Origin of the sequence: Rhodoferax fermentans (assembly GCF_002017865.1) — a bacterium.
Lineage (GTDB): Bacteria > Pseudomonadota > Gammaproteobacteria > Burkholderiales > Burkholderiaceae_C > Rhodoferax > Rhodoferax fermentans.
The window spans coordinates 173015-230685 of record NZ_MTJN01000002.1; the positions used below are offsets into that span (position 1 = coordinate 173015).

Consider the following 57671-nt stretch of genomic DNA (forward strand, 5'->3'; position numbering starts at 1 on the left):
TGCAACACATCGGTGACCTTGGTGTTGTACTGGATGCTCACGCCCAGATCCACCACCCGCTGGACTTCGTCGTCGAGCACCTGGCGCGGCAGACGGTACTGCGGAATACCAAAACGCATCATGCCGCCCGGCAAAGGACCGGCCTCAAACACCGTGACCGCATGGCCCAGGCGTGCCAGATGGTAGGCCGCCGATAAGCCCGATGGCCCGGCGCCCACCACCAGCACTTTTTTGCCACTGGCCGGTGCCGGTGCGGGAAACTTCCAGCCCTGGGCAATCGCCTGGTCACCCAGGAAATGTTCGACCGAATTGATGCCCACGGCCGCGTCAAGCTGGCCACGGTTGCAGGCGCCCTCGCAGGTGTGGTAACAGACCCGGCCCATGATGGCCGGAAACGGGTTGTCTTCCACCAGGGTGCGCCAGGCCGCCTCGTAGTTGCCCGACTCGGCATGGAACAGCCAGGCCTGGATGTTTTCACCCGCCGGGCACTCGTGGCTGCACGGGGGGATGCGGTTCAGATAAACCGGGCGCGAGGTGCGCCAGGAACCGGTGTGGTTGGCCAGCGAACTGCCGACGTCCAGCGTGATGGCAAAGGGTTTTTGCATGATTTACCTCAGCTCATTGGTTTCCAACAGGCCAAAACGGCGGATATTGCGGTCAGCCCGCGCCTGCAAGCGGGCCAGCGTGGCCACATCGGGTTGTTTGCCAAACAGATGGGCAAAACGTTTTTGCGGTCGCAGATAGTCTTCCACCGGCACCTGGCGGCGGATCTTGGCCACACCGGTGACCTCACCACGCTCGGCCTCAAACACTGGGAACACGCCACTCTCAACCGCCAGCCGGGCGAGTTTGATGGTGTCGTGTGAGGCTGCACCCCAGCCCAGCGGACAGGGCACAAAAATGTGGATGTAACGCGCGCCATGGATCGACATCGCCTTGGTGACCTTGTATTCCAGGTCACGCAAGTCCGCCACGGTGGCAGTCGCCACATAGGGGATCTCGTGCGCCATGGCAATTTGTGGCACGTTTTTGCCTTGGCCAAAGTCGTTGCCCGGGTGCTCACCTATCGCCATGGTGGTGGCGGTACGCGCCGCCGGTGGTGTGGCGCTGCTGCGTTGCACCCCGGTGTTCATGTAGGCCTCGTTGTCATAACAGATGTAGAGCACATCGTCGTTGCGCTCAAACATGCCTGACAGGCAGCCAAAACCGATGTCGGTGGTGCCACCATCCCCGCCCTGCGCCACCACCCGCACATCGCTGCGGCCTTTGGCTTTCATTGCAGCGGCAATGCCGGTGGCCACTGCTGCGGCATTGCCAAACAGCGAATGGATCCAGGGCATCTGCCAGGAGGTTTCCGGGTAGGGGGTGGAAAACACCTCGAGGCAGCCAGTGGCATTGGCCGCAATCAGCTGGCCCTTGGTGGCCGCCATGGCGGCGTCGATGGCGTAGCGGGCGCCCAGCGCCTCACCACAACCCTGGCAGGCGCGGTGGCCCGAGTTGAGCGAATTGCTGCGCTGCACATTGGCCTGCACACTGCGCTGCTCCGCCGACAGCAGCCGGTTGCCCACGGTAAAAGTGCCGGTCTGGTAAAACTTGACCTGTGTTTGTTCCATGATCTTGCCTTCTTGGAGGTTTCAGGACAGACGGGTGTGGACCGTACCCAGGTCACGCAGCACCCCCTCGGCCACCGGACCAGAGCGCCGGTGGGCTTTTTCACGGTCCAGCACGCGGTTAACCACCGCCCAGTCCAGATCCAGAAAAGTGAGCAGGTCAAGCTTGTCCGACATAGCCTGCAGCAACAATTTGTTCACCGAATCTTTGGTGATGGCGCGCCCACCCAGCCCCGCCACCACGGTGTAGACCGGCTGCGGGCGGTTGCGCACTGCGCTGCGTACATCGCGCGACACAATGCCACCCACGCCCACGGCAAAACACTTCTCAATGACCACCACACGCTCGGCCCGCACCGTGGCATCGCGGATGGCCGAGATCGGGAACGGCCGGTACGAGGTGATGCCCAGCACACCGATCTTGTGCCCCTGGGCGCGTAAATCGTCCACGGTGTCCTTGATGGTGCCCAGCACCGAGCCGAGCGCAATCACGATGGTATCGGCGTCCTCGGTTTGGTAGGTCTTGATCAAGCCACCCGAATCACGCCCGAAGATTGCTTTGAATTCTGTAGCAACCTGTGGAATCAGATCAAGGGCTTGCATCTGTTTGGCATGGGCCAGATAACGCACCTCGGTGAAGGCCTCGGGCCCGACCATGGCACCAATCGTGACCGGGTCGCTGGGGTCCAGCACCTGGCGTGGCTCATAAGGCGGCAAAAATTTGTCCACCTGCGCCTGGTCCGGCATGTCGACCCGCTCATAAGCGTGGGTCAGGATAAAACCATCCATACACACCATCACCGGCAAAGAGAGTTCCTCGGCAATGCGAAACGCCTGGATGTGCAGGTCCAGCGCTTCCTGGTTGGTTTCGGCAAACAGCTGCAACCAGCCCGCATCACGCATGCTCATGCTGTCGGTGTGGTCGTTCCAGATGTTGATCGGCGCGCCGATGGCGCGGTTGGCCACCGTCATCACAATCGGCAAGCCCAGGCCCGAGGCGTTGTAGACCGCCTCGGCCATGAACAACAAACCCTGGCTGGCGGTCGCGGTGTAAGAGCGCGCCCCGGCAGCCGAGGAGCCAATCGCCACACTGAGTGCGGCAAATTCGGACTCGACGTTGATGAATTCGCAGCCCTTGAGCTCACCAGATTTCACCAACTCACCCAGACCTTCAACGATGTGGGTTTGCGGGGAAATCGGGTAGGCGCAGATCACTTCCGGACGGCTCAGTGCCACCGCCTGCGCCACGGCATGGGAGCCTTCACATTGTTCAAGCATCTTGTGTCTCCTTGACCTGTTGTTGCTGCAGCATCACGCTCTCAAACGCCTCTTTGGCAGCGGCCTGGTTGCCCTTGGCCACCGCGCCAGAAAACTTCTGGTCGATGGCCTTAAGCACCGCATCGAGCGAGATCAGGCCACACAGGGCGGCAAACGCCCCGAGCAAAGGCACGTTGGGCAGCGGACGGCCCACATGTTTCACCGCCAGCTCACTCGCAGGCACCAGCAACAGGCGCTCAGGGCGAAACCCTTTGACGAACTCCTCCAGCCCCATCTCGTTGAAACTGCGGGTGGTGTTGATCAAGATATAGCCGTCCGTCTTGAGGCCACCAAACACATCCACCTGGTGTAACAAAGTGGGGTCCTGGATGATGATGGCATCGGGCTGCATGATCGGTTCACGCAAGCGGATCTCCTTGTCATCCATCCGGCAGAACGCCACCACCGGGGCGCCGGTACGCTCCGAACCAAAACTGGGGAAAGCCTGTGCATGGCGTCCGCCCAGAAAGGCTGCGATCGACAACATCTCGGCACCGGTGACCACCCCCTGGCCGCCACGGCCATGGATACGAACCTGAAACATGAGTTGCTCCTCAAATATGCTTTTTGGCCAACCAATCTCGGTTGGTTTTTTGCACAACGCAATTTAGATTCGTATAGCAAAATTTGTATTGATGCACATCAAAGACAACTGACAAGCGACTTGTCAGGCCAGAACCTCCCATTCGTGTGATGTGGGTCAAATCACCTCAAGCACATGTGTTTATGCTCGCGGCTTCGTTGAAAAAAGGAATCGGTATGGCAGAGTTGCGGTGGTCGGAGAGTTTTGAGATGGGTGTGCCAGTAATGGATCAGACCCATGAGGAATTTATCGATTTGCTGGCGCAAGTTGTGCAGGCAAACGATGCGCAATTGATGGCGCTTTGGACCGCCCTGGTTGAACACACCGAGAGCCACTTTGCACGCGAAGATCGCTGGATGAAAGACACAGGTTTTTCTGGCAACAACTGTCACACAGTCCACCACCAGATGGTTCTCAGGGTGCTGCGTGATGGGAAAAAGCGCGGTGATGCCGGTGAGCTGGCCGTGGTGCGGCAGATGGCTGACGAGTTGAGCATCTGGTTCTCGCAACACGCCAACACCATGGATGCGGCGCTGGCGCAGCACTTGCGACATGTTGGCTACGACGAAACCACCGGCCAGGTGCGTCTGACAGACGCCTTGCCCACCAGCGCCATTGAAGGCTGCCATGGCTCCAACTGCTCGCCGGACGATGGAGCGCAGGCTAAACTGGAAACCGCATGAGCGCAGCCAAACGCGTTCATTGGCCCCTTTAGCGCTTCTTTTTTTGCAGCACCCAGCCCTTAATCCAAAAGGGCTAGCGGCATATTTTTCATACACAGGACCATCATGAGCATTTACGACAAACTCGCTGAACTCAACATCACCCTGCCTGCGGTTGCTGTACCCGCTGCGGCCTATGTGCCCTTTGTGCAGACCGGCAATCTGGTGTTTCTGAGTGGTCACATTGCCAAAAAAGACGGCAAAGTCTGGGTGGGCCAGTTTGGCAAAAACATCAGCACCGAAGAAGGCAAACTGGCAGCACGCGCGATTGCCATCGATTTGCTGGGCACTTTGCACGCGGCGGTGGGTGACCTCAACCGTGTCAAACGCATTGTCAAACTCATGTCGCTGGTCAACTCCACTGGAGACTTCACCGAGCAACACCTGGTGACCAATGGCGCCAGCGAGTTGATCGGCCAGGTGTTTGGTGCTGAAAAAGGGGCCCACGCCCGCAGCGCCTTTGGTGTGGCACAAATCCCGATGGGCGCTTGTGTCGAGATCGAATTGATCGCCGAACTGGCTTAAAAACTCTCCCAATCCGACTCCGCCCCAGCTGCCGCCTTGGCAGGCGCCGGGTTGTTGCCCAGCGCGGGTTTGGGCGCCGTAGGCTTGCCAGCTGCCGGTTTGACCGAGGCCGCCAGCTTCTTGGGGGCGGGTGCCGCTGCTGCCTTGTGCCCCAGCGAGGGCGCACGTGGTGTGATGTCGCGTGGCGGGCGTTGGGCCATGGACAGTGCCTGGCCATCGGTCTTGAACACCGCCACCGCTTGTGCCAGCTGTTCGGCCTGATCACGCAGGCTCTCGGCAGCGGCCGCACTTTGTTCGACCAGCGCGGCGTTTTGTTGGGTCATCTGGTCCAGGTTGCCGATGGACTGGTTGATGCCCGAGATCTCGCTGCTTTGTTCACCCGAGGCGGCGGTGATCTCGCCAATCACATCGGCCACCTTGCGCACCGATTGCACGATGTCGTTCATGGTGCTGCCTGCGTCCGAGACCAGCTGGGTGCCAGAGGCCACTTTGGTGACCGAGGTGTTGATCAGCATCTTGATCTCTTTGGCGGCTTCGGCACTGCGCTGGGCCAAAGAGCGCACCTCGCTGGCTACCACAGCAAAACCACGCCCTTGTTCACCAGCACGTGCGGCTTCCACGGCTGCGTTTAATGCCAGGATGTTGGTCTGGAAGGCGATGCCGTCGATGACGCCGATGATGTCGCTGATCTTTCGGCTGCTGTCGTTGATTTCTTCCATGGTGCTGACCACCTGGCGCACCACCGCACCACCGCGCTCGGCCACGCTGGAGGCGTTGGCGGCCAGGGAGCTGGCCTGGCGGGCGTTGTCGGCGCTGAGTTGCACGGTCTGGGTGAGGTGGTCCATGCTGGAGGCGGTGGCCTGCAGGTTGCTGGAGGTTTGTTCGGTGCGTTGGGCCAGGTCGTTGTTGCCTTGGGCGATCTCAGAACTGGCGGTGGCGATGCTGTCGGTGCTGTGGCGCACCTGGTTGACCATGGTGCCTAGCGAGGCGTTCATGCTCGAGAGGGACTTCATGAGGTCACCAAATTCATCACTCCGGCTGGTGTCGATGGCCATGCTGAGGTCTCCCTGGGCAATCTTGGCGGCCAGGTTGTTGGCGGTGTCCAGCGGTTGGCGGATGGAGCGGATGAGCCAGGCGGCACCCACCAGAATGCCGACCACCAGCAGCAGCATCATGGCACCGGTGAGGTAGATCAGGTTCTGGGCGCGGTGGGCAAACTCTTCTTCGGTGGCCAGGAAGGACTTTTCTTGCAGGGTGACAAAGTCGCGCTGGGATTGCTGGTAGGCCTGCATGGCGGGCTGGAAGCTGTCTTTCACAATGGCTGTGGCCTGTTCGGGGCGGCCTTCGGAGCGTTCCTTGACGGCAGCCGTGCGTGCCTCAATCATCTTTTTGCGGTTGGCCGCGATGACTTTCATCTGTTGGCGGTCGTCATCGGTGAGTTCGTCGTCTTCGATGGTTTTCTGGATCTTGCTGATCTGGGCGGTGGTGTCGGCCATCGCTTCTTTGAGGCCCGCTTCGAGCACGGGGTCGCTGCTGAGCATGATCGCCTGGGTACGTGCGGCATTGGTTTGCGTCAGACCGGCCCAGCCCAAGGAGGCGTTGACGCGGGCATTGAGCTTGTGCAAAGCTTGGGCGCTTTCGGCACGGTTCTCGGCGGTGCGGTAGGCCGTGTAGCCCACCACTGTCACCAAGGCCAGCACAATGAGTAACACCGACAGCCACAGCTTGGTGGTCAGACGCAGGTTTTGAAGGTTCATGGTGGTCTCCGGACGGGGGCTCGTTTGGCCCAGTTTCTTGATGTAACAACATCTTACGCGCGGATACACACTCTGGTGAAGTTTTTATGTCGTGTTTATGTGCAATTCGACACGTTCCACTTGCTGCTCTCGCACAGCAGCCAACTGCTCAACAGACACCAGGTGTGGCGCAATTTCAGCCAGAGGCACCAGCACAAACGCCCGCTGACACATGCGTGGGTGGGGCAACTGCAGCGTGGGACTGTTGATGGGGGTGTCGCCATACAACAAGATGTCCAGATCCAGGGTACGTGGTGCGTTGACATAGGGCCGCTCCCGGCCCTGCGCGTTTTCCATCTGCTGCAACGCTGCCAACAACTCAAAAGCATTGAGCCGGGTCGCCACTGCAGCCACCGCATTGATGAAATCCGGCCCACTGGCCTGCATCGGTGCGGTGCGGTACAGGCTGGAGGCGCGCAACAAACGGGTGGCGGGCAGACTGGCCAACCCGGCCAAAGCCTGCTGCACCGTGGCCCGGGCATCCCCCAGATTGCCCCCGAGTGCCACATAGGCCAGCACCTCGGGCTCAAGGACCTCGGTCATGGGACGAGGTTTAGGCCTGGGAATCGGGCGCAGCGGGAGTGTCCCCGTTGACGCCAGTGTTGCGGCTGGGGCTGCGCCGACGGCGGCGACGTTTTTTGGGCGCCGCATCACCCTCAGCTGCTGGCTCAGTGTCCGGGCGCTGCGCTACCGGATCGGTCGCACTCGTTGGCTCAGAACCGGTGGCGGCCGGGTCTGTGGCAGCGCGGGGCAGCCGGTGCACACGCGGTGGACGGGCGGTTTTAGCGCGTTGTTGTTGCTCGCGCTTGACTTCCTCGACCATGTCGTTGCGCAGGTTGTCGTCAGCCACGCTGAATTCCTGCCACCAGTCGGACAAGACCTCGTCGAGCTCACCGTTTTCAGCACGCAGGCGCATGAAGTCAAATGCGGCTCGGAAACGCGGCTGCTCCACCAGGCCAAACGCCGCGCTGCCGGTGCGTTTCTCGAAGCGTGGCTGCATGGTCCAGATGTCGCGCATGTCGCCACCGAGCTTGCCACGGCCCGACACATCACCAATGCGGGTGTTGAAGACGTCGTCAATCGCGTCCATCAACGCCGGATGGGAATGCTGGCGGGCGTTCAGGCGCTTGGCCCAGCCGTCGCGCACATCGGCCCACAACACACAGGCCAGCAAAAAGCTTGGTGCCACCGGCTTGCCTTCACCCACGCGACGGTCGGTATCGAGCAACGCGGCTTTCACAAACGGTTGCTCGGCACGCTCCACCACCACGTCGAGCAGCGGATAAATGCCGCGCGCCAGGCCAAGTTCCTTGAGTTTCTCAATCGACGCCAGCGCATGGCCGGTTTGTAACAGCTTCAGCATCTCGTCAAACATGCGGCTTTGCGGCACCTCGAGCAGCAGCGACTGGCTCTTGACCAGGGGCGCAGCGGTCTTGGGGTCGAGCTTGAAGCCCAGGCCATGCAGCTTGGCCGCAAAACGCACCGCACGGATGATGCGCACCGGGTCTTCGCGGTAACGCGTGGCCGCGTCACCAATCATGCGGATCACGCGCGCCTTGGCGTCTTTCATGCCATGGTGGTAGTCGACCACGATTTGTGTCTCGGGGTCGTAATACATGGCGTTGATGGTGAAGTCGCGCCGCGCAGCGTCTTCGTCCTGCGGGCCCCAGACGTTGTCACGCAACACACGGCCGGTGCTGTCGACGGCGTGTTTCATGCCAGCCAGGTCACTCTTGCTGGTTTTTTCATTACCCGCCACCTGCTCGGCCGCCGCGTTGTCGAGGTAGGCGCGGAAGGTCGAGACCTCGATCACCTCATGCTCACGCCCACGGCCATACACCACGTGCACGATGCGAAAACGCCGCCCGATGATGAAGGCTCGGCGAAACAGGTTCTTGACCTGCTCAGGGGTGGCGTTCGTGGCCACGTCAAAGTCTTTGGGCGCCAGGCCCAGCATCAGGTCGCGCACAGCACCACCGACGATGTAGGCCTCAAACCCGGCGTTTTTCAAGGTGCGCACCACGTTGATGGCGCGTTCGTCCACCAAAGCCGGGTTGATGCCATGCACCTCCGGGCCGATCTCGACGCGCTTGCCAAAACGGCTTTTGGCGGCGGCGGGGGCAGATTTGCCCAGAAGTTTGTCGATGAAACGTTTGATCATTGTTGTGGTCCTGACAGGCGCGCTGGTGTTGGCCAGCACTGCGCCGATGTCTCAGTGGAAAAGTTCAAGTATGCGCCAGCCACGCGCCTGTGCAATCGCCCGCAGGCGGTCGTCCGGGTTGGTGGCGACAGGGTGGTTGACCTGCTCCAGCAGGGGCAGGTCGTTAATCGAGTCAGAGTAGAAGGTGCTGTCCACGTCGGCCCAGTCCAACTGGCGCTCAGCCAGCCAAGCCTGCACCCGGGCGATTTTGCCTTCGCGAAATGACGGTGTGCCGTCGATCTCGCCAGTGAACCAGCCGCTGGCCGGGTCGCGCACCAGGTTGACGGCAATCAGATCCGGCACGCCAAAAGCGTCGGCAATCGGGCGGGTGACAAATTCATTGGTGGCGGTGACGATCACCACCACGTCACCCGCTGCCTGGTGTTGGCGCACCAAATCCAAGGCTTGTGGCTTGATGGCTTTTTGCACCACAGACCTCATGAAATCTGCGTGAGCAGCTTCTGATTTGCTAGCACCTTGTTGTCGGATAGCGCGTGTGGCAAAACGCATGTAATCGTGGATGTCGAGCGTGCCGGCCTTGTAATGCTGGTAGTAGGCGTCGTTCTGGCGGGCAAAGTCGGCCGCGTCGTTCCAGCCCAGGGCGGTGGTGAACACACCCCACTCGTAGTCCGAGTCGGTGTTGATCAGGGTGTGGTCCAGGTCAAACAGGGTCAGTTTCATAAGCTGCAATTGTCGATCAAAGCCGACACGCGGCGGCGCATGGCCTCACGCGTTGTCCATCATGGTCTTGATCAGCGGGATGGTGATGGCGCGCTGGGTCTGCAGGGCGTAACCATCCATCAGGTCCAGCAGCTCCATCAGGCTGCCCAGATCGCGGCTGAAGCGCGTGAGCATGAAGTCCATCACCTCGTCACTCAGGGCAATACCACGTGCTTGGGCGTTGTCACGCAGCACCTGGCGGCGTTGGGTGTCGTCCAGCGCCTGCAATGCAAACACATGGCCCCAGCCCAGGCGGGTGCGCAGGTCGTCGCGCAGTTTCAGGTCGGCCGGTGGCAAGCTGCCCGCAGCCAGCACCGCCACCTGCTGGGTTTGGGCGTTGACAAACCAGTTGAACGCGGCCTGTTGTTGTGTGGCGTCATACGCGTGTACATCGTCCATCAGCACTGCAGCCCAGGTTTCATCGTACTCAGAAGCTACAGGAATGCTAGCGTCTAGCCAACCCACACGCTGGCCCTGGGCCAACAAGCTGCTGCGCACAGCCTGCAACAAATGCGACTTGCCACAGCCACTGCCGCCCCACAAATAAGTGGGCACAGGCGAGCGCCGCACACCCGAGCCGGGCTGGCCCAACCAGAGGGTCAGGTGATCCACCGCCGCAGCGTTGGGTCCCACACAAAAATTGCTCAGGCTCGGCCCCTTGGCCAGCCCCATGTCAAGCACCAGTTGTTTCATCATGGTTCACGGTACAGCGCACTGTCCAAATAGGTGCTGCGCAGGCGCCGACCAGCCACCAGCAGCACAGCGCTCAAGGGCAATGCCATCAGCACACCCACAAAACCCAGCAGGTGGCCAAAGGCCAGCAGGGCAAAAATCACCGCCAGCGGGTGCAGGCCAATGCGTTCACCCACCAAGCGCGGCGTCAGCACAAAACTCTCGACCAGCTGGCCCAGCCCGTAGACCACCGCCACCATCACCAGTGCGCTGATGTGCCCGGCCTGCGCTGAGAACTCCAGAAAACCCGCCAGCAGCGCCATCACCAGCCCCAGGCCAAAACCCACATAAGGAATCGCCACCGCCAGGCCGGTAAACACCCCAATCGGCAGCGCCAAGTCCAGCCCGAACAAGGCCAACCCCACGCTGTAATACACCGCCAGTACCAGCATCACCAGCAGCTGGCCACGCAGGTACTGGCCCAGCACACTGTCGGCCTCGTCGGTGAAACTCTCCACCACGGCGCGCAGGCGAGGCGGCACCAGGTTCAGCAGCATCACCATAAAACGGCGCCACTCCATCAGCAGGTAAAACAGCACCACCGGGATCAGCACCGCATTGCCCAGCACCGAGAGCGCCACACTGCCACCCAACTTGGCCGACTCCAGCAGGCGGCCCAGGCTGTCTTCAAAATTGGCGTTGAGGTGCTCGGTGGCAAAAGCCTTGAGTCCGGCCACATCCAGCGACACATGCAGGCCAAACTGCGACAAAAACGGCTGCAAGAAATCGTTGAAACGGTCCAGCAGCGGCGGCACCTGCTCGCGCAGCAGCGGCAGCTGTTTCACAAGAATCGGCACCACCAGCAGCAGCAAGGCCAAGAGCAGCAGCAAAAACACCAGCTCCACCAGCACCACCGCCAGCAGGCGCGGGATACGACCCCGGCCCAGGTCATCCAGCCAGTCCACCACCGGTGTGAGCGCATAGGCCAGGATGGCCGCCACCACAAACGGCGTCAACACCGGGGCGAGCAGCCAGGACAGCAGCACAATGCCCGCCAGAAGTGACAGCCAGGCCGCAGCCCGTTTTTGAGTGGAGGTGAATTGCATCAAAAACCCGAAGAACCGGCTGGGGGCCGTACCCTTAAAATCTGCGCAAATTCTATCGGCCCGGCTCATCTGATCCGGCCGACCCACAAGTAATCCGATCCACCCCGGCATTTGGCCTGATTGAACCCACCCATGAGCACACCCAACACCCCCACCACCGCCCTCTCCTACAAAGACGCAGGTGTCGACATTGACGCTGGCGACGCGCTGGTGGAGCGCATCAAGCCCTTGGCCAAAAAAACCATGCGCGAAGGTGTGCTGGCCGGTATTGGCGGCTTTGGCGCCCTGTTTGAGGTGCCCAAACGTTACAAAGAGCCGGTGCTGGTGAGTGGCACCGACGGCGTCGGCACCAAGCTCAAACTGGCCTTCGAATGGAACATGCACGACACCGTGGGCATCGACCTGGTGGCCATGAGTGTCAACGACGTGCTGGTACAAGGCGCCGAGCCCCTGTTTTTCCTGGACTACTTTGCCTGCGGCAAGCTCGATGTGGACACAGCCGCCGCCGTGGTGGGTGGTATTGCCAAAGGCTGCGAGTTGTCTGGCTGCGCGCTGATTGGCGGCGAAACCGCTGAAATGCCCGGCATGTACCCCGCTGGCGAATACGATTTGGCCGGTTTTGCCGTCGGTGCCGTCGAAAAATCCAAAATCCTGACCGGCGCCGATGTGAAACCGGGCGACGTGGTGCTGGGCCTGGCGTCCAGCGGTGTGCACTCCAACGGCTTTAGCCTGGTGCGCAAATGTATTGAGCGCGCTGGCGATTCTGCCCCGGCCACGCTGGACGGCAAACCCTTCAAACAAGCGCTGATGGAACCCACCCGCCTGTACGTCAAAAACGTGCTGGCTGCACTGGCCGCCCACCCGATCAAGGCGCTGGCCCACATCACCGGTGGTGGCCTGCTCGAAAACATCCCGCGCGTGTTGCCCGAAGGCACCGCTGCCCACCTGACAAAAGGCAGCTGGCCCCAAACCGAACTGTTCGCCTGGCTGCAAGCCACCGCCGGCATCGACGACATCGAGATGAACCGCACCTTCAACAACGGCATCGGCATGGTGGTGGTGATCAACGCCGCCGACGCCGACGCCTGCGCCGCAACCCTGCGTGCGGCTGGTGAAACGGTGTACGAAATTGGCGTGATTGCAGCCAAGGGTGATGGCGCTGCGGTGGTTGTGGGCTGAGGTTTTTTGCCCGCGTCAATAGCGCTTTGTTTGCCTCAGCGCTATCAACTTAGTAGCTGCTCACCCTTTATTCATAAGGGCGTTCTCAAATCAAAGCGCAGATTCAATAACAAAGTGCAACACTGGGTAGTCAATTGGATCAAGGCGTTAGGCAGCTCACGCTTGACCAGCCACTGTCCATAGACCCCCAGCGGCAAGGACCAATGTAACCATCCCACAGCAAAGCTGGTGGCATTCGTGATGTGAGCTGCTCGAAGCGAGCTGAAAGGGGTCGCTGACGCGGCCCCTTATTTCATGGACCACCTACTGGTGGCTACTCACCTCCACAAACGAGTGTGTGCAGAATTTTGTGTAAACGGACAATCTAACGCAGGCACGAGCCAGCATGTCCGTAAACACAATGACAACCAAGAAACACGACGTATCCGAGGAACTGCTGGCCGATTACAAGAAGCCTGAAGATCTGATAGGCGAGAACGGCCTGCATAAACAGCTCACCAAACAGCCGGGTGGAGACGACCCTCCAAGCCGAACTGAGTGAGCACCTGGGCCAGGATCGCCACGAAGTTGTGACCACTGCGTGGTGGGTCAGACCACTTTGACTGTCCACGCCGATGTGCAACTTCATGCCAAAGTACCACTGTTGGCCTTTGCGGGTTTGGTGCATGTCCGGGTCGCGGGACTTGTCTGCGTTCTTGGTGGATCTCGGTGCACCAATGATGGTGGCATCCACAATGGTAGCGGCGTTGAGCTTGAAGCCTTAGCTTTGCAAGACGGCGCCCACTTGGGCAAACAGGGCCTAGCCCAGTTTGTTGTCATTGAGGAGTTTGCGAAACTTCAGGATTGTGGTGGCATCAGGCACAGATTCACGCCCCAGGTCAATGCCAACGAGGCTACACAGACTCATACTGTCGTACAAAGCTTGTTCACACGCCAGATCTGCCAGATTGACCAGTGCTGAACGAAATGAATGCTCAGCATGCGCTCCAGCCCGATGGGTAGACGCCCATTGCCAGCCTTGGGGTAAAACGGCTAGATGACTTCGCACAGGGCTGCCCAGGGAATGATGACTTCCATGGTCTTCAAGAACTCTTCGCGCCTCGTGGGTTTGCGATAGCTGTCAAAGCTATGCCGTTCGGCCAGGGCCAGGGTTTGTTGTTTCATCTGCATCCTCCTTCCAGTGTCGCCATGAACCATGCAAGTCACGGGCCAACTAGGGACTTGTTCAGCATTGCCTTAATCTGATTTTTTAGAGGTTTTGTCTTCTGTCAGATTCACCCAAACATCCCAATCGTGTTCAATGACCTCGGGGATGGGCATGGGACGCGGAAAACGCCGCCGTTCTGGCAAAGCAGTGTCAGCCGGATTGCTAGCCAGGTTCTTGGAAACAGCTGAACCTGTGTCCACTTTGACCGGAACCTGCCCTTGACGTTTTAACAATTTCTTGAACATGTTGCTTGCACTTTAAGGGCAACTGAGCCGCACTAGCAAAACCACTTTTCAACAAGGGCTATTCAGGCTTCCACACCCGCCCTCGGATTCAGAGCTTGGGCTTGTCGCTGTGCGACACCTCGTAGCCATCAGCCACATACGCTGGCCCTTTCATCAGCCAAACAATGATGCAACCAATGCCAATTGTCAAGACGGCTGTCCAGACAAAAGCCACGATGCCCACCATCAAGAAATCAAACGCCTGAACACGGCGTTCAATTTCGGAGGCTTTGCCCTCGGTCAGCACGAAACGCGCCAACCACGCCGCCAGCGCAGGCAACACGGTGCCGGCCAACAGCACCTGTGGCAAGCGTTTGAACAAACGCCACTCAAAACCGTAAGGCGTTCTCTGATAACCCGGAAGTTTGTTGAGCCAAGACATGGTGGGGGATGCGTGTGGCCTCAGAGCCACTTCTGCATGAACTGAGCATGGCCCATGCTGGGTTCAAGTTGGTAGTTGTCAAACCCGATACGCCGATACAGTTTGGCGGCCGGTGCGTTACCCGAGAGCACTTCCAGCGTCAGTTTGCAGGCACCGCGCTCACGCGCGAGCTGCTCCACCAAGGCCAGCATCTGCTCCGCAATACGCTGCCCGCGGTGGCTGGCGGCCACCACCACGTCGTGGATATTCACCAGCGGCTGGCAGGCAAAGGTCGAGAAACCCTCAATACAGTTGACCAGGCCCACGGGCAAACCCGCGTGCGCATCATCAAAGGCCAGCACACTGAAAATAGTGGGGCGCGCCTGCAAAGCGACAGGCAAATTGGCCTTGGTGAAGTCTGACAAGGGCTCCGCACCACCGGTTGGGTCCTGGGCGTAGGCATCCAGCAAACCCACCAGGGCAGACGCGTGGATCGGGTTGGTGTAGTCGGCGCGACACAGGCGCAGGTTCGGGGAGTGAGACATGGGCCGATCTCAGGCTGTGAGGGTTTTGGCAATACGCTGGGCACAGAGCTTGGCCTGCACGGCGTCACGCGCCTCGACCATGACGCGCACCAGGGGCTCGGTACCGCTGGCGCGGATCAGCACCCGCCCGCTTTGGCCCAATTCGGCCTCGACCGCGCGGGTCTCTGGTGCCAGTTGCGGGCTGGCTTTCCAGTCCTGGCCCGGTTGCAAACGCACATTGATCATGGTCTGGGGAAACAGCACCACCTCCTTGACCAAGGTAGACAGGCTCTGGCCGCTGCGCACCACGGTTTGCAGCACCTGCAGGGCAGAAATCAGGCCGTCACCTGTGGAGTGTTTGTCCAATGCCAGCAAATGCCCGGAACCCTCACCACCCAACAACCACTGGTTTTTCTCGAGCTCTTCGAGGACATAACGGTCACCGACTTTGGCTCGGACAAAGGTGACACCTCGCGCAATTAGGGCCAACTCCACTGCCATGTTGGTCATCAAAGTACCCACAACACCGGGCACCGCTTCACCACGGCGCAGCCGGTCATCCACCATCAGGTAGAGCAACTCGTCACCGTTGTACAGCCGCCCTTGGGCATCCACAATCTGCAGCCGGTCAGCGTCGCCATCAAGTGCCACGCCCATGTCGGCCCGGTGTGCCTTGACGGCCTCCACCAGCGCCTCGGGATGGGTCGCACCCACGCCACGGTTGATGTTGAGACCGTCGGGCGCACAGCCAATGGCAATCACCTCGGCACCCAGTTCATGGAACACCTTGGGCGCGATGTTGTAGGCCGCGCCATGGGCGGCATCGACCACAATGCGCATGCCTTTGAGCGTCAGGTTGTTAGCAAAAGTGCTTTTACAAAACTCGATATAACGACCAGCGGCATCATCCAGGCGACGTGAACGGCCCAGATGGGCCGAATCCACCCAAACCGGCTCCATCGCCAGAACCGCTTCCACATCACGCTCCCAGTCGTCGGAGAGCTTGGTACCCTGGGCGCTGAAGAACTTGATGCCGTTGTCATCAAACGGGTTGTGGCTGGCGCTGATCACCACGCCCAGCGAGGCGCGCTGCGCCCGCGTCAGGTAAGCCACGCCGGGTGTTGGCAAAGGGCCAAGCAAGACCACATCGACCCCGGCCGAGTTGAAACCACTCTCCAGCGCACTCTCGAGCATGTACCCCGAAATACGGGTGTCTTTGCCAATCAGCACCGTGGGCCGCGCCTCGGAGCGTTTGAGCACACGCCCCACCGCATGCGCCAGACGCAATACAAAATCGGCGGTGATGGGGCTTTGCCCCACGGTGCCACGAATGCCATCGGTTCCAAAATATTGACGCGTCATGAAGCGGTGTGTCCTTGTGAATCCATCGGAGTGAGTTGGGTTGATCTTATCGCCTCGAGCACCTTCAAAACCTGCACGGTTTCCTTGACATCGTGCACACGCACCACCGACGCACCCTGCTGCACAGCACACAAAGCGGCCGCCAGGCTGGGTGCCAGCCGCTCGTGGGGCGCGAGCTTCTCGCCCTGATCTGCGTGTGCTGTCATACCCGCCAGCGACGATTTGCGTGACCAACCTGCCAACAAGAGGTAGCCCGCTGCGAGCAACTCGGACTGGCGTGCCAGCAGCGCAAAGTTCTGCGCCACGGTTTTGCCAAAGCCGATACCCGGGTCCAGCACAATTCTGGTCTTTTCGACCCCTAGCCCGCATAGAGTCTGGGCTGACAGCTGCAAAAACGAGAGTACCTGTGGGACCACATCACCCTGCATGGGCTGAACTTGCATGATTTGGGGCTCCAGGTGCATGTGCATCAGGCACACACCACAGCTTGGGTGCGCCGCAACGACCCGTGTGGCGTCGGCCAGCCCCTGCGCATCACGCCAGCGCAAGGCCCACACGTCGTTGATGATGTCGGCCCCGAGGTCCAGCACCGCCTGCATGACCTGCGGTTTGTAGGTATCCACCGACACCGGCACACCCAGCTTGACCGCCTCTTTGACCACCGGCACGACCCGTGCCAGTTCTTCAGCCAGCCCCACAGGTGGCGCACCGGGCCTCGTCGACTCGCCGCCAATGTCCAGGATGTCGGCTCCGTCACGTAGCAGCAACTCACCATGCCGTAGCGCCGCTGTTGTGCTGTCATGGTGGCCACCGTCCGAGAAGGAGTCGGGCGTGACGTTGACAATGCCCATCACCTTTGGGGCGCTCAGGTCAATCTGGAATCGGGTGGTTTGCCAATACATGGTCCATAAAAAACGGGGCTCGCGCCCCGTTCTTTTTTATCTGCGTGGATCAGGCTGCGTGTGGTGCAGCGTCTGTTTTCACAGCGGGGGTACCGCCACTGCCAGTGTCAGAACCAGCCGTTGGCATACGCGGTGTCCAGTCCTTGGGCGGACGCGGCTCCTTGCCCGCCATGATGTCGTCGAGTTGCTCGCTGTCGATGGTTTCCCACTCCAGCAAGGCCTTGGCCATGGCGTGCATCTTGGAACTGTGTTCTTCGATCAGGCGGCGCGCCAGGGCGTACTGCTCGTCGATGATGCGGCGCACTTCGGCATCCACCTTCTGCATGGTTTCTTCACTCATGTTGGTGGTTTTGGTCACCGAACGGCCCAGAAACACTTCACCTTCGTTTTCAGCATAGACCATCGGACCCAGGGCGGCCGTCATTCCGTAACGCATCACCATGTCGCGGGCGATTTGGGTGGCGCGCTCGAAGTCATTGCTGGCACCGGTGGTCATCTGGTTCATGAACACTTCTTCGGCGATCCGGCCACCAAACAACATGCTGATCTGGTTGAGCATGAACTCCTTGTCGTAGCTGTAGCGGTCTTGCGCCGGCAGGCTCATCGTCACGCCCAGCGCGCGACCACGCGGGATGATGGTGACCTTGTGCACCGGGTCACATTTGGGCAACAGCTTGCCAATCAAAGCATGGCCAGACTCGTGGTAAGCCGTGTTACGGCGCTCTTCCTCGGGCATGACCATGCTCTTGCGCTCAGGGCCCATCAGGATCTTGTCCTTGGCCTTCTCAAAGTCTTGCATCTCCACCGTGCGGGCGTTGCGTCGTGCCGCCATCAGGGCCGCTTCGTTGCACAGGTTGGCCAGGTCAGCACCACTCATGCCAGGTGTACCACGGGCAATCACGCCAGGGTTCACATCGGCGCTGACCGGCACCTTGCGCATGTGCACATTCAGGATCTGCTCGCGACCACGGATGTCTGGCAAGGTCACATAGACTTGGCGGTCAAACCGGCCCGGACGCAACAATGCAGCGTCCAGAATGTCGGGGCGATTGGTGGCAGCCACCACAATCACGCCCAGGTTGGTTTCGAAACCGTCCATTTCAACCAGCATCTGGTTGAGGGTTTGTTCACGTTCGTCATTGCCACCACCCAGGCCTGCGCCACGTTGGCGGCCGACCGCATCAATTTCATCGATGAAGATGATGCAAGGTGCGTTCTTTTTGGCGTTTTCGAACATGTCGCGCACCCGGGAGGCGCCTACCCCCACAAACATTTCGACAAAATCAGAACCCGAGATGCTAAAAAACGGCACTTTGGCTTCGCCTGCAATGCTCTTGGCCAGCAAGGTCTTACCGGTGCCGGGCGGGCCCACCAGCAGCAGGCCGCGCGGGATACGACCGCCGAGTTTTTGGAACTTGGCCGGGTCTTTGAGGAAGTCAACCACTTCCTTGACTTCTTCCTTGGCCTCATCACAACCAGCCACATCGGCAAAAGTCACGGTGTTGGTGTTTTCATCGAGCAGACGGGCTTTGCTTTTGCCGAAGCTGAACGCTCCGCCCTTGCCACCGCCTTGCATCTGGCGCATGAAATACACCCAGACGCCGATCAACAACAACATCGGGCCCCAGCTGACAAGCAGTGTCATCAAGAGCGAGCCCTCTTCTTTGGGACGCACATCAAACTTGACGTCATTGGCAATCAGGTCTCCCACCAGACCACGGTCCAGGTAAGTGGCGGTGGTGCGGACTCGGCGGTCATCACTGGTGGTGGCCACAATTTCCGTGCCGTTTTGCCCTTCCAGAATGACCGCGCTCTTGATCTGGTTGTTGCGAACTTCATCCAGAAAATCGGAATAGCCTACATACGAGGCACCGGCAGCCGGACGGGTGTCAAACTGTTTGAAAACAGTAAACAACACCATCGCGATAACCAGCCAGACCGCAATTTTTGAAAACCATGGATTGTTCAAGCGAAGCTCCAATAAAAACGCATGACAGGCGTTAAAAACTCAAGGGCACAATTCTAGGCTTTTCAGCTGCTGGCAACCAGCACCGAGAAAGGATCATCCTCAGCGAGCACATGGAAATGCAGCATTTTTTTGCACCATCCCCACCAGAAAAGTCTCGGACGAACGGTCTCGTGATGCTTTAGGCTTGATGCACTTGACAGTGACAAACACCTCGCGAAAGCGTTTGACCAGGCTGTCATAACTGCCCCCGTGGAACACCTTGGCCACCAAGGCCCCTTGTGGTTTCAGGTGCAACTGCGCAAATTCAAGCGCCAGTTCCACCAGATGCTCAACGCGGGCGGCATCGGCTGAATCAATGCCTGACAAATTGGGCGCCATATCCGAGATCACCAGATCAGCCAGTTGACCCTGCAGATGGCCAGCCAATTCAGTGAGAACATCATCTTCCCGGATATCCCCCTGGATGAACAACACATCCTCGATCGGCTGCATCGGCAGGATGTCCAGTGCAATGATGCGGCCATTGAGCTGCCCCGCAGCGGCGCCCCCGCCCTGCGCCGATTTGGGCGACATCTTGCGCCGCACATACTGGCTCCAGGCGCCCGGTGTGGACCCCAGGTCCACCACCAGTTGCCCGGGTTTGACCAGGTGCAGGTTTTCGTCAATTTCCTTGAGTTTGTAGGCCGCCCGCGCCCGATAACCGTCTTTTTGGGCCAATTTGACGTAGGTATCGTTCACGTGGTCGTTGAGCCACGCGCGATTGACCTTGCTGCTTTTAACTGCTGATTTCATTTTGTGTATCTCGCCGATAATACGGCCATGCCTCAAATATTACTGACCCCTGCCCAGCGCAAATCACACCGCGCCGACGCGCACCACCTCGACCCCGTGGTCATGATCGGTGGTGACGGCCTGACTGCTGCCGTCAAAAAAGAAACCGATGCCGCCCTGAATGCCCACGGGCTGATCAAGGTGCGGGTGTTTTCCGATGACCGCGCCGCCCGCGAAACCATGTTTGCCACCCTCGCCGACGAATTAAACGCGGCGCCTATCCAGCACATCGGCAAACTGCTGGTGCTCTGGCGGCCCATGCCCGAGCGCGAAAAAACCGTTGACGAAGACCGTATGCCTGGCCCCAAGGATGTGAAAGTCCTCAAGTTCAGCAAACGCGGCGGCCAACGCCCCGAAGTCAAAACCCTGCGTGTACTGGGCAACCAGCGCCTGACCTCCGGTGGCCAGATCAAACGCGCCAAAAAGAAACCCATCAGCATCAAAAAACGCAACCAGAACTGAGCCGCTGCGCTCATCGGCGTTTGCCAACGCTGCGATCCGTGCACCCCACGGATCGCTTGACACCCAACTTCTCTGATCAACCGGCTCTGCCAAGCAGCTTCTTGAACGTGAGGCCTGCACACAGCCACTGTGCAATATAAAGCCCCACACCCACGCTGTGCCACAGCGGCAAATTCTGGCGTGCCACGATACGCGGCGCCACGGCCAACTCTGACAACAACGCCAACAACATCCCAAGCACTATATAAACAATAGCAGACTGCGCTTTTTCCACCTGGGCTAGAGGCTGATTTGACCTTGAAACCATCAACAAGCACAGGCCACACACCAACGCCACCCAGGTTTGCGCCGTGAACAGCTTGGCCGCCATGTTGCCCGCCATGGCCGGGCTCGGCAGGTGGGCAAACAACATCGGCACCACATAAGCAGCCACCGTGGTCAGACTGCCCCACCACAAGGCCGCAACCCAGACCGAGGAGCGCGGTAAAAAATCTCTCATGAACAAAGGCCCGCTTTCACCTGCTGAAACAACCAGGCCAAGACCATCACAGGTAGCTGACGCTGATCACTTCCCAGCGGCGCAGGCCACCAGGAGCCTGCACTTCAGCCACATCACCGACTTCTTTGCCAATCAGGGCACGGGCAATCGGGCTGTTGACGTTGACCAGACCCAGTTTGATGTCGGCTTCGTCTTCCCCAACAATCTGGTAGCTGGCTTTGTCGCCGGTGTCTTCGTCTTCCAGTGCGACGGTCGAGCCAAACACCACACGGCCATCGGCGTGTAAATCGGCTGGGTCAATGATTTGTGCAGCCGAGAGTTTGCCTTCAATCTCCTGGATGCGCCCTTCCACAAAACCCTGCTTGTCCTTGGCGGCTTCGTACTCGGCGTTTTCGCTCAGATCACCCTGTGCCCGCGCTTCGGCAATCGCGTTGATCACCGCTGGACGTTCAAAGGCTTTGAGTTGGTGCAACTCAGCTTTGAGTTTATCTGCACCGCGTTTGGTGATGGGAAGTGTCGCCACGTGAAGCTCCGTTATAAAAATAGTTCAACCAGACACACACACAACCCTCCCAACAGTTAGACCACCCCGGCAGACACAAGGGGTACCGCCAGGTGGGAGCAGACTGTGGGAACGGTTTTGCGCAAGCCAAAATGAAACCGCCGAACGTTGCCGTCCGGCGGTGTTGTTCAATTATGCCGCGAATTAGGCGTGTTGACGACTCTTTTAACCCTTCAATTGCGCGTGCATCTCCTGCACCGAAATCACATCCAGCGAGTCCATACAACGCATGCCCTCCACCGCCGCCTCGGCCCCGGCAATCGTGGTGAAGGTGGTCACGCGGTTGAGCAGCGCGGAGGTGCGGATCTGGCGCGAGTCGGCAATCGCGTTGCGACGCTCTTCCACGGTGTTGATCACCAGCACAATTTCGTCGTTTTTGAGCATGTCCACAATGTGTGGGCGGCCTTCGGTGACCTTGTTGACCACCGCACAGGGCACACCGGCGGCGTTGATCGATGCTGCCGTGCCTTTGGTGGCCACCACAGCAAAATTCATAGCAGTGAGCGCCCGTGCCACCTCGATCGCCTGCGGTTTGTCACTGCCCTTGACCGAGATAAACACTTTGCCACTCGGTGAACCATCGGCCTTGAAAGGACGCGGCAGCTTGGAGCCTGCCCCCATCTGTGACTTGACAAAGGCTTCACCAAAGGTTTTGCCTACACCCATCACCTCACCGGTGGATTTCATCTCCGGGCCAAGAATCGTGTCCACACCCGGAAACTTGACAAACGGGAAGACCGCTTCCTTGACACAGAAATAGGGAGGATGCACCTCGGCGCCAATGCCTTGGGCATCGAGCGTCTGGCCGACCATACAACGTGCAGCGACCTTGGCCAACTGGATGCCGGTGGCCTTGGAGACAAAGGGCACGGTGCGCGAGGCACGTGGGTTCACTTCGAGCACAAAGATGATGTCCTGGCCATCCTTTTGCTGGATGGCAAACTGCACGTTCATCAGGCCCACCACATTCAGGCCTTCGGCCATGGCTGCGGTCTGGCGCTTGAGTTCATCGACAGTGGCTTGTTTGAGGTAATACGGTGGCAACGAGCAGGCCGAGTCACCACTGTGCACACCGGCTTGTTCGATGTGTTCCATCACCCCACCGATGAAGACCCGGCCAACCGAGTCGCGTACCGCGTCCACATCACACTCGATCGCGTCGTTCAGGAAACGATCCAGCAACACCGGCGAGTCATGTGACACTTTGACCGCTTCGCGCATGTAACGCTCCAGGTCACGCTGCTCATGCACGATTTCCATCGCGCGGCCACCGAGCACGTAGCTTGGGCGCACCACCAGCGGGTAACCCAGTTCGGACGCTTTTTCCAGGGCCTCTGCCTCGGTACGGGCGGTGGCGTTGGGCGGCTGGCGCAATTTGAGTTCGTTGAGTAACTTCTGGAAACGTTCGCGGTCTTCGGCCGCGTCGATCATGTCGGGGCTGGTGCCGATGATCGGCACGCCATTGGCCTCCAAGTCCAGCGCCAGTTTCAAAGGCGTTTGACCACCATATTGCACGATCACGCCGTGCGGCTTTTCCTTGTCGACAATTTCGAGCACGTCTTCGAGGGTCAGTGGCTCGAAGTACAACCTGTCCGAGGTGTCGTAGTCGGTGGACACGGTTTCGGGGTTGCAGTTGACCATGATGGTCTCGTAGCCGTCTTCACGCATCGCCAATGCGGCATGCACGCAGCAGTAGTCAAACTCGATGCCTTGGCCAATGCGGTTCGGGCCACCACCCAGCACCATGATTTTCTTCTTGTTGGTGGGCTGCGCCTCACATTCAGAGCCTTCAGCCTCGTAAGTGGAGTACAGATACGCGGTGTTGGTGGCAAATTCGGCAGCACAGGTGTCGACCCGTTTGTAGACCGGGCGCACACCCAAGGCGTGGCGGCGGGCGCGCACAGCGGTGTCGGTGGTCTTGAACTGCTTGGCCAGGCGACGGTCCGAGAATCCCTTTTGTTTGAGGGCACGCAAGGTGGCCGCATCAATGCTGTCCAGCGCAGTACCCACGGCAGGTTGTGGCAGGCGCTCGATCTCCAGCTCCAGCTGGACAATCTGCTCGATCTGTACTAGGAACCACTTGTCAATCTTGGTGATGTCAAACACCTCGTCCACACTCCAGCCCGCAGCAAACGCGTCACCGACGTACCAGATGCGGTCCGGGCCGGGCTCGCCCAGCTCTTTTTCGAGCAATTCGCGGTCTTGCGTCTTCTCGTTCATGCCATCCACACCGACTTCGAGGCCGCGCAGGGCTTTCTGGAACGATTCCTGGAAGGTGCGTCCCATGGCCATCACCTCACCGACCGACTTCATCTGCGTCGTCAGGCGGCTGTCGGCGGCCGGGAATTTCTCAAAGGCAAAACGCGGGATCTTGGTGACCACGTAGTCGATCGACGGCTCAAACGAGGCTGGCGTGGCGCCGCCAGTGATCTCGTTGCGCAACTCGTCGAGTGTGTAGCCCACCGCCAGCTTGGCCGCCACCTTGGCAATCGGGAAACCGGTGGCTTTGGAGGCCAATGCGGAGGAACGGCTCACGCGCGGGTTCATCTCGATGACGACCATGCGGCCGTCTTTTGGGTTGATCGAGAACTGCACGTTGGAGCCGCCAGTGTCCACACCAATCTCGCGCAGCACCGCGAGCGACGCGTTACGCAGGATCTGGTATTCCTTGTCGGTCAGCGTCTGCGCCGGAGCCACGGTGATCGAGTCACCGGTGTGCACGCCCATCGGGTCCAAATTCTCGATCGAGCAGACGATGATGCAGTTGTCCGCCTTGTCGCGCACCACTTCCATCTCGTACTCTTTCCAGCCGAGCAGGGATTCTTCAATCAGCAGTTCGTTGGTAGGCGAGGCTTCCAGGCCACGTTTGCAGATGACTTCAAATTCTTCGGGGTTGTAGGCAATGCCGCCGCCCGTGCCGCCGAGTGTGAAGCTGGGGCGAATCACCGTGGGGAAACCGACCGTTCGCTGCACATCCCAGGCCTCACTCATACTGTGGGCGATGCCAGAGCGGGCCGAACCCAGACCAATCTTGGTCATCGCGTCCTTGAACTTCAGGCGGTCTTCGGCCTTGTCGATGGCTTCCGGTGTGGCACCAATCAGCTCGACCGGTTTGCCAGTGGCGGCACCGGTGTATTTATCGAGCACGCCGTTGTGCCACAGATCCAGAGCGCAGTTCAGCGCGGTCTGGCCACCCATGGTGGGCAGGATCGCGTCCGGTCGCTCTTTGGCGATGATTTTTTCGACCGTCTGCCAGGTGATCGGCTCGATGTAGGTCACGTCCGCCGTGGCCGGGTCGGTCATGATGGTGGCCGGGTTGCTGTTGATCAGGATGACCTTGTAGCCCTCTTCGCGCAGCGCCTTGCAGGCCTGCACGCCGGAGTAGTCAAACTCGCAGGCCTGGCCGATGATGATCGGACCCGCACCAATGATCAGGATGCTTTGGATGTCAGTACGTTTTGCCATAATTTTCTATTCAAACTGCCTCTAGCCCAATGGTTAAAAGGGTTGACAGCTCCTATTTTTATATCAATTTAATTGAGACTGGCGGTCGCCAGCTTGCTACCAAACCAGACAAACAAAGCCCCCACCAGACTCGACAGGCCAGACGACAGGCGCTTGCGCTGCCGAAAAGTCTGTGCCAGGCGGGCACCGGCAAAAATCAGCGCCGTCAGGTAAGCGGCGCTGAAACTCATCAGGATGGCGCTCAAAATCAGGAACGGCACCTCAGGCTGGGCGTACGTGGGGTCAATGAACTGCACAAAAAATGAGAGCAAAAACAAAATCGCCTTCGGGTTGAGCAGGCTGATGACCAGCGCCCGACGAAACGGCTGCTGCAGATGGGCTGCGGTGGCCGCCGTGGCAGGCGCAGAGGCTGAGACCGTGGCCTGCACCACGTCCTTGTTTGCCCGCAACCCTTTGAGCGCACCCCACATCAGGTTCAGCCCGACCCAGAACAGGTAGGCCGCACCAGCGTACTTGACCACCAAGAACAGCGCCGGGTGGGTGCGCAGTAAACTGGCCGCACCCAGTGCGGTACAGATCAATAACACCGTGTCACCGACAAACACACCCAAGGCCCCCTGGTAACCGGCACGCACGCCGCGCGCGGTGGCCACCGACAACACATACAGCGAGTTAGGCCCAGGCAGCAGGATGATGCCAAACGCCCCCACCACGTAGGTCCACAGGTCGGTGACGCCGTAGAAACTCACGCCTGCGCCTCCATTGACGCGATGAAGCGGTCAAACAGGTAACCAATGTCATGCGGGCCGGGTGAGGCCTCCGGGTGACCCTGGAAACAGAACGCCGGTTTGTCGGTGCGCGCCAGGCCTTGCAAAGTGCCGTCGAACAGACTCACATGGGTGGCACGCAGGTTGGCCGGCAGCGTTTTCTCATCCACAGCAAAACCGTGGTTCTGGCTGGTGATCGAGACACGGCCGCTGTCCAGATCCTTCACCGGATGGTTGGCACCGTGGTGGCCAAACTTCATCTTGAAGGTTTTGGCACCACTGGCCAGCGCCATGATCTGGTGGCCCAGGCAGATGCCGAAAGTGGGGATACCAGATTCGATCAGCTCGGCGGCAGCGGTGATCGCGTAGTCACAGGGTTCCGGGTCACCCGGGCCGTTGCTCAGGAAGATGCCATCAGGCTGGTGTTTGAGCACATCCGCCGCAGAGGTCTGCGCGGGCACCACGGTGACTTTGCAGCCGCGCTGGGCCAGCATACGCAGGATGTTTTTCTTGACACCAAAGTCATAAGCCACCACATGGAAACGCGGCTCGGTCAACGTGCCATAACCCGGGGTGTTGCCCAGGGCCGGGTTGAACAGCTGCCACTCGGTTTCATTCCAATCGTAAGAAGTGGTGCTCGACACCACTTTGGCCAAGTCGGCTCCGGCCATGCTGGGTGCAGATTTGGCCAGTGCCACGGCTTTCTCAATCACGGCCGGGGTGACCGTTTCACCGGCAGCCAGCGCGAGGATGCAGCCGTTTTGCGCGCCCTGGGTGCGCAGTTGACGCGTGAGCTGGCGGGTGTCGATGTTGGCAATGGCGACCGTGCCTTCAGCCACCAGATATTCACTGAGTGTCTGGGTGGAACGGAAGTTGGACGCCAGCAGCGGCAGGTCCTTGATGATCAGGCCCGCTGCGTGGACCTTGTTGGCCTCCACGTCCTGCCGGTTGACACCATAGTTGCCGATGTGGGGGTAGGTCAGCGTGACGATTTGCTGGCAGTAGCTCGGGTCAGTCAGGATTTCCTGGTAACCGGTCATGGAGGTGTTGAACACCACCTCGCCTACGGTGGCGCCAGTGGCACCAATGGCATGACCGACATAGACCGTGCCGTCTGCGAGCGCCAGGATGGCGGGTGGGGTATTTCCCTTGAGAGACAAAAGCACTGGGTTCTCCGAAAGTGTTGCGGGTACGCCCATACACACTCAAGAGTGACCTCCTGGCTTGCTTTTGGTAGGGTTGGGGCTTGTGTGTCTGGGAACGTACTTGGGTGCGAAAAAGCCCCCAAGTATAGCCGAGAGCGCCTGTCACCCCCCTGCAGGACAGGGGCTTTATCAGGGTTTACCCGAGCTGCGCGGTGGCGCTGGCGTGCAGGCAAATCGCGGCTGCTGTGGCCACATTCAGCGACTCTTCACCACCGGGCTGGGCAATGCGCACATGCTGGTTGGCACGTGCTTCGAGTTCCGCGCAGATGCCCTGTCCTTCATGTCCCATCGCCCAGACACAGGGCATGGGCAACGCGCGTTGTTGCAGCAACTGGTGCAAAAAATCACCGCGGTGAGAACTGGTCACCAGCAGCGGCAGATTGAGCTGATCAAGCGCCGTCAGTTCGGCACTTTCCAACAGGTGCAGACCCCAATGGGCGCCCATGCCAGCACGCAAAACCTTGGGACTCCATAGCGCGGCCGTACCTTTGAGCGCGATGATCTGCTTGAAACCAAAGGCCGAGGCACTGCGCAGAATCGCGCCCACGTTGCCCGCATCCTGCACCCGGTCCAGAACCACCGAGGCCACTTGGGTCTGAACCAACGCAGCGGTCGGCAGATCAAACACAAAGCCCATGCGTGCGGGCGACTCCAGCGCGCTCAGGCTGTCATACAAGGCATCTGGGATAACTATGTTTTTTGCAGCAGCCTGCCCATATTTATCAAGGGCTAAGGGCCAAAAAGACTCTGAAAAGATGCCGATTTGCGGACGCACACCCCGCAGCAGCGCGGCACGCACCAGGTGGTCCCCTTCGGCCCAGAAACGACCGAACTTGCGGTAATCGGTGCTGCCGTGCGCCAGGCGCTTGACTTCCTTGAGCAAAGGGTTGTCGCGTGAGCTCATCAGCAAAGGGGGATTCGAAGAAGTCATCACAACAAAGCATCCGTGGCCAAGGGTTCAAGCGGATCAAGATGGCGGCGGTGGGCCACCCGCACGTCGAGACGCCCTGCCCCAGCGTCCAACACCTCACGCACCGGAGCAAAACTCTTGCGGTGTAAGGGGCAGGCACCGTGGGTTTGCAAGGCTGCCAGGTGCTGCGCCGTGCCATAGCCTTTGTGTTGGGCAAAACCGTAAGCCGGGTAACGAATCTCTACCTCGTCACACCAGCGGTCACGTGTCACCTTGGCCAGAATCGAGGCCGCCGAAATCGCGGCAATCAGCGCGTCACCCTTGACGATGGCTTCACAACGCATCGGCAGCACCGGCAGGCGGTTGCCATCGACCAACACCAGTTTGGGTGGCAGACGCAAGCCCAGCACCGCGCGGCGCATGGCCAGCAGCGTGGCCTGCAGGATGTTGAGCTGGTCGATCTCTTCCACTGTGGCCTGGGCCACGGCAAAACACAGGGCCTTGGCACGAATCTCATCAAACAGCTGGTCTCGTTTGAGTGCGGTGAGTTGTTTGGAGTCGGCCAGCCCGGTGATTGGATGTTGATCGTCCAAAATCACGGCGGCGGCCATCACTGGCCCAGCCAGAGGACCACGACCCGCCTCGTCCACCCCGGCGACCAGCCCCTGCGCTTCCCACTGCAGAGCAACTTGTTGCATGCTGTCCTGCGCAGCGCGACGCGGTCTGGGTTTAGAGGATGCTGGCGATGGCATGGGCGGCAAGCGTGGGTGTGTCGCGCTGCAACTCGGCATGCAGCGCGCTAAAGCGGTTTTCAAGGCGCTGGATTGTCTCAGGCGCATGGGCTACGGCGTCCAGCCAGGTCAAAACTTCTTTGGCCAAGGCCTGCGGTGTGGTGTCGTCCTGCAGCAACTCAGGCACCACAAACTCGCGACACAGGATGTTGGGCAGTCCGACCCAAGGCTGCAACTTCTTGCGCCGCATGATCTGCCAGGACAGCGCCCCCATGCGATAAGCAATCACCATCGGGCGCTTGAACAAGGCCGCTTCCAGCGTGGCGGTGCCGCTGGCGATCAAGGTGACATCACAGGCGGCCAACACCGCGTGAGACTGCCCTCGCACCACTTTCAAGGCCTGGCCCAACCCACTGGCCGCTGCGGCGGCTTCGATGCGTTGTTGCAAGGCGGGTATCGCAGGCACTACAAATTGTGTAGCTGGTTGCGCTTTTTTAATAAGGACTGCAGCCTGAAAGAACACATCCACCAGATGGCGCACTTCGGACTCACGGCTGCCCGGCAGAATCGCCACCACCCTGCCCTCAGCTGCCAGCCCGAGCTTGGCGCGGGCTTGCGCACGATCTGGCTGCATCGGAATCACCTGGGCCAGCGGATGGCCGACATAGGTGGCGGCGATACCGTGGCTGGCCAGCAATTCAGGCTCGAACGGGAAAATGCACAAGACGTGGTCAACGCTGCGTTTGATCTTTTCCAGCCGCTCAGGCCGCCAGGCCCAAACTGAGGGGCAGACAAAATGCACCGTCTTGATGCCTTGTGCGCGCAGGTCAGCCTCCAGGTCCAGATTGAAATCGGGGGCGTCGACACCGATGAACACATCCGGCGGCTGGGCCAGCAGACGCTGTTTGAGCTGTTTGCGGATGCCAACGATCTCGCGGTACCGGCGCAACACCTCCCAGCCAAAACCGTGCACCGACAGTTTGTCGTGTGGCCACCAGGCCTCAAACCCACGCTGCGCCATCTGCGGGCCACCAATACCCATGCTGTGTAAATCGGGCCAACGCGCGCGCAGGCCGTCCAGCAACAAACCCGCCAGCAGGTCGCCAGAGGTTTCACCCGCCACCAGCGCCGCGTTGTTCATGAACGGAGCTGCCTGGCTAGCGCACAATGCCGCGCTGGGGTGACGATTGCTTCAAAAATGACAGCATCATCTCCACGTCTGACAAGGCCTCAGGGTGGTTTTCACTTAAACCGGTGATACGCTCCATGGCCACCTGCAAGGTCAGGTCGTCACGGTACAGCGCCTTGTGCATGGCTTTGACGGCCGAGATGCGATCCGGCGAGAAACCACGGCGGCGCAGACCTTCAAAGTTCATCGAACGCGCCGCAGCGGGTTGGCCCTGGCACATCACAAACGGTGGTAGGTCAGCAAACAGCAGAGTGCACATCGCGGTCATGCTGTGGGCACCGATGCGCACAAACTGGTGCACCACGGTGAAACCACCAAAAATAGCCCAGTCACCGACATGCACATGGCCAGCCAACTGGGTGTTGTTGGCAAAAATCGTGTTGTTGCCCACCTGACAGTCGTGGGCCAGGTGCACATAAGCCATCAGCCAGTTGTCGTCGCCGACGCGGGTCACACCCAGATCACCGGGCGAGCCGATGTTGAAAGTGCAAAACTCGCGGATGGTATTGCGGTCACCAATGACCAGCTCACAGGGCTCACCCGCGTACTTCTTGTCCTGCGGAATTGCGCCAAGCGAGGCGAACTGGAAGATGCGGTTGTCGCGCCCGATGGTGGTGTGGCCTTCGATCACCACATGCGGGCCCACCGTGGTGCCCGCAGCGATCTTGACATGGGGTCCGATGACGCTGTAAGGCCCGACACTGACCGAGCTGTCAAGCTCGGCCGCCGAGTCCACAATGGCGGTGGCGTGGATGGTGGTCATGGTGTTGTCTTCAGCTCACTTTGCGCATGGCGCAGGTCAACTCGGCTTCAACCGCCAGGTTGCCATCCACTTCCGCGCGGGCTTTGAATTTGAAAATACCGGCTTTCATGCGCAGCAGTTCCACCGACAGGATCAGCTGGTCACCCGGCTCCACCGGCTGTTTAAAACGTGCGCCGTCGATGCCGGCGAAGTAGTAGACCATGTCGTCGGTGGGCGAGGTGTCCAGCGCATCAAAGGCCAGCAAAGCGGCGGCCTGCGCCAGAGCTTCAAGCATCAGCACACCTGGCATCACCGGACGGTGTGGGAAATGGCCTTCAAAAAAGGGTTCGTTGATGGTGACATTTTTCAGGGCCTTGATGGTTTTGCCCTTGTCGATCTCGAGCACGCGGTCCACCAGCAAAAACGGGTATCGGTGGGGCAACTGCTTGAGAATTTGATGGATATCCATGAATCTGACCTTGTTTACAAATTGGAAGAAGGGTTGGGAGCCAGCACCTTGACCTGGGCTTCCAGCGCACGGATGCGCTCGCGCAGGCTGGCCAGCTGTTTGACTGACGCGGCGTTTTTTTCCCACGCGGCGTTGTCGTCAATCGGGAACATGCCAGTGTAATGACCCGGCTTGTGAATCGAGCGGGTCGCCACCGACGCCGCCGAGATATGGACCCCATCAGCCAGTGTCAGATGGCCGAGCACCACCGCGCCACCACCCACGGTGCAATGCGCACCAATGTGGGCACTGCCCGCCACACCGGCACAACCCGCCATGGCGGTGTGCTGGCCAACAACCACGTTGTGGCCAATCTGGACCAGGTTGTCAAGCTTGACGCCGTCTTCAATCACCGTATCCGCCAGCGCTCCGCGGTCAATGCAGGTGTTGGCACCGATTTCAACATCGTTGCCAATACGCACGTTGCCGAGTTGTTCAATCTTGACCCAGGTACCGTTGTCAGGTGCAAAACCAAAACCATCGGCACCAATCACTACACCAGGGTGCAGCAGGCAGCGTTCACCAATGTGACAGTTCTCGCTGATGGTCACTCGAGACTTCAAGACGGTATCTGCACCAATACTGGCCCCGGCTTCCACCACACACAAGGCACCAATCTGTGCACTGGGGTGAATGATGGCCTCTGGGTCGATCACCGCAGACGGGTGGATCAAAGGTGCTTCCCGCCGCGGCAGGCTGGCCTTCCAGAGCTGAGTGGCACGGGCGAAATACAGATACGGGTTGTCTGTGACGATGCAGTCACCCCGTGCCTGCGCCTGGGCCTGCATCTGCGGACCCACAATGACACACCCCGCCTTGGAGACAGCGAGTTGTTGCTGGTATTTGGGATGACTGAGAAAACTCAACTGCGCTGGCTGCGCAGTTTCCAGCGGCGCCAGGCCTTCGATCAAGCGATCAACATCTCCGAACAGCAGACCACCCAGTGCCTCAACGAGGGTTCCCGCACGCAAAGCCACCTGCGGCCAACCTTTCGCTCGGTTACTTGGCAGGCGTGACGGCGTTGAGCGCCTTGATGACCTTGTCGGTCATGTCGATCTTGGGGTTCACGTAGACCGCGTCCTGGAAAATGATGTCGTATTTTTCAGCGGCAGCGATGTCCTTGATGGCCTTGTTGGCGCGTGCAATCACCTGCTGCAGCTCCTCGTTTTTGCGGGCGTTCAGGTCTTCCTGGAACTCACGGCGTTTCCGCTGGAAGTCCCGGTCTTGCTCAAGCAGCTGTTTCTGGCGGGTGACCCGCTGCGCCTCTGGCAAAGTCGGTGCCTCACGCTCAAACTTGTCGGCAGAACTCTTGATGCTGGCACCCAGATCGGTCAACTCTTTTTCACGCTTGGAAAATTCCTGCTCCAACTTGGTCTGGGCCGCTTTGGCTGTGGCTGCCTCCTTGAGCACCCGGTCGGTGCTGACAAAACCAATCTTGACTTCCTCAGCCTGCACCGAAGCCAAACACAAACCACCTACCAGCACCAAGGCCAGCTGACGTACATATTGATTCATTAGAAACTCGTTCCGATCTGAAATTGCATACTCTGGATTTTATCGCCATCGTACTTCTTCAAAGGTTTGGCAAAGGCCAGACGCAAGGGACCGACTGGGGAAATCCAGCTGATACCTACACCCGTCGAGGCACGCAAGGCGCTGGCGTTCTCATTGATCGCCAGTCCTCCATTGTTGCCACTGACCATACCGGCATCGACAAAACCGTACATGCGCAGTGAACGGTCATTGCCAGCACCGGGGAACGGTGTCAGCAACTCCAGGTTCACATTCATCTTGCGGTTGCCACCGATGTGGGTGTCACTGACATCCCTTGGCCCCAAGCTACCCGACTCAAAGCCTCGCACCGATCCCAAACCACCACCATAAAAGTTCTTGAACACCGGGTAAGAGCGCTCACCCATCACTTTGCCTAAACCCACTTCAACATTGAATGCTGCCGTGTACTGCTTGCTCAGAGGAAGATATTGTTGGAACTGGTACGTGGTGCGCAGGTAACGGGCATCACCGGCAAACGACCACTCGGCATTGGCTTTCTGGTAGCGACCCTTGGTCGGCGCCAAGGCACTGTCACGGCTGTCACGGGCCCAGCCCGCAGTGAACGGGATGGCTGAACTGGAATACCCATATTCATCACCATAGGCTTTGTAAGAGGTGGGCAACAGCGTCCCTGGTTGAATGGTGGTTTTCTCAATGCCAGCGCCAAAATACACGGTGTCAATTTCAGTGAAGGGCACACCAAAACGGATCGACCCACCCGAGGTGATCAACTTGTAGTAGTCCTCATCTTCGTAGGGACTGCTGGTTTTGCGATACACGTCAATGGTTCTGGAGACACCGTCTTCGGTGAAATACGGGTCGGTGGTGCTCACCACCAAGACCCGATTGGTTTTGCTGGTGTTGATCTTGAGACCCAGGGAGTTGCCGGAGCCAAACGCATTTTCCTGGGACAGCCCAAAGGACAAGCCAAGACCGTCACCACTGGAAAAACCAGCACCCAAACTCAGACTGCCCGTGGGCTTTTCGACCACGTTGAGCGTCAGATCCACCTGGTCTGGCGCCCCCGCCACTTCCTGGGTTTCCACCGCCACATCCGAAAAATAACCCAAACGGTCGACACGGTCACGAGACAGGCGGATCTTGTCGCCGTTGTACCAAGACGACTCCAGCTGACGGAACTCGCGCCGCACGACCACATCGCGGGTGCGGGTGTTGCCCGCCACATTGATATGGCGCACATAAGCGCGCCGCGACGGATTGGCCTGCAAGGTCAAGGTCACCAAGTTGTTGGCCCGATCAATCTCAGGTACCGCATCCACCCGGGCAAAAGCGTAACCAAAGTTGCCAAAATAGTCTGTGAAGGCCTTGCTGGTTTTGGCCACTTCATCAGCGTTGTAGGCCTGGCCAGGGCGAATCGACACCAGAGACTTGAACTCGTCATCCTTGCCAAGGTAATTGCCTGCCAGCTTGACACCGCTGACCACAAAGCGCTCACCTTCGGTGATGTTGATGGTGATGCCGATGTCGGTCTTGTTGGGGTCAATCGCCACCTGCGTCGAGTCGACCTTGAATTCCAGGTAACCACGCGCCAAATAATATGAACGCAGCGTCTCGATGTCCGCATTCAACTTGGCACGCGAATAGCGGTTGGACTTGGTGTACCAGCTCATCCAGCCACCGGTATCCAGGTCAAACAGGTCGCGCAAAGTGGATTCACTGAATACCTTGTTGCCCACAATGTGAATCTCGCTGATCTTGGCGGGTTCACCTTCGCTCACGGTGAAGGTCAGGTTGACCCGGTTACGTTCAATCGGCGTCACCGTGGTCACCACCTGGGCCGCGTAGAGGCTGCGGTTGATGTACTGGCGTTTGAGTTCTTGCTCAGCGCGGTCAAGTTGTGCCTTGTCGAAGGGGCGACCGTCGGCCAGACCCACATCACGCAGCGACTTGATCAGCACTTCCTTGTCAAATTCCTTGGTGCCAACGAATTCCACCTCTGCCACGGTGGGTCGCTCTTCAACCACCACCACCAGCACATCACCGCTGATGTCAATGCGCACATCCTTGAACAAACCCAAGGCAAACAGGGCACGAATCGCTGCGGAGCCTTTGTCATCGTTGTAGGTGTCACCCACCTGCACTGGCATGGACACAAACACAGTGCCCGGCTCAACACGCTGCAAACCTTCAATACGGATATCACGGACAGTGAAGGGGTCAACAGCCCAAGCCGATGGAGCGGCCATTACCAAAGCGGCCACCGCAGCGAGTGCGTTCAGGCGAAAACGATTGAGTTGCATGGTGAAAATGAAGAAATGTAGGTTGTGCAAACAGCACAACAAGAGTTAACCGAGCAAGCGGGAGAGATCGTTAAAAAGGGCGATAGACATCATCAGGATCAAAAGCGCAATGCCTCCTTGTTGCAGACGTTCCATCCAGCGTTCGGACACCGGCTTACCTGTAGCGCCCTCCCAAAGATAATACATCAGGTGCCCACCGTCGAGCACCGGCAGCGGCAACAGGTTCAGCACCCCCAGACTGACGCTGACCAGCGCCAGAAACGTCAGGTATTGGATCACACCCATGCCAGCCGATTTGCCAGCATAGTCGGCAATCGTCAGCGGACCACTGATGTTTTTGATGGACGCCTGCCCCACCAACATCTTGCCCATCATCTTCAGCGTCAACACCGAAATGTCCCAGGTCTGGGTCACGCCGCGCCAAAGCCCATCCAGCGGCCCATAACTCACCGTGACCATGGCTGGTCGCGAACCTACGAAGCCACCGATGCGCCCAATCGTTTGACCGCCATCAAGCACCGTTTTTGGGGTCACGCTCAACTCCAGCAACTGGTCCCCACGCAGCACCTTCCAACGCTGGGTCTTGGCCTGCCCCTGGCTGGCGGAGTTGCGAATGACACTGCGCAGTTGTTGTCCATCGATGATGGGCTGGCCATCCACCGACTGCACCTCATCACCCTCACGCAAACCTGCCAGCGCCGCTGCACCGTCAGCCTGCAGTTCACCCATGGTTGGGCGGGTCAGGGGCATGGCAATGCCTATGCTTCTGAACAACTCGGCATCCACCTGGCTGCTCTCAAGTGTGGACAAGGGCAACTGCAGCTCGCGTTCGGTGTTGCTGGACCCGGCCACCACCAAACTGACATCTTCACCATCCATCGCGCCACGTGTTAATGCCCAGCGAACGTCCTCAAACGACTCCACCTGCGTCAGTTCTGCCCCCGTGGCCCCCATGCGAAGGACACGCTCCCCGCCCACCAAGCCCGCTTTGGCGGCCAGAGAAGCGGCCGGGGGCGGACTCAGAATGGCTTCGGGCAAAAGCACACCCATCCAGTTGACCAGCGCGTACAACAACACCGCCAGCAGCAAATTGGCAGCCGGGCCCGCCGCAACAATCGCGGCCCGACGGCGCAAGGACTGGGTGTTGAAGGCCATGTGTTTCAGCGCAGGCTCTACCGGGCCTTCGCGCTCATCGAGCATCTTGACAAAACCACCCACTGGAAACAGTGCCAACACGAATTCAGTGGACGTTGGTGTGGCTTGCCAACGCAACAGCGGCTTGCCAAAACCGATGGAGAACCGCAGCACCTTGACACCACAGGCCACCGCCATCCGGTAATGACCGTACTCATGGATCGCAATCAGCAGCGCAATCGCCACCAGAAAGGCGGGAAGGGTCAACATACGAAAGTGGTTGGCTGGCGGTCAGCGGCCAATGCGTTGCACCACGGACTCTGCCGCACTGCGCGACAAAGCATCCAGCGCCAACAAGTCGTCCAGCGAACGAGGTGGACTCGGAAGCACTGCAGCCAAAGTATCCAAGTTGACCGCATGGATCTGATCAAAACGGATGTTTCCCTCCAGAAAGGCGGCCACAGCCACTTCGTTGGCAGCATTTAACACCGCCGTGCTGCCCGGTGCTGCGTCCAGCACGGACCAGGCCAGTTTTAGCCCGGGGAAACGTTCTGCATGTCCATAGGAGTCAATCGACTCAAAGCTCATGTCCGCCATGCGGCTGAAGTCCAGCGCCGTGGCGCCCGAGGTCACGCGGTCCGGCCAGGACAACCCGTAGGCAATTGGCACTTTCATGTCGGGGGTGCCAAGCTGGGCGATGACAGAGTTGTCGCGGTACTGCACCATCGAGTGAATCACGCTTTGCGGGTGGATCACCACCTCGATTTGTGCAGGCCGCACACCAAACAGGTACTTGGCTTCGATCACCTCCAGCGCCTTGTTCATCATCGTAGCCGAGTCGACCGAGATCTTGCGCCCCATCACCCAGTTCGGGTGGGCGCAGGCCTGATCGGGCGTGATGCTGACAAACTCGGCAGGGTCGCGGCGGCGAAACGGCCCACCCGAGGCGGTCAGGATGATCTTGTTGATCTGGCTGGCCCACATGCTGGCGTCGTCCGGCAGCGACTGAAAGACCGCCGAATGCTCACTGTCGATCGGCAACAGCTTGGCGCCACCGTCCGCCACGGCTGCCAGAAAATAGTCGCCCCCCACCACCAGCGCTTCTTTGTTGGCCAGCAGCAAACGTTTACCCGCGCGTGCGGCGGCCAGGCAAGAGGCCAGACCGGCGGCACCCACAATGGCCGCCATGACGGTGTCCACTTGGTCATGCTCCGCTATCTCTTCAATAGCTTTAGGCCCATATAGGACGCGGGTTAAAAGTGCATTTTCCTTACATTTCCGCTCAAGAACCTTGCCATGCTCCACACTGGCCATGACCGCAAACACCGGCTTGAACTGCGCACATTGCGCCAACATCTTGTCAACCTGGGTTGATGCGCTCAGGGCAAACACCTCAAAACGCTCGGGATGCAGTGCGATGACTTCCAGCGTGCTGACACCAATCGACCCAGTGGAGCCCAGAATCGCCACACGTTGTTTAGTCAGTCCAGTTTGTTCTGTCATGAAGTTTCTCAGAAAGATACCAACATCATGGCCAGTGGCAGCGTGGGCAGCAACGCATCAACCCGGTCCAGCACACCACCATGTCCAGGCAACAGGGCGCTGCTATCCTTCACGCCAGCGCTGCGCTTCACGAGCGACTCGACCAGATCACCCACCACACTCATGGCCGCCATAAACACCACAGCCACCACCATGAAACCCCAACCCCGCTCACCCAACAGGGTGTAAAAACTCGGTGAGGCGCCGCCGTTGGCCAGATCTGCATAACGCCAGACACAAGCCATCAAAATTACCCCGACCATCCCCCCCCAGACACCTTCCCAACTTTTGCCAGGACTGATGGAGACCGCCAGCTTGCGGCGGGTGAAACGCCCACCCAGGGCTCGCCCAGAAAAATACGCGCCAATGTCCGCCATCCAGACCAGGGCCAGCACCGACAACAGAAAATTGATACCCAACAAACGCGCCTGTACCACAGCCAGCCAGGTCAGGCACAGGGCGAGCAAGCCCAGAACCAGGCGCACCGGACGCGCCACCCGGGACCACGCCGGAACGCCCGCCTTGAGCATCCAAGCCCCGGCCAGCACCCAGACCGTCCCCGTCAACAACCAGACACGTGGCCAAGCATCCACCAACACGCCTGTCCACCACATCCCGAGACAGGCCAACACACACAGCCCACCAGCCACCAGCGACAAGGACATGCTCAAGCCATTCATGCGTGCCCATTCCCAGCCAGCTGCTGCAATGAACACCGCCGCAATCAGAAAAAAAGGTTCAGGTTGTGTGTAAAAGAGTGCTGGTAACAGCACCATCAACAGCACCAGGGCAGTCAGTACCCGTTGTTTGAGCATGGCAGACTAGCGCTCGCCCGTCGAGGCGGGCTCACCGTCGAGCTGGTCCGAGGTCATGCCAAAGCGCCGCTCACGCTGGGCGAACGAGGTGATGGCTTGGTCGAGAGCAGCCTCGTCAAAATCAGGCCACAACACATCGGTGAAAAAGAACTCGGAATAAGCGCCTTGCCAGAGCAGGAAGTTGCTCATGCGATGTTCACCACCGGTGCGGATCAACAGATCGGGGTCGGGCACATGCGCCAGCGCCATGGCACTGTTCAAGTTGTCCTCGTTGAGGGGCAAACCCTGCTCGGCCACCTTTCGCGCCGCCTGGGCAATGTCCCAACGACCGCCGTAATTAAAACAGGCATTGAGGATCAATCGGGAATTACCCGCTGTGGCAGCCTCACCCTCTTCCATGCTGCGCAACACCCGAGGAGACAGGCCGCGACGGTCACCTACAAAACGCAGTTGAACACCCGCTGCCTTAAGTTGGTTCACCTCACGCATCAGCGCCATGGCAAACAGGTCCATCAGACCCGACACCTCTTCCGTGGGGCGTTTCCAGTTCTCCGATGAGAAAGCAAACACCGTGAGTACCCGAACACCCCTGGCATCACAGGCTTTGGCACAACGCTTGAGAGATTCAACACCTTGCCGATGTCCGGCAATACGCGGCAAAAACCGCTTGTTCGCCCAACGTCCATTGCCATCCATCACGATGGCAATGTGGTGAGGCACCTGCTCGTAGGCCATGGCCGGTCAGACCGCCATGATGTCTTGTTCTTTGCTTGCCACCAACTGATCAATGACCACAATGTGTTTGTCGGTCACTTTTTGAATATCAGCCTCGCAGCGCTTTTGCTCATCCTCTGAGGCCAGCTTGTCCTTCACCAACTTTTTCACCGCCTCATTGGCGTCACGGCGCAGATTGCGCACCGCGATTTTGGCGGTTTCACCTTCGCCCCGAACCACTTTGGTGAGCTCCTTGCGGCGCTCTTCCGACATGGCAGGCATCGGCACACGAATCAAATCACCCATGGACGACGGGTTCAAACCCAAGTCACTGTCACGAATAGCTTTTTCGATCTTGGCACCCAAGCCCTTTTCCCAAGGCTGCACACTCAGTGTGCGGGAGTCGAGCAAGGACACGTTGGCCACCTGAGTGATAGGCACCATTGCGCCGTAGTAATCCACATGCACCGTGTCCAGAATGGCCGGATTCACTCGCCCCGTACGAATCTTGGTCAAGTTGTGTTGAAACGCAGCAATGGACTGATCCATCTTGGCTTCGGCAGTCCGCTTCACATCTGCAATTGGCATCTTCTACTCCTCACTCCACAGTCATGATTTCAGCAAAAGCGAATTGTCGCTCGCTTATGCGTACACCAGGGTACCTTCGTCTTCACCCAGAACCACCCGTTTGAGCGCACCATTCTTGAAAATCGAAAAGACCTTGATGGGTAACTTCTGGTCTCGGCACAAAGCAAAAGCCGTGGCATCCATGATGCCCAGGTTTTGCGAGATCGCATCATCAAAAGATATTTTGCTGTAACGCGTTGCTGTTGGATCCTTCTTAGGATCAGCCGAATAAACACCATCCACCTTGGTCGCTTTGAGCACAATTTGCGCCCCAATTTCCGCACCACGCAATGCCGCAGCCGTGTCGGTGGTGAAAAAAGGATTGCCCGTACCGGCCGCAAAAATGACCACTTTACCTTCTTCGAGGTATTGCAAGGCCTTGGGGCGGACATAAGGCTCAACCACCTGCTCAATGGCAATGGCCGACATCACCCGAGCCGTCAACCCAGCCTTGTTCATAGTGTCACCCAGGGCCAGCGAGTTCATGACCGTGGCCAACATACCCATGTAGTCAGCAGTCGCCCGATCCATCCCAACCGAGCCACCAGCCACACCTCGGAAAATGTTGCCTCCACCGATCACCACGGCCACCTCGACTCCCAGGCGAGTTACCTCCACAATCTCATCCACCATACGCACGATGGTGTTGCGGTTGATACCAAACTGGTCATCTCCCATGAGTGCCTCACCTGACAACTTGAGCAAGATGCGCTTGTAAGCAGGTTTAGCAGTTGTCATGAGACGCTCCTTTGAGACAAAATTGATGGGTAAAACGACCTGGGTGACGGGAAGAAGCAATCAATCAGGCAGCTTGCTTGGCAGCAGCAACCTGGGCAGCCACTTCAGCAGCAAAATCATCCACCTTCTTCTCAATGCCTTCGCCAACAACGTACAAGGTGAAGGATTTCACCTGTGTCGCCGCAGCCTTGAGCATTTGCTCCACACTTTGCTTGTCGTTTTTGACAAACGGCTGGTTGAACAAAGAAACTTCCTTGAGATACTTCTGCACACCACCTTCGATGCGCTTGGCCACAATTTCAGCAGACTGCACAGGTTTACCTGCGGCAGTAGCCACAGCAGCGTCTTCAGCCGCTTTGGCAGCAGCCACAGAGCGCTCGCGCGCCACCAGATCGGCAGGCACATCGTCACTGGACAAAGCCACAGGCTTCATGGCAGCCACATGCATGGCCACATCTTTTGCAGCAGCTTCATCACCTTCGAACTCAACCACCACACCAATGCGGGTGCCGTGCAGGTAGGAAGCCAACTTGTTGCCAGCAGCGAAGCGCTTGAAACGGCGGAAACTCATGTTTTCGCCAATCTTGCCAATCAAACCCTTACGAACATCTTCCAAGGTGGGACCAAAACCTTCTTGAGCATAGGCGCAAGCACCCAGAGCTTCCAGGTCTGCAGGGTTGTTCTTGACAATCAGCAAAGCAGCAGCATTGGCCAAAGCCAAGAAACTGTCGTTTTTAGTGACAAAGTCGGTTTCGCAGTTAACTTCCAGCAAGGCCCCCACATCACCCTCTGCGGCGTAGGCCACAACCCCCTCAGCCGTCACACGGCTAGAGGCCTTGCCAGCCTTGCTACCCAGACGGACGCGTAAAATTTCTTCAGCCTTAGCCATGTCGCCTTCAGCCTCAGTCAGCGCGCGCTTGCACTCCATCATGGGCGCATCGGTCTTGCCACGCAGTTCAGCCACCATGCTTGCGGTAATTGCAGCCATTTGTATCTCCGGATTCAGTTCAGTCAGTTAAAAATCGAATTAAAAAAAAGGGGCACCCAAGCCCCCTTTTTTGGGGTCGCAAAAACCTCAGGCAGTCGCCTCGTTCACTTCCACAAATTCGTCAGCACTCTCAGCAGCCACAGCCTTGACCACATCATCGATCGCATTGGCACGCCCCTCAATGATGGCATCCGCAATACCACGCGCATACAGCGTGACAGCCTTGGACGAGTCATCATTGCCCGGGATCACGTAGTCAATACCTTCAGGCGAGTGGTTGGAATCCACCACGGCCACCAACGGAATACCCAGCTTCCTGGCCTCAGCAATAGCAATCTTGTGGTAACCCACATCAATGACAAAAATGGCATCAGGCAACACAGTCATATCCTGGATACCACCGATGTCTTTTTCAAGCTTTTCCAGCTCGCGAGCAAACATCAACTGCTCTTTCTTACTCATAGCATCCAAACCAGCTTCTTGCTGCATCTTCATGTCTTTGAGGCGCTTGATGGAGGTCTTGACCGTCTTGAAGTTGGTCAACATACCACCCAACCAACGCTGATCAACATAAGGCACACCAGCGCGTTGCGCCTCAAGAGCCACGGTTTCACGCGCTTGACGCTTGGTACCCACCATCAGCACCGTGCCGCGCTTAGCGGAGATCTGGCGCACAAACTTGGCAGCCTCCTGGAACATCGGGAGCGATTTTTCCAGGTTAATGATGTGAATTTTGTTGCGATGGCCAAAAATGAAGGGGGCCATCTTGGGATTCCAGAAGCGGGTTTGGTGACCAAAGTGGACGCCTGCTTCCAGCATGTCGCGCATAGTAACTGCCATATATAACTCCGAAGGTTAAGTCTAAAATCCAGCTCGTTTTGCATCAACCAAACATCTGTCTGCCTGGCCGCCACAACACCTTGATGAGGCTGGTTTGCGATTTGCTTTGCACTGCACCAGCATCTTGCCAGCACCATCTACAAAGCCTGTCGAGTATAGCATCGCCGACGCTGACGTCCTGGCGCCAGCGCGTGCCCGGGTTTACCCAGGCAACAAATACCCTAGACTATCGGCTTAACAGGCAATATTGAAAAGACGAGGCCGTACGACCCGATGCGCGAGTGCCAGAACATGCAGACCATGCCCCCGGATCTATCTCTGAAACTCGCCAACGCGGTTGACGGCATGCCTGCCTTCCCTAAAAGTGTCGAGAAAATCCTGCAGCTCACCCGTGATGTGAATTGCACACCCAAAGACATCGTGCAGGTGATTGACAAAGACCCAGTGGTCACTGTCAAGATCCTCAAGGTGGTCAATTCGGCTTATTACAGCCTGCCTCGGCAAATCACATCGGTGAACAATGCCGTGGTGTATCTGGGTTTCAACACCATCAAGAATCTGGCGCTGGCGATCGCAGCCATCGGCATGATGCCCAAACACAATGCGGCTGACTTTGATGTGGACCAGTACCTGCTTCACTCACTCTCCACGGCCGGCATCGCCAGAAAGCTGGCCTCCCAGATGGGTGATGCCGACCCGATGGACTGCTTCATTGGTGGCTTGTTGCATGACTTCGGCAAAGTGGTGTTTGCCCAGTTTTTGCCCGAAGAATTCCGTCAGGCCTTGCGTATGAGTCAGGCCAACAAGTCATCCCTGCACGAGGCGCTACGCCAAACGGTCGGAGTTGACCATGCACTGGTAGGCGCCATGTTGGTTGAGAAATGGCGCTTTGCGCCCGAGCTGATCCACACCATCTCCCACCAATACGAAGCCGACCAGGTCGATACCGGCCTGTTTGCCTGCGTTTTCACCGCCAACCAGATCAGCAAACAATTGGGGTTTGGATTTGGCGGCAACCCGTGTATTCACCCACTTCCTGAACAAGTGCAGCGTCGCATGGGCGGTACGCTGGAAGATGTGATTGCGGCGTCGGACGACTGGAGCACAGTCTTCGACGACGCCAAACTGTTTGCCACCTTATGACAGGCGCAGCATGAAAGTCAAATTTTGGGGTGTCCGGGGTTCGATTGCATCACCAGGGCCGGCCACCGTCAGGTACGGTGGCAATACCACCTGCATTGAGGTGCGCACTGACAACAACGAACTCATCATCCTGGATGCTGGCACCGGTATCTTCCCGCTGTCCCAATCCCTACTGACCGAGTTGCCAGTGACAGCCAACGTCTTGATCACCCATTCCCACTGGGATCACATCCAGGGGCTGCCTCTGTTTGTACCCAACTTCATCCCCGGCAACACCCTGCGCCTGCACGGTGCTTATGACCCGGTTACCGGCAAGGGAGTCGAACAGGTGATGTCGGTGCAACTGCAGTACAGCTACTTCCCGGTGCGTGAGGCGGAATTAAAAGCTCGCATTGAATACGTCACCCTCACGCCCAACGAGAGCATCCAAATTGGCTCAGCCACCATCACGCCCTTCATGATGAACCACCCGGTGATCGACTTTGGTTACCGTATCGAAGCCAATGGCAAGTCGGTTTTTTTCACCGGTGACCATGAACCCCCCCCCAATATTTACGAACCTCAGGACCCCGAGTTCTCCGAGTACCAGAGCTTTGTCGACGCCAAAACGGCCGACATCCTGCAGGCCATGGCGGGCGTCGATGTTCTGATCGCCGACAGCTCTTACACCCGCGCGGAATACCCGGCCAAAAAAGGCTGGGGGCACGGCACCTTTGACACCAGCATTGAGTACGCCAAACTGGCCGGGGCCAAGATGTTGTTTTGCACCCATCACGAACCGACTCGCAGTGACGACGCACTCGACCAAGTGTTTGAGCAGGTGTTGCTTGAACACCCGCGCCAAGCTGGAGACCCCATCTACCGACTGGCCAAAGAAGGCGATAGTTACGAGTTCTAGGCCGTGCAACTCATCACACCCAGCTTCCACCACCCGTTGCACGGGGTGGAACAAACACGACAACTGGAACACGCCCTTGCCCAGACCCTGCCCGCTCACACACTGATGCAGCGCGCAGGACTGACCGTGGCGCGTCTGGCCTTGGCCATCACACCCCACGCACAACGCATCTGGATCGCTTGCGGCCCTGGCAACAACGGTGGCGATGGCCTGGAAGCCGCCTGGCACCTGCAGCAATGGGGTAAACACTGTGTGGTGACCTGGCTCGGAGACGCAGGACACGCTCCCGCCGACTCAGCAGCAGCTCACCAAAAACTGACTGAAGCAGGCGTCTTGATCCAGACAAAGGCGCCCAGCGGCCACTTTGACCTGTGCATCGACGCCCTGCTCGGCATAGGCACGAGCCCGCGGGAACCCCAAGGCCCCATGGCCGACTGGATCCGGCTGATCAACGCCCAAGGCGGGCCGGTACTGTCCGTTGATCTCCCCTCCGGCCTACATGCCGACACCGGCCAAACCACCCGGCTGTCCGTGCAAGCCAGCCATACCTTGAGCCTGCTCACCCTGAAACCCGGCCTGTTCACGGCCCAGGGACGCGATACGGCGGGTGCGATCTGGTTCGATGCCTTGGGGGCCGAGACACACACACTGGGCACTGTAAAGCCCCTGGCCCGTCTGAATGCCCGCCCCTTGGTGCATACCCGACAACACGCCAGCCACAAAGGCAGTTATGGCGACGTGGCGGTGATTGGTGGTGCCGCCGGTATGACCGGCGCGGCCTTGCTGGCCGCCAGCGCGGCATTACATGCCGGCGCGGGCCGGGTATTTGTCGGGCTGCTGGATGACGACGCTTTGAAGGTGGATGCTCAACAGCCAGAGTTGATGTTTCGCTCGTTCAGGTCGCTCGACCTGTCCAGCATGACACTGGTGTGTGGCTGCGGCGGTGGACCGGTGATCCAGACCGTATTGCATAAGGTTTTGACCTCTCAATCCCCTGTCGTGATTGATGCAGATGCTCTTAATGAAATAGCAAAAGACAGCACACTGCAAGCCACTTTATCGGCACGCAGGGGGCAGAAATTGGCCACCGTCCTGACACCGCACCCGCTGGAAGCGGCCCGATTGCTGGCAATAAGCACACACCAGATTCAAGGGGACCGGCTGGCTGCTGCCCAGGCCATGGCTCAACGCTTTGGTTGCACGGTGGTGCTCAAAGGCTCCGGCACGGTGATCGCTTGCCCTGAGCAAACACCAGTCATCAACATCACTGGCAACGCCCGCCTGGCCAGTGCGGGTACGGGCGATGTCCTAGCGGGCATGGTGGGCGCACAACTGGCTGCGGGTCACACAGCCTTCGATGCGGCCTGCCGCGCGGTCTACCAGCATGGCCACTTGGCAGACACCTGGTCGCCAGAGCTGGCTCTGACAGCCAAACAACTTGCCAACGGTGGCCCAAGCTGCGGCTAAACCCCGTCTCCGGTTCACCACGGCGGTGGTGTCAGAAAAGCAGCATAGCCACTAAGCTGCTTTTTATATAGCAATCAGCCCTTTATACATAAGGGCTAGAGCAGCAATTATTGTGTAACGCTAGCAGCTGGCACAGGCACCAACACTTGAACCTTCAGGCGGTCTTTCAAGGCCGCGTAATAAGCTCGGGTTTCAGCAACATTCCACCACCGTGCGTACTGTTCACGGTCTTGTGCTGCGTTGGCTTGGCTGGCCACATCACGTGGCAACACCTTGTTGATGCGGGCCACGACATAACCATTTGCCCCCAAATCGACCCCCACCCAAGCAGGCAGCGTGGTGGTGTCTGCGGCCAAGGCTGCCGTCAAAAGCTGGGTTGGCAAATTCTGTGTCTGATCGCGCGACACCACCACGGACCCTGGCAATGACGCCTGGTCAGGTTCCTTTTTCCAGATGGCCAGCTTCTCCGCGCCCTCCTGGCGTGCAAGCTCAACGGCACGCGACTCCACAACACGTGCACGCACCATCGGCTTCACTTCTGCAAAAGCCAGTGTGCTCGCCGGGCTGTAGGCCACCACACGCCCTGACGCCATCTGATTGACCGCCGTTTCGACAGCTTCGGTATTGCGCTTGTTCTCCACACTGTCTGAAGCAAACAAAGCTGAGAGAAATTTTTCGCTGGCCAAGACACCCGTGGCACCGGCTGCTGGCTGGCGCTGCAGGTTGTCAGCCGTCTTGACTTCCAGACCCAGCTTCTCGGCCACGGGTTTGAGACTGTCGGACTGCTCGTACACCGTGTTGGTGAAAAGCTCCGCGAATTCAGCGAACTTACGTTGGGCTTGCTGGGTCTTGAGATCGCTCTCAAGACCTGGGCGCAACTCTTCAAAACTGCGCGGCTTGGGCGACTTGACATCGGTGAGTTTGATGATGTGGTAACCAAAATCAGACTCGACCAGGTCACTGATCTCGCCCTTTTTCATCGCAAAAGCAGCGTCCTCAAAGGGCTTGACCATGGCACCCCGTGCAAAGAAATCAAGATCTCCGCCCTTGCTGGCCGAACCGGTGTCCTGAGAGTTCTTTTTGGCGACATCTGCAAAGCTGTCAGGTGCAGCGCGAACAGCTTTGAGCAAAGCTTGTGCCTGAGCCTGGGCCTTTTGCCGATCAGCGGCCGGTGCATCCTTGGGCGCACTGATCAGGATGTGGCTGGCCCGGCGCTCCTCCACACCGCTCAGACGCGCGACATTTTGCTCATAGTAGGCGCGCACATCCGCCTCAGCGAGCTTGATGCCCTTTTTGACCGAATCCATATCCAGGACAACGTACTCGACCTTGGCATGTTCAGGCGACTTGAACAAGGCCTGATTGGCTTGGTAAAAGCTCTCCAGGTCAGCGTCAGACGGATTCACACGGGCGGCATAGTCCTTGGCCAGGAAATTGGCCACCTGAACTTCACGCTTCTCAAAAAAAGCACTCAAAGCCACATCCGCTGGCGCTGCAGCCACAAAACCAGATCGGCCAATGCCGGCTTCAACCTGTTGCTGGGAAATGCTCTGGCGAACGGAGTTCTCAAAACCTGCGGGGGTGAGCCCCTGGCTGGCGGCCAACTGCCGATAACGTTCCATATCCAGCTTGCCGTCTGCCTGGCGCAGAGACGCGATGGTAGGGTCTTCCTGCAAGAACCTGGCCAAACGGGCATCACTGGTCTGCAAATTGGCCTTTTCAGCAGCCACAAGCATCACACGTTCGCGCACCAGGCGCTCCAGGACGGCAAAACGTGCCTGCGGTGAATCCAGCAATTTGGCATCCAACTCCGGCCTGGCCGCGCGCAGTCGGTCCACCTCGTTCTTGTGTGCGAGCTCCCACTGTCCTTTGGTGATTTCCACAGATCCGACTTTGGCAACAACCTCGTCCGACTGTCCCGCCTGGTTGTACCGATCAATGCCGAACAACACAAAGGATGGAATGATCAGCAGAAACAACAAAATCATCATGATCTTGGTGTGTTTCCGAAAAATATCGAACATGTGACAACTCTCCTGCGGACAAACAAAAAAGGCGAACCAAGAGTTCGCCTTTGCATGGGTGGTGGGTGATGACGGGCTCGAACCGCCGACCTACGCCTTGTAAGGGCGCCGCTCTACCAACTGAGCTAATCACCCCACCGAAAACGAAATTCAGTTGATGGCGTCTTTGAGTGCCTTACCAGGTCGAAACTTGGGCACCTTGGCTGCCTTGATTTTAATCGAGGCACCCGTACGAGGATTGCGCCCCACTCGAGCAGCCCGCTTGCCGACGGCAAATGTGCCAAAACCAATCAAAGACACGGAGTCACCCTGCTTCAAAGTCAGCTTGACCGCCGAGATTGTGGCCTCAAGCGCCCGTGCGGCAACCGCCTTGGGAATGTCAGCATTGGATGCTACGTAATCAATCAGTTCTGTTTTATTCACAACCTACCTCTTAGGAAAATTGGCGTTCACGAAATTTATAGCTGCAAGCTATTCGCTGCTTCGCACAAATGGTTTTTTGACTTTCAGGCATCAGTTACATTCAACTTACACCGCCCAACTAGCGAGAATTCTAAGCGGATTTAAATGGGCCGACGAAACAGCAGCGCAAACTTTTATCAACTGCGGCAAGCTGACTTGCCCGGCATGGGAGAAGCTGCAGCGTCCCTACACTATCTTGAACGACCTCAATCCAGCCAGGTCGTGAATTCGTTCACAACAAGCCGCGGTGTATGAAACGTGTTCACGGGATCAGACAGATCGGCATAACCCAAGGCCATGCCACACACCAGAAACTCATCGACACCGGCACCGATATGTGGCTTGATGATGTTGGCAAAGCTGTTCCAGGCCGCCTGTGGACAGGTATGCAGACCGTGTGCGCGAGCAGCGATCATCAGGCTTTGCAAAAACATGCCGTAGTCCAACAACGAGCCGCGACCCATGGCACGATCCATGGTGAACATCAAGCCCACCGGGGCGTCAAAAAAGTGAAAATTCCGCTGATGCTGGACATGCATCTTATCCTTGTCACCCTTGCCGATGCCAAGCAAACCGTAGAGTCCCCAACCATTCTCGCGGCGGCGCTCAAGGTAGGGGCTGAGCCATGTTTCAGGGTAATAGTCGTACTCTTCCCGATATTCGGCGGCCAGCTCTGGATTGGCGCGTAAAGCATCGTGGGCAGCACACACTTTGGCCACCAGGCTGTCACGACTGGCACCTTGCAGGACATAAACTTTCCAGGGCTGGGTGTTCGTGCCAGAGGGCGCCCGACTGGCCAGTGCCAGCAACTGCATCAACACCGTTTTGGTAACTTCCTGTGGGCTGAAGGCACGCACCGACATGCGAGACGTGATGGCCTGGTCCACAGCGGCTTGACTAGCCAAAAATTCCATCGTTTGAGTCATAGGTGTTGGTAATGAACAGGTGAAGATCTGACGGATTGAAGCAGAAATCGGCTCATGAAGAACTGGCCTGAGGTTGGGAGACCTTCGCGGACCGCGCCAGGCGCCAATACGACAACGCCGTCCGGTAGGTGGCGACCTGTAGCTGGACGGTTTCACTGATGTCCAAGCCATATCCACCCGCCATCACAAAAGCCACGGGCACGCGTCGATGGTGGCACCACGCAAACACTCGCTCATCTCGAGTTTGAAGCCCCGCGGCAGTCAGCTTGAGGCGACCCAAGCGATCACGCTCAAAAGGGTCAACACCTGCCAGATACACCACCAAACCGGGGAGCAGGCGCTGATCAAGCGTGTCCAAGGCATTCTCCAGAGCGTACAAATAGTCATCATCCCCACAGCCATCCGGCAAGCCGACGTCCAGATCGCTGCTCTCCTTGCGAAAGGGAAAATTGTTCTCGCCATGCAGTGACAAGGTCAAGACACTTGGATCATCTTGGAAGATATGTGCGGTGCCATTGCCCTGGTGGACGTCCAAGTCGATCACAGCCACCCGCAATGGCTCAGACCCACAGCTGATCGCCTCCCTTTGGGCGCACCGGATGGCGACGGCGACATCGTTGAATACACAAAAGCCACCACCTCTATCAGCATAGGCATGGTGTGTTCCGCCCGCCAGATTGGCCGCCACAGACTGCTGTAAAGCAGACGCTACGGCGGCTATGGTGGCGCCAACTGAACGACGCGCACGTTCTGCCATCTCAAGACTCCAGGGAAAACCAATCTCACGCATCGCAGCTGGATTCATCTCGCCGGTCTGGATGGCATGGATGTAGGCTGGGCTGTGCACCAGTGCCAACTGCGCGTCGCTCACTTTAGGCGCCTCTTTCAGACAAATTTCCGGCAGTTCCGTACTCAGCGCCTGGCGAAGCATGGTGTACTTTTGCATCGGAAAACGGTGCCCTGGCGGCAAAGGCAACACAAAATGATCAGCGTAAAAAGCGTCCATTCCCGCATTGTGTCGCTGCATTGACAGACAGGCCATTTAGGTACAGCAACCTAAATTGCTGCAATGCAACAACAAACACTTGTCAGCCGCGAACATGTCTCTATAATTTGAACCATGCTGCACTGCAACATATTTAGGTCTGAGCAAGGTTTCGGCGCAGCTCACTTTTTTACACAACCGATGGAGAGATGACGATGACAACAATTTTGACTGTGGAACAAATTGTGGCAGCCCAAAAAGCCAACATTGATACCTTGCTGGGCTTGACCGCCAAGGCCTTTGAAGGTGTCGAGAAAATTGTTGAACTCAACATGAGTGCCTCCAAAGCCGCTTTGGCTGAAACAGGCGACAACGCCAAGGCCCTGCTCAGCGTCAAAGACGCCCAGGAATTGTTGGCTTTGCAGTCCGGCATCTTTCAGCCGCTGGCTGAAAAAACCGCCGCCTACAGCCGCCATCTGTACGAAATCGCCTCTGGCACAACCAGTGAATTTACCAAAGCGATGGAAGGTCAGGCCGCGCAAGCTCAGCAACAATTCACCGGCATGTTGGACTCCGCTGTCAAAAGTGCCCCAGCCGGCTCAGAAGCGGCTGTGGCTGTTCTGAAAAGTGCTGTCGCTGCGGCCAACAACGCTCTGGAATCGGTCCAGAAAGCGGTCAAACAAGCCACCGATGTCGCCGAAGCCAATTTCAACGCCGTGACCAGCACCGCAGCCAATGCGGCCAAACCTGCCGCTAAAAAACGCTGATTGGCATCTTTGTTGCATATAGCAGACAGACTCAAAAATAAGTGTGCACCTCTAACCAACTAAGGGAAAACCCTGAGATACTTGATACAGTTTTGAATTTGGAAACCCCGCGTTTCAGCTAGTTGTCTCCTCGGGTCCTTTCGTAACCATCAGGTTCAGGGATCCCTTAAGGGTTGGTCGCAAGACCAGCCCTTTTTTTTGCTCTTTTTTCACAGCATCCTCTGCGGCAAAAAGAAAACCGGTACAGACCACACGCGTGGCCCATACCGGTTGACAGGGAAGCTCTGAAGACTTAGCTGAGTGTTGCCTCTTGTGATTCAGGCTTGGGCTTGCCCTCTTTTTTGGGCAAGGGGGTGATCTCAAGCAACACCTCGGTTTTGCTCTCGTCCTTGTCGTCCAAGTCCACCGTCAAGCGACCACCGTCCATCAAGCGCCCGAACAACAACTCATCGGCCAGTGCACGACGGATGGTGTCCTGAATCAGACGCTGCATGGGTCGGGCGCCCATCAGTGGGTCGAAGCCCTTCTTGGCCAGGTGTTTGCGCAGCTTGTCGGTGAAGGTGACTTCCACTTTCTTGTCGGCCAACTGTGCTTCCAGCTGCAACAGGAACTTGTCAACCACACGCAGGATCACGTTTTCATCCAGCGCCTTGAAGCTTACGATGGCGTCGAGCCGGTTGCGGAACTCAGGCGTGAACAGGCGTTTGATATCGGCCATTTCATCACCGGCCTCACGCGGGTTGGTGAAGCCGATGGTGGCTTTGTTCATGGTCTCGGCACCCGCATTGGTCGTCATGATGATGATGACGTTACGGAAGTCAGCCTTGCGCCCGTTGTTGTCGGTCAAGGTGCCGTGGTCCATCACCTGCAGCAACACATTGAAGATCGCTGGATGGGCTTTTTCAATCTCATCAAGCAGCAACACACAATGCGGCTTCTTGGTGATGGCTTCGGTCAGCAGACCACCTTGGTCAAACCCGACATAACCGGGAGGCGCACCAATCAGGCGGCTCACCGCGTGCTGCTCCATGTACTCACTCATGTCAAAGCGGATCAGCTCAATGCCCATGATGTAGGCCAGCTGCTTGGCGGCTTCGGTTTTCCCAACACCGGTGGGGCCACTGAACAGGAAGGCGCCAATCGGCTTGTCGCCCTTGCCCAGACCAGAACGCGCCATCTTGACGCTGGAGGCCAGCATGTCGAGCGCCTTGTCTTGGCCAAACACCACGTTGCGCAAGTCGCGCTCCAAGGTTTTGAGCTTGCCGCGGTCATCGTTGGACACATTGGCAGGGGGAATGCGGGCGATCTTGGCCACAATCTCTTCCACCTCCGCCTTGCTGATGATCTTCTTGCGCTTAGAGGGCGGCAAGATACGCTGCGCCGCACCTGCCTCATCAATCACGTCAATCGCCTTGTCGGGCAAATGGCGGTCATTGATGTACTTGGCGCTCAGCTCCGCCGCCGCCTGCAAAGCTGCTAGGGCGTACTTCACACTGTGGTGCTCTTCAAAGCGCGATTTCAATCCTTTGAGGATGTCCACCGTCTGTTCGACGGTTGGCTCAACGACATCCACCTTCTGGAAGCGGCGTGACAGTGCTGCGTCTTTTTCAAATATGCCACGGTATTCAGAGAACGTGGTGGCACCGATGCATTTGAGGGCGCCCGAACTCAGCGCCGGTTTGAGCAGGTTGGACGCATCCAGCGTGCCGCCAGAAGCCGCACCTGCACCAATCAGCGTGTGGATTTCATCGATGAACAAAATTGTGTTGGGCTTGTCTTTCATGGCCTTGAGCACGCCTTTGAGGCGCTGCTCAAAATCACCACGGTACTTGGTGCCCGCCAACAAGGCACCCATGTCGAGCGAATACACAATCGACTCGGCCAGGATATCGGGCACATCTTTTTGCGTGATGCGCCAAGCCAGCCCTTCGGCAATGGCGGTTTTGCCCACACCGGCCTCACCCACCAGCAGCGGGTTGTTCTTGCGGCGACGGCACAGGATCTGGATGACACGCTCGACCTCGTAGTCGCGACCAATCAGCGGGTCGATCTTGCCGTCCTTGGCCAGCTGATTCAGGTTCTGGGTGTACAGGTCCAGCGGCGAGGACTTTTCATTTTTCTCCGCGCCACCGTCTTCTGTATCAGCCGGGCTTTCGCCGGACTTGATCGGCTCCGGCGGATCACTCTTCTTGATACCGTGGGCAATGAAGTTCACCACATCCAGCCGTGTCACCCCTTGCTGGTGCAGGTAATACACAGCGTGGGAATCTTTTTCACCAAAAATGGCGACCAGCACATTGGCGCCGGTGACTTCCTTTTTGCCACTGCCGGTGGACTGCACATGCATGATGGCGCGCTGAATCACGCGCTGGAAACCCAGCGTGGGCTGGGTGTCCACATCGTCAGAGCCCGCTACCTGAGGCGTGTTGTCCTTGATGAAGGTGACCAGCGACTTGCGCAGGTCATCGGCATTGGCTGAACAGGCGCGCAGCACCTCGGCGGCGCTGGGGTTGTCCAGCAAAGCCAGCAGCAAATGTTCGACGGTGATGAATTCGTGGCGCTGTTGGCGCGCCTCCACAAACGCCATGTGAAGACTGACTTCCAATTCTTGGGCAATCATGGTGTTCCTTTAGTAGCTTCGGTTCGATGGTCAACTGTAATCTGATTTGAAATCAGGGCGGCTCTACAAGGATTCAGATGCTCAGGAATCCAACGGTTCTGCGACACACTGCAAGGGATGCCCCGCTTTGTTGGCGGCATCCAGTACCTGACTCACCTTGGTGGCCGCCACGTCGCGCGAGTAAACGCCACAGACGCCTCGGCCATCGAGATGAATCTTCAGCATGATCTGGGTCGCTGTTTCCAGATCCTTGCCGAAATACTCTTGAATCACAATCACCACAAACTCCATTGGTGTGTAGTCGTCATTGAGCATGACCACCTGGTAGAGCTTGGGCGGCTTGGTTTTTTGGGTCCGACGCTCCAGCACCACCGTGCCGTCTGAGTCGTCCACTTCAGGTTTGACAGGGCGTTGCGGAATAATTTTCGGTATTTTGGTGCTCATGAATTCATTCTATCGAGCCGCCTCTGATGCTGCAGACTACTGTGACATGGCGCCAGCAATGCAAAATTCAAGCCCACCCCTCTGCTTTGCCAACCAGGCATCTACATCCGCCGGGTGGTGAAAGGTCTTGACCGCCTCAAACGCCAGTTGTGCCTGCGGATAGACCCGACGCAACAGGTTGAGCCATTGCTTGAGGCGACCGGTCTGCTGATCACGCCGCAGATGTAGCCCCACCAGCCCCCAGAAGTCTGCGATCAAAGGCAGCAACTGCTCCCAGGGCAACACCATCACCGCGCTTGACCCCGCCCCTGCCTCGAGTGCGCCGTGTGGCGACTGGGCCGCCAGAATCTCCAGCGCCAAGCCCGGGTTGGCCACGATGCCACGCCCGAGCATCAGGGTATGGCAACCGCTGGCCAAGCGACAGGCCTGAGCGTCGGCGGCGGTCCAGATCTCACCATTGGCTACCAGCGGCAACTTCACCACCTGGCGGATGTCTCCTACTCGCTCCCAATACGCCGGTGGGCGGTAACCATCCACTTTGGTGCGTGCATGCACCACCAGCTCGCTGGCACCTGCCGCCTCAATGGCCAGCGCGCAGGCTTCAGCCCGGCTGTCGTCCTTGAGGCCAAGGCGCATCTTGGCCGACACCGGCTGCTGCGCAGGCACCGCCCGGCGCACTGCAGAGACAATTTTGAACAGCAACTCGGGCTCGTCCAGCAAGGCCGCCCCACCCCGGTGCCGGTTCACCACCGGCGAGGGGCAGCCAAAGTTCAAGTCGACGCCGTTGGGGCCCATGGACGCCAGGCGAGCCGCGTTGTCGGCCAGGCAGATCGGGTCAGAGCCCAGCAACTGCGGGCGCACCGGCACACCTGAGCGGGTCTGGCTACCGTGACGCAACTCTGGCACCAGGCGCTCAAACACGCGCTCGGGCAACAAGGTGTCGGTGATACGGATGAACTCGGAGACACAGCGCTGCACCCCACCCACACGGGTCAGGATGTCACGCAACACAAAGTCCAGCAGCCCCTCCATCGGGGCCAGCAGCAAGATTGGGGAGTTGTTAGGCAGATTTGGCACGGGGCAGATTGTGGCGGCAATTGCGCCCGCCACCAGCACACACGGCGGGCTATCATTTGCACAGCTCTGGTGCGTTTGTCGAGGTCAACTTCGCAGCCACTGGCAGATCACCTTTTTGGGAGACAAGAATGGCCATCACTGTCAAGCTGGATCTGGGTTACGAATTTGCCGTCAAGGCGGCCTATCACACCGTGTTTGAGCTGCTGTCCAATGTGCCCCAATCCGCCAGCCACTTTCCCAAGCTGGACAAGTTGGTGGACCTGGGTGACAACGTGTACCGCTGGGAGATGGCCAAAATTGGCGTGGCCAAGTTTGTGCTGCAGACCATTTATGCCTCCAAATATGTGAGCAACCCGACCAAGGGCTCGGTCGTCTGGACCCCGGTGGCCGGTGAAGGCAACGCCCTGGTGTCGGGCAGCTGGAAGATCGTCGACAAAAAAACGTCTACCCATCTGACGCTGAAGATCCAGGGCGAGGTCATGATGCCCCTGCCCAGCCTGGTCAAGATGGTGGTGGTGCCCGCGGTGCAGGCCGAGTTTGAACAGCTGGTGGAGCAGTACATCGACCACCTCACCCAAGCCCTGGGCGGCGAGGTCTGACCTCTTGCGGGGTCGCTCCCATATCAAGAGCTACCCACCCTTATTGCATAAGGGCTAGAGGCCTATTTCTTCTGTAAATCAGAGCAAACCCAATTCACCACACGCACCCCTGCCAGGGCTACCCCGCCCGCGATCAGCCCAAACAGCGCACTGAGCACAGCTGAGGCCAGCGGCGCCGCTGGCCCTGCCAGCTGGCTGATCCCCTCCAGCCACACGCCCAGGCTGTGCCAGCCGTGCACCAGAATGCCGCCGCCCACCAGAAACATCGCCAAGGTGCCCAGCACCGTCAGGCTTTTCATCAGCAGCGGCGCGGCACGCAGCAGGCCTCGGCCCAGCGCCTGTTGCCACCCGGATTGGCCGGGGCGCTGGGTGAGCCACAGCCCCAGGTCATCGATCTTCACAATGGCTGCCACCAGGCCATAAACACCCACCGTCATCAGCACCGCCACGCCAGCCAACACACTCAGCTGGGTCACAAACGGGCTGGCAGCCACCGTGCCCAGGGTGATGACGATGATTTCGGTGGACAAAATGAAGTCGGTGCGCACCGCACCCTTGATTTTTTCCTTCTCGAGCGCCACCACGTCCACCGAGGTGTCGCTCAGGGCTTGCAACAGTTGCGCGTGTTCGGTTTTGTCCTGGGCCGAGCTGTGCAACAGCTTGTGCGCCACCTTCTCAAAACCCTCAAAACACAGGAACAGGCCACCCGCCATCAGCAGCGGGGTGATGGCCCAGGGCGCCACCACACTGAGCAGCAGCGCACCAGGCACCAGAATCGCCTTGTTGATGAACGAGCCCTTGGCCACCGCCCACACCACTGGCAACTCCCGGTCGGCTTTGACACCGGTGACCTGCTGGGCGTTGAGCGCCAGGTCGTCCCCCAGCACACCGGCGGTCTTTTTGGCGGCGACCTTGGTCAACAAAGCCACGTCGTCGAGCACGGTGGCGATGTCATCCAACAATACAAGCAGGCTGCTGGCCATTGGGAACCCTCCAAAGTCACGGATTGTCGTTGATGGCATACAACAGCATGGTGCACCGCAGGTTCGATAATGGCGAGTGGCATCCGCGCCACCCAGACTTGCGCTCCCTTTCAGAAAGACACTTCATGCACCGCGTTTGTATCAGCAGCACCGGGCTTTATGTGCCCCCCCACATCATCAGCAACGCCGAACTGGTGGACACCTTCAACCGATATGCCGACTTGCACAACACCGAGCACGCTACTGAAATAGCAGCGGGCAGCCGAGCCGCAGTGCCCTACTCCAGCGTGGAGTTCATTGAAAAGGCGTCTGGCATCCAGCAGCGTTATGTGGTGGAGAAGTCGGGTGTGCTAGACCCCACGCGCATGCGCCCTCGCCTCACCCCTCGGCCAGACTCAGAAATCTCATTGATGGCCGAGATCAGCGTGGCCGCTGCGCAAGACGCCTTGCAGCGTGCTGGCAAAACTGCCGCCGATGTGGATGGTGTGATCTGCGCGGCCGCCAACATGCAGCGCGCCTACCCGGCCATGGCGGTGGAAATCCAGCAGGCGCTGGGCATCACCGGTTTTGGCTTTGACATGAACGTGGCCTGCTCCTCGGCGACCTTCGGCATCGAGATGGCGGTCAACGCGGTGCGTAGCGGCTCAGCGCGTGCGGTGCTGGTGGTCAACCCCGAAATCACCTCGCCGCACCTGGCCTGGAAGGACCGCGACTGCCACTTTATCTTTGGCGACGTCTGCACCGCAATCCTCGTGGAGCGACAAGACACCGCCCCAGCCGGTGCGTTTGAGGTGCTGGGCACCAAGCTGGTTACCTCGTTCTCAAACAACATCCGCAACAACGCCGGCTTCATGTCGCGCTCGGAAGACCGCAACCCCGAGGACCGCGACCAGCTGTTCTACCAGGAAGGCCGCAAGGTGTTCAAGGAAGTCTGCCCGATGGCTGCCGAGCACATCAGCAACCACCTGGCCACGCTGGACCTGGCGCCAAGTGGTGTGCGCCGCTTCTGGCTGCACCAAGCCAATCTGGCGATGAACCAGCTGATTGGTCGGCGCCTGCTCGGGCGCGATGCCACCGCAGATGATGCACCGGTGATCTTGAACGAGTTTGCCAACACCGCCTCGGCCGGCTCCATCATCGCCTTCCACCGCCA

General features: G+C 58.6%; 56 protein-coding genes, 1 tRNA gene and 2 pseudogenes (2 of these 59 running past the window's edge). 11 read left to right on the forward strand and 48 right to left on the reverse strand.

Annotated features, from left to right (window positions below):
- The 4 genes in view from RF819_RS00835 to RF819_RS00850 are tightly spaced (at most 21 nt apart) and all read right to left on the reverse strand, a layout consistent with a single transcriptional unit that may run on beyond the window.
- Positions 1–605: the 5' portion of an NAD(P)-binding protein gene (locus tag RF819_RS00835; RefSeq protein WP_078363221.1), read on the reverse strand. The gene continues 1021 nt to the left of window position 1, outside the view; only the first 605 of its 1626 coding nucleotides appear in the window; it begins with the start codon at positions 603–605; the stop codon falls past the left edge of the window.
- A gap of 3 nt (positions 606–608) precedes the next feature.
- On the reverse strand, positions 609–1613 hold the full coding sequence (locus RF819_RS00840; protein ID WP_078363222.1) for a thiamine pyrophosphate-dependent enzyme: 1005 nt from the start codon (positions 1611–1613) through the stop codon (positions 609–611).
- A 21-nt stretch (positions 1614–1634) separates the two neighbouring features.
- Positions 1635–2888, reverse strand: coding sequence for a transketolase C-terminal domain-containing protein (locus RF819_RS00845; protein WP_078363223.1), 1254 nt, complete (start codon positions 2886–2888; stop codon positions 1635–1637).
- The gene (locus RF819_RS00850; RefSeq protein WP_078366703.1) at positions 2881–3471 is read right to left on the reverse strand and encodes a 2-oxoacid:acceptor oxidoreductase family protein; all 591 of its coding nucleotides are present in this window, start codon (positions 3469–3471) and stop codon (positions 2881–2883) included. Before RF819_RS00850 ends, RF819_RS00845 begins: the two co-directional genes overlap by 8 nt.
- A 215-nt stretch (positions 3472–3686) precedes the next feature.
- Here RF819_RS00850 and RF819_RS00855 point away from each other — a divergent pair, with 215 nt between their 5' ends.
- Positions 3687–4193 (forward strand): hemerythrin domain-containing protein, encoded by a 507-nt coding sequence (locus tag RF819_RS00855; protein ID WP_078366704.1) that lies wholly within the window; start codon positions 3687–3689, stop codon positions 4191–4193.
- Between the two features lie 105 nt (positions 4194–4298).
- A complete protein-coding gene (locus RF819_RS00860) occupies positions 4299–4757 on the forward strand; it encodes a RidA family protein (RefSeq protein WP_078363224.1) in 459 nt (152 codons plus the stop codon).
- Here the strand turns inward: RF819_RS00860 and RF819_RS00865 are convergent.
- The 6 genes from RF819_RS00865 to RF819_RS00890 all read right to left on the reverse strand — a co-directional run bounded on the left by RF819_RS00865 (position 4754) and on the right by RF819_RS00890 (position 11251).
- Entirely contained in the window at positions 4754–6514 is a 1761-nt protein-coding gene (locus tag RF819_RS00865; protein ID WP_078363225.1) for a methyl-accepting chemotaxis protein, read from the reverse strand. The two genes, RF819_RS00860 and RF819_RS00865, sit on opposite strands and share 4 nt — an antisense overlap.
- 84 nt (positions 6515–6598) lie before the next feature.
- Positions 6599–7096 (reverse strand): 2-amino-4-hydroxy-6-hydroxymethyldihydropteridine diphosphokinase, encoded by a 498-nt coding sequence (gene folK / locus RF819_RS00870; RefSeq protein WP_078363226.1) that lies wholly within the window; start codon positions 7094–7096, stop codon positions 6599–6601.
- 10 nt (positions 7097–7106) lie between these two features.
- The gene (pcnB, locus tag RF819_RS00875) at positions 7107–8714 is read right to left on the reverse strand and encodes a polynucleotide adenylyltransferase PcnB (protein WP_078366705.1); all 1608 of its coding nucleotides are present in this window, start codon (positions 8712–8714) and stop codon (positions 7107–7109) included.
- A gap of 51 nt (positions 8715–8765) precedes the next feature.
- Complete coding sequence (locus RF819_RS00880) at positions 8766–9434, reverse strand: histidinol-phosphatase (RefSeq protein ID WP_078363227.1); 669 nt, start codon at positions 9432–9434, stop codon at positions 8766–8768.
- Positions 9435–9479: 45 nt separating this feature from the next.
- Positions 9480–10166 carry a DnaA regulatory inactivator Hda gene (gene hda / locus RF819_RS00885; RefSeq protein WP_078363228.1) on the reverse strand — a complete coding sequence of 229 codons (687 nt, stop codon included), beginning with the start codon at positions 10164–10166 and terminating at the stop codon, positions 9480–9482.
- The gene (locus RF819_RS00890) at positions 10166–11251 is read right to left on the reverse strand and encodes an AI-2E family transporter (RefSeq protein ID WP_078363229.1); all 1086 of its coding nucleotides are present in this window, start codon (positions 11249–11251) and stop codon (positions 10166–10168) included. Before RF819_RS00890 ends, hda begins: the two co-directional genes overlap by 1 nt.
- Positions 11252–11383: 132 nt before the next feature.
- Between RF819_RS00890 and purM the strand changes: the two genes are divergently transcribed.
- Positions 11384–12430, forward strand: a complete 1047-nt coding sequence (purM, locus tag RF819_RS00895) for a phosphoribosylformylglycinamidine cyclo-ligase (protein WP_078363230.1) — start codon at positions 11384–11386, stop codon at positions 12428–12430.
- A 400-nt stretch (positions 12431–12830) separates the two neighbouring features.
- Positions 12831–13011: pseudogene (locus RF819_RS20800) on the forward strand (IS256 family transposase); the annotation flags it as partial.
- Here the strand turns inward: RF819_RS20800 and RF819_RS00900 are convergent.
- The 8 genes and pseudogenes from RF819_RS00900 to RF819_RS00930 all read right to left on the reverse strand — a co-directional run.
- A pseudogene (locus tag RF819_RS00900) lies at positions 12999–13594 on the reverse strand (IS5 family transposase); the annotation flags it as partial. The pseudogenes RF819_RS20800 and RF819_RS00900 sit on opposite strands and share 13 nt — an antisense overlap.
- Positions 13595–13666: 72 nt before the next feature.
- Complete coding sequence (locus RF819_RS20805; RefSeq protein WP_143541541.1) at positions 13667–13882, reverse strand: hypothetical protein; 216 nt, start codon at positions 13880–13882, stop codon at positions 13667–13669.
- An 88-nt stretch (positions 13883–13970) separates the two neighbouring features.
- On the reverse strand, positions 13971–14303 hold the full coding sequence (locus tag RF819_RS00905; protein ID WP_078363231.1) for a hypothetical protein: 333 nt from the start codon (positions 14301–14303) through the stop codon (positions 13971–13973).
- Positions 14304–14323: 20 nt separating this feature from the next.
- Positions 14324–14827: a GNAT family N-acetyltransferase gene (locus RF819_RS00910; RefSeq protein ID WP_078363232.1), complete on the reverse strand. Its 504-nt coding sequence runs from the start codon at positions 14825–14827 to the stop codon at positions 14324–14326.
- A 9-nt stretch (positions 14828–14836) separates the two neighbouring features.
- Positions 14837–16168: a phosphoglucosamine mutase gene (gene glmM / locus RF819_RS00915; RefSeq protein WP_078363233.1), complete on the reverse strand. Its 1332-nt coding sequence runs from the start codon at positions 16166–16168 to the stop codon at positions 14837–14839.
- On the reverse strand, positions 16165–17070 hold the full coding sequence (gene folP / locus RF819_RS00920; protein ID WP_078363234.1) for a dihydropteroate synthase: 906 nt from the start codon (positions 17068–17070) through the stop codon (positions 16165–16167). Before folP ends, glmM begins: the two co-directional genes overlap by 4 nt.
- Positions 17071–17119: 49 nt before the next feature.
- A complete protein-coding gene (gene ftsH / locus RF819_RS00925; RefSeq protein ID WP_078363235.1) occupies positions 17120–19039 on the reverse strand; it encodes an ATP-dependent zinc metalloprotease FtsH in 1920 nt (639 codons plus the stop codon).
- A gap of 99 nt (positions 19040–19138) precedes the next feature.
- Positions 19139–19831, reverse strand: a complete 693-nt coding sequence (locus RF819_RS00930) for an RlmE family RNA methyltransferase (RefSeq protein WP_078363236.1) — start codon at positions 19829–19831, stop codon at positions 19139–19141.
- 27 nt (positions 19832–19858) lie between these two features.
- Here RF819_RS00930 and RF819_RS00935 point away from each other — a divergent pair, with 27 nt between their 5' ends.
- Entirely contained in the window at positions 19859–20332 is a 474-nt protein-coding gene (locus tag RF819_RS00935; RefSeq protein WP_078363237.1) for a YhbY family RNA-binding protein, read from the forward strand.
- A 76-nt stretch (positions 20333–20408) separates the two neighbouring features.
- Here the strand turns inward: RF819_RS00935 and RF819_RS00940 are convergent, their stop codons facing one another.
- The 21 genes from RF819_RS00940 to rpsB form a co-directional block, all read right to left on the reverse strand.
- Positions 20409–20831, reverse strand: a complete 423-nt coding sequence (locus tag RF819_RS00940) for a DUF4149 domain-containing protein (protein WP_078363238.1) — start codon at positions 20829–20831, stop codon at positions 20409–20411.
- A 46-nt stretch (positions 20832–20877) separates the two neighbouring features.
- Positions 20878–21354 carry a transcription elongation factor GreA gene (gene greA, locus RF819_RS00945; RefSeq protein WP_078363239.1) on the reverse strand — a complete coding sequence of 159 codons (477 nt, stop codon included), beginning with the start codon at positions 21352–21354 and terminating at the stop codon, positions 20878–20880.
- A gap of 204 nt (positions 21355–21558) precedes the next feature.
- Entirely contained in the window at positions 21559–24858 is a 3300-nt protein-coding gene (carB, locus tag RF819_RS00950; protein WP_078363240.1) for a carbamoyl-phosphate synthase large subunit, read from the reverse strand.
- Between the two features lie 68 nt (positions 24859–24926).
- Entirely contained in the window at positions 24927–25607 is a 681-nt protein-coding gene (gene leuE, locus RF819_RS00955) for a leucine efflux protein LeuE (RefSeq protein WP_078363241.1), read from the reverse strand.
- Positions 25604–26791: a glutamine-hydrolyzing carbamoyl-phosphate synthase small subunit gene (carA, locus tag RF819_RS00960; protein ID WP_078363242.1), complete on the reverse strand. Its 1188-nt coding sequence runs from the start codon at positions 26789–26791 to the stop codon at positions 25604–25606. The genes leuE and carA overlap by 4 nt, the downstream gene beginning before the upstream one ends.
- Positions 26792–26966: 175 nt before the next feature.
- Entirely contained in the window at positions 26967–27761 is a 795-nt protein-coding gene (locus RF819_RS00965) for a TrmH family RNA methyltransferase (RefSeq protein ID WP_078363243.1), read from the reverse strand.
- Complete coding sequence (gene rnhB, locus RF819_RS00970; RefSeq protein WP_143541542.1) at positions 27761–28438, reverse strand: ribonuclease HII; 678 nt, start codon at positions 28436–28438, stop codon at positions 27761–27763. Before rnhB ends, RF819_RS00965 begins: the two co-directional genes overlap by 1 nt.
- A gap of 31 nt (positions 28439–28469) precedes the next feature.
- On the reverse strand, positions 28470–29612 hold the full coding sequence (gene lpxB, locus RF819_RS00975) for a lipid-A-disaccharide synthase (RefSeq protein ID WP_078363245.1): 1143 nt from the start codon (positions 29610–29612) through the stop codon (positions 28470–28472).
- A gap of 16 nt (positions 29613–29628) precedes the next feature.
- Positions 29629–30423, reverse strand: a complete 795-nt coding sequence (gene lpxA, locus RF819_RS00980) for an acyl-ACP--UDP-N-acetylglucosamine O-acyltransferase (RefSeq protein WP_078363246.1) — start codon at positions 30421–30423, stop codon at positions 29629–29631.
- Positions 30424–30433: 10 nt separating this feature from the next.
- Positions 30434–30871, reverse strand: a complete 438-nt coding sequence (gene fabZ / locus RF819_RS00985; protein WP_078363247.1) for a 3-hydroxyacyl-ACP dehydratase FabZ — start codon at positions 30869–30871, stop codon at positions 30434–30436.
- A 14-nt stretch (positions 30872–30885) separates the two neighbouring features.
- Positions 30886–31887: a UDP-3-O-(3-hydroxymyristoyl)glucosamine N-acyltransferase gene (lpxD, locus tag RF819_RS00990; RefSeq protein WP_078363248.1), complete on the reverse strand. Its 1002-nt coding sequence runs from the start codon at positions 31885–31887 to the stop codon at positions 30886–30888.
- A 22-nt stretch (positions 31888–31909) separates the two neighbouring features.
- Positions 31910–32425, reverse strand: a complete 516-nt coding sequence (locus tag RF819_RS00995) for an OmpH/Skp family outer membrane protein (RefSeq protein ID WP_078363249.1) — start codon at positions 32423–32425, stop codon at positions 31910–31912.
- The gene (gene bamA / locus RF819_RS01000; RefSeq protein WP_078366706.1) at positions 32425–34725 is read right to left on the reverse strand and encodes an outer membrane protein assembly factor BamA; all 2301 of its coding nucleotides are present in this window, start codon (positions 34723–34725) and stop codon (positions 32425–32427) included. The genes RF819_RS00995 and bamA overlap by 1 nt, the downstream gene beginning before the upstream one ends.
- 45 nt (positions 34726–34770) lie before the next feature.
- Positions 34771–36129, reverse strand: coding sequence for an RIP metalloprotease RseP (gene rseP / locus RF819_RS01005; RefSeq protein ID WP_078363250.1), 1359 nt, complete (start codon positions 36127–36129; stop codon positions 34771–34773).
- Between the two features lie 21 nt (positions 36130–36150).
- Positions 36151–37362, reverse strand: coding sequence for a 1-deoxy-D-xylulose-5-phosphate reductoisomerase (gene ispC / locus RF819_RS01010; RefSeq protein WP_078363251.1), 1212 nt, complete (start codon positions 37360–37362; stop codon positions 36151–36153).
- Between the two features lie 8 nt (positions 37363–37370).
- Positions 37371–38216: a phosphatidate cytidylyltransferase gene (locus RF819_RS01015; protein WP_078363252.1), complete on the reverse strand. Its 846-nt coding sequence runs from the start codon at positions 38214–38216 to the stop codon at positions 37371–37373.
- A 6-nt stretch (positions 38217–38222) separates the two neighbouring features.
- Positions 38223–38951, reverse strand: coding sequence for a polyprenyl diphosphate synthase (uppS, locus tag RF819_RS01020; RefSeq protein ID WP_078363253.1), 729 nt, complete (start codon positions 38949–38951; stop codon positions 38223–38225).
- A gap of 6 nt (positions 38952–38957) precedes the next feature.
- Complete coding sequence (frr, locus tag RF819_RS01025) at positions 38958–39518, reverse strand: ribosome recycling factor (RefSeq protein ID WP_078363254.1); 561 nt, start codon at positions 39516–39518, stop codon at positions 38958–38960.
- 54 nt (positions 39519–39572) lie between these two features.
- Positions 39573–40295 (reverse strand): UMP kinase, encoded by a 723-nt coding sequence (gene pyrH / locus RF819_RS01030; RefSeq protein ID WP_078363255.1) that lies wholly within the window; start codon positions 40293–40295, stop codon positions 39573–39575.
- A gap of 64 nt (positions 40296–40359) precedes the next feature.
- The gene (gene tsf, locus RF819_RS01035) at positions 40360–41283 is read right to left on the reverse strand and encodes a translation elongation factor Ts (protein ID WP_078363256.1); all 924 of its coding nucleotides are present in this window, start codon (positions 41281–41283) and stop codon (positions 40360–40362) included.
- Between the two features lie 87 nt (positions 41284–41370).
- Positions 41371–42123 (reverse strand): 30S ribosomal protein S2, encoded by a 753-nt coding sequence (rpsB, locus tag RF819_RS01040; protein ID WP_078363257.1) that lies wholly within the window; start codon positions 42121–42123, stop codon positions 41371–41373.
- A gap of 291 nt (positions 42124–42414) precedes the next feature.
- Here rpsB and RF819_RS01045 point away from each other — a divergent pair, with 291 nt between their 5' ends.
- Genes RF819_RS01045 through RF819_RS01055 form a run of 3 tightly spaced genes read left to right on the forward strand, consistent with a single transcriptional unit; the run spans position 42415 to position 45631 of the window.
- Entirely contained in the window at positions 42415–43266 is an 852-nt protein-coding gene (locus tag RF819_RS01045; RefSeq protein ID WP_242473121.1) for an HDOD domain-containing protein, read from the forward strand.
- A gap of 10 nt (positions 43267–43276) precedes the next feature.
- Positions 43277–44164 (forward strand): MBL fold metallo-hydrolase, encoded by an 888-nt coding sequence (locus tag RF819_RS01050; protein WP_078363258.1) that lies wholly within the window; start codon positions 43277–43279, stop codon positions 44162–44164.
- Between the two features lie 3 nt (positions 44165–44167).
- Positions 44168–45631, forward strand: coding sequence for an NAD(P)H-hydrate dehydratase (locus tag RF819_RS01055; RefSeq protein WP_078363259.1), 1464 nt, complete (start codon positions 44168–44170; stop codon positions 45629–45631).
- 107 nt (positions 45632–45738) lie between these two features.
- On the opposite strand, the gene RF819_RS01060 is transcribed toward RF819_RS01055, so the two are convergent.
- From RF819_RS01060 to RF819_RS01080, 5 genes are all read right to left on the reverse strand, one after another.
- On the reverse strand, positions 45739–47655 hold the full coding sequence (locus RF819_RS01060) for a SurA N-terminal domain-containing protein (RefSeq protein ID WP_078363260.1): 1917 nt from the start codon (positions 47653–47655) through the stop codon (positions 45739–45741).
- Between the two features lie 59 nt (positions 47656–47714).
- A tRNA-Val gene (locus RF819_RS01065) sits at positions 47715–47790 on the reverse strand.
- Positions 47791–47805: 15 nt separating this feature from the next.
- Complete coding sequence (locus tag RF819_RS01070) at positions 47806–48078, reverse strand: HU family DNA-binding protein (RefSeq protein WP_078363261.1); 273 nt, start codon at positions 48076–48078, stop codon at positions 47806–47808.
- Between the two features lie 245 nt (positions 48079–48323).
- The gene (locus RF819_RS01075) at positions 48324–49031 is read right to left on the reverse strand and encodes a nitroreductase (RefSeq protein WP_242473123.1); all 708 of its coding nucleotides are present in this window, start codon (positions 49029–49031) and stop codon (positions 48324–48326) included.
- A gap of 64 nt (positions 49032–49095) precedes the next feature.
- Positions 49096–50049: a histone deacetylase family protein gene (locus RF819_RS01080; protein ID WP_078363263.1), complete on the reverse strand. Its 954-nt coding sequence runs from the start codon at positions 50047–50049 to the stop codon at positions 49096–49098.
- Between the two features lie 194 nt (positions 50050–50243).
- On the opposite strand from RF819_RS01080, the gene RF819_RS01085 reads away from it, so the two are divergent.
- Positions 50244–50795 carry a phasin family protein gene (locus tag RF819_RS01085; protein ID WP_078366708.1) on the forward strand — a complete coding sequence of 184 codons (552 nt, stop codon included), beginning with the start codon at positions 50244–50246 and terminating at the stop codon, positions 50793–50795.
- A 292-nt stretch (positions 50796–51087) separates the two neighbouring features.
- Here the strand turns inward: RF819_RS01085 and clpA are convergent, their stop codons facing one another.
- The 3 genes from clpA to RF819_RS01100 all read right to left on the reverse strand — a co-directional run bounded on the left by clpA (position 51088) and on the right by RF819_RS01100 (position 54891).
- Complete coding sequence (clpA, locus tag RF819_RS01090) at positions 51088–53415, reverse strand: ATP-dependent Clp protease ATP-binding subunit ClpA (protein ID WP_078363264.1); 2328 nt, start codon at positions 53413–53415, stop codon at positions 51088–51090.
- An 81-nt stretch (positions 53416–53496) separates the two neighbouring features.
- Positions 53497–53859 carry an ATP-dependent Clp protease adapter ClpS gene (clpS, locus tag RF819_RS01095; RefSeq protein WP_078363265.1) on the reverse strand — a complete coding sequence of 121 codons (363 nt, stop codon included), beginning with the start codon at positions 53857–53859 and terminating at the stop codon, positions 53497–53499.
- Positions 53860–53895: 36 nt separating this feature from the next.
- Complete coding sequence (locus RF819_RS01100; protein WP_078366709.1) at positions 53896–54891, reverse strand: tRNA dihydrouridine synthase; 996 nt, start codon at positions 54889–54891, stop codon at positions 53896–53898.
- A 173-nt stretch (positions 54892–55064) separates the two neighbouring features.
- Here RF819_RS01100 and RF819_RS01105 point away from each other — a divergent pair, with 173 nt between their 5' ends.
- Positions 55065–55535, forward strand: coding sequence for an SRPBCC family protein (locus RF819_RS01105; protein ID WP_078363266.1), 471 nt, complete (start codon positions 55065–55067; stop codon positions 55533–55535).
- 62 nt (positions 55536–55597) lie between these two features.
- On the opposite strand, the gene RF819_RS01110 is transcribed toward RF819_RS01105, so the two are convergent.
- The gene (locus tag RF819_RS01110; RefSeq protein WP_078363267.1) at positions 55598–56518 is read right to left on the reverse strand and encodes a DUF808 domain-containing protein; all 921 of its coding nucleotides are present in this window, start codon (positions 56516–56518) and stop codon (positions 55598–55600) included.
- Positions 56519–56643: 125 nt separating this feature from the next.
- Here RF819_RS01110 and RF819_RS01115 point away from each other — a divergent pair, with 125 nt between their 5' ends.
- Positions 56644–57671: the 5' portion of a beta-ketoacyl-ACP synthase III gene (locus RF819_RS01115; RefSeq protein ID WP_078363268.1), read on the forward strand. It continues 91 nt past the right edge of the window; the window shows 1028 of its 1119 coding nt (coding positions 1–1028); it begins with the start codon at positions 56644–56646; the stop codon falls past the right edge of the window.

Bases quoted from the DNA above. Each gene is read 5' to 3' on its own strand.
- RF819_RS00840 (WP_078363222.1), bottom strand. From the start codon at position 1,613: ATGGAACAAACACAGGTCAAGTTTTACCAGACCGGCACTTTTACCGTG.
- RF819_RS00845 (WP_078363223.1), bottom strand. From the start codon at position 2,888: ATGCTTGAACAATGTGAAGGCTCCCATGCCGTGGCGCAGGCGGTGGCA.
- RF819_RS00850 (WP_078366703.1), bottom strand. From the start codon at position 3,471: ATGTTTCAGGTTCGTATCCATGGCCGTGGCGGCCAGGGGGTGGTCACC.
- RF819_RS00855 (WP_078366704.1), top strand. From the start codon at position 3,687: ATGGCAGAGTTGCGGTGGTCGGAGAGTTTTGAGATGGGTGTGCCAGTA.
- RF819_RS00860 (WP_078363224.1), top strand. From the start codon at position 4,299: ATGAGCATTTACGACAAACTCGCTGAACTCAACATCACCCTGCCTGCG.
- RF819_RS00865 (WP_078363225.1), bottom strand. From the start codon at position 6,514: ATGAACCTTCAAAACCTGCGTCTGACCACCAAGCTGTGGCTGTCGGTG.
- folK (WP_078363226.1), bottom strand. From the start codon at position 7,096: ATGACCGAGGTCCTTGAGCCCGAGGTGCTGGCCTATGTGGCACTCGGG.
- pcnB (WP_078366705.1), bottom strand. From the start codon at position 8,714: ATGATCAAACGTTTCATCGACAAACTTCTGGGCAAATCTGCCCCCGCC.
- RF819_RS00880 (WP_078363227.1), bottom strand. From the start codon at position 9,434: ATGAAACTGACCCTGTTTGACCTGGACCACACCCTGATCAACACCGAC.
- hda (WP_078363228.1), bottom strand. From the start codon at position 10,166: ATGAAACAACTGGTGCTTGACATGGGGCTGGCCAAGGGGCCGAGCCTG.
- RF819_RS00890 (WP_078363229.1), bottom strand. From the start codon at position 11,251: ATGCAATTCACCTCCACTCAAAAACGGGCTGCGGCCTGGCTGTCACTT.
- purM (WP_078363230.1), top strand. From the start codon at position 11,384: ATGAGCACACCCAACACCCCCACCACCGCCCTCTCCTACAAAGACGCA.
- RF819_RS20805 (WP_143541541.1), bottom strand. From the start codon at position 13,882: ATGTTCAAGAAATTGTTAAAACGTCAAGGGCAGGTTCCGGTCAAAGTG.
- RF819_RS00905 (WP_078363231.1), bottom strand. From the start codon at position 14,303: ATGTCTTGGCTCAACAAACTTCCGGGTTATCAGAGAACGCCTTACGGT.
- RF819_RS00910 (WP_078363232.1), bottom strand. From the start codon at position 14,827: ATGTCTCACTCCCCGAACCTGCGCCTGTGTCGCGCCGACTACACCAAC.
- glmM (WP_078363233.1), bottom strand. From the start codon at position 16,168: ATGACGCGTCAATATTTTGGAACCGATGGCATTCGTGGCACCGTGGGG.
- folP (WP_078363234.1), bottom strand. From the start codon at position 17,070: ATGTATTGGCAAACCACCCGATTCCAGATTGACCTGAGCGCCCCAAAG.
- RF819_RS00930 (WP_078363236.1), bottom strand. From the start codon at position 19,831: ATGAAATCAGCAGTTAAAAGCAGCAAGGTCAATCGCGCGTGGCTCAAC.
- RF819_RS00935 (WP_078363237.1), top strand. From the start codon at position 19,859: ATGCCTCAAATATTACTGACCCCTGCCCAGCGCAAATCACACCGCGCC.
- RF819_RS00940 (WP_078363238.1), bottom strand. From the start codon at position 20,831: ATGAGAGATTTTTTACCGCGCTCCTCGGTCTGGGTTGCGGCCTTGTGG.
- carB (WP_078363240.1), bottom strand. From the start codon at position 24,858: ATGGCAAAACGTACTGACATCCAAAGCATCCTGATCATTGGTGCGGGT.
- RF819_RS00965 (WP_078363243.1), bottom strand. From the start codon at position 27,761: ATGACTTCTTCGAATCCCCCTTTGCTGATGAGCTCACGCGACAACCCT.
- rnhB (WP_143541542.1), bottom strand. From the start codon at position 28,438: ATGCAACAAGTTGCTCTGCAGTGGGAAGCGCAGGGGCTGGTCGCCGGG.
- lpxB (WP_078363245.1), bottom strand. From the start codon at position 29,612: ATGAACAACGCGGCGCTGGTGGCGGGTGAAACCTCTGGCGACCTGCTG.
- lpxA (WP_078363246.1), bottom strand. From the start codon at position 30,423: ATGACCACCATCCACGCCACCGCCATTGTGGACTCGGCGGCCGAGCTT.
- fabZ (WP_078363247.1), bottom strand. From the start codon at position 30,871: ATGGATATCCATCAAATTCTCAAGCAGTTGCCCCACCGATACCCGTTT.
- RF819_RS00995 (WP_078363249.1), bottom strand. From the start codon at position 32,425: ATGAATCAATATGTACGTCAGCTGGCCTTGGTGCTGGTAGGTGGTTTG.
- bamA (WP_078366706.1), bottom strand. From the start codon at position 34,725: ATGCAACTCAATCGTTTTCGCCTGAACGCACTCGCTGCGGTGGCCGCT.
- rseP (WP_078363250.1), bottom strand. From the start codon at position 36,129: ATGTTGACCCTTCCCGCCTTTCTGGTGGCGATTGCGCTGCTGATTGCG.
- ispC (WP_078363251.1), bottom strand. From the start codon at position 37,362: ATGACAGAACAAACTGGACTGACTAAACAACGTGTGGCGATTCTGGGC.
- RF819_RS01015 (WP_078363252.1), bottom strand. From the start codon at position 38,216: ATGCTCAAACAACGGGTACTGACTGCCCTGGTGCTGTTGATGGTGCTG.
- uppS (WP_078363253.1), bottom strand. From the start codon at position 38,951: ATGGCCTACGAGCAGGTGCCTCACCACATTGCCATCGTGATGGATGGC.
- frr (WP_078363254.1), bottom strand. From the start codon at position 39,518: ATGCCAATTGCAGATGTGAAGCGGACTGCCGAAGCCAAGATGGATCAG.
- pyrH (WP_078363255.1), bottom strand. From the start codon at position 40,295: ATGACAACTGCTAAACCTGCTTACAAGCGCATCTTGCTCAAGTTGTCA.
- tsf (WP_078363256.1), bottom strand. From the start codon at position 41,283: ATGGCTGCAATTACCGCAAGCATGGTGGCTGAACTGCGTGGCAAGACC.
- rpsB (WP_078363257.1), bottom strand. From the start codon at position 42,123: ATGGCAGTTACTATGCGCGACATGCTGGAAGCAGGCGTCCACTTTGGT.
- RF819_RS01045 (WP_242473121.1), top strand. From the start codon at position 42,415: ATGCAGACCATGCCCCCGGATCTATCTCTGAAACTCGCCAACGCGGTT.
- RF819_RS01050 (WP_078363258.1), top strand. From the start codon at position 43,277: ATGAAAGTCAAATTTTGGGGTGTCCGGGGTTCGATTGCATCACCAGGG.
- RF819_RS01060 (WP_078363260.1), bottom strand. From the start codon at position 47,655: ATGTTCGATATTTTTCGGAAACACACCAAGATCATGATGATTTTGTTG.
- RF819_RS01075 (WP_242473123.1), bottom strand. From the start codon at position 49,031: ATGGAATTTTTGGCTAGTCAAGCCGCTGTGGACCAGGCCATCACGTCT.
- RF819_RS01080 (WP_078363263.1), bottom strand. From the start codon at position 50,049: ATGGACGCTTTTTACGCTGATCATTTTGTGTTGCCTTTGCCGCCAGGG.
- RF819_RS01085 (WP_078366708.1), top strand. From the start codon at position 50,244: ATGACAACAATTTTGACTGTGGAACAAATTGTGGCAGCCCAAAAAGCC.
- clpA (WP_078363264.1), bottom strand. From the start codon at position 53,415: ATGATTGCCCAAGAATTGGAAGTCAGTCTTCACATGGCGTTTGTGGAG.
- clpS (WP_078363265.1), bottom strand. From the start codon at position 53,859: ATGAGCACCAAAATACCGAAAATTATTCCGCAACGCCCTGTCAAACCT.
- RF819_RS01100 (WP_078366709.1), bottom strand. From the start codon at position 54,891: ATGGAGGGGCTGCTGGACTTTGTGTTGCGTGACATCCTGACCCGTGTG.
- RF819_RS01105 (WP_078363266.1), top strand. From the start codon at position 55,065: ATGGCCATCACTGTCAAGCTGGATCTGGGTTACGAATTTGCCGTCAAG.
- RF819_RS01110 (WP_078363267.1), bottom strand. From the start codon at position 56,518: ATGGCCAGCAGCCTGCTTGTATTGTTGGATGACATCGCCACCGTGCTC.